Annotated in this window: 55 protein-coding genes and 2 pseudogenes (2 of these 57 running past the window's edge); 32 read left to right on the plus strand and 25 right to left on the minus strand. The window is 70.9% G+C overall.

The genetic code is table 11. The features are described from left to right. The 5 genes from LCN96_RS01990 to LCN96_RS02010 all read right to left on the minus strand — a co-directional run. Positions 1-689: the 5' portion of a Rieske 2Fe-2S domain-containing protein gene (locus LCN96_RS01990; RefSeq protein WP_225270878.1), read on the minus strand. It extends 133 nt beyond the left edge of the window; the window shows 689 of its 822 coding nt (coding positions 1-689); the start codon lies at positions 687-689; its stop codon lies off the left edge, out of view. A gap of 120 nt (positions 690-809) precedes the next feature. Then, positions 810-1421 carry an HD domain-containing protein gene (locus tag LCN96_RS01995; protein WP_225270879.1) on the minus strand — a complete coding sequence of 204 codons (612 nt, stop codon included), beginning with the start codon at positions 1419-1421 and terminating at the stop codon, positions 810-812. A 1-nt stretch (position 1422) separates the two neighbouring features. After that, the gene (locus tag LCN96_RS02000; protein WP_225270880.1) at positions 1423-3606 is read right to left on the minus strand and encodes a molybdopterin-dependent oxidoreductase; all 2184 of its coding nucleotides are present in this window, start codon (positions 3604-3606) and stop codon (positions 1423-1425) included. Positions 3607-3727: 121 nt separating this feature from the next. Beyond that, positions 3728-4366: a hypothetical protein gene (locus tag LCN96_RS02005; RefSeq protein ID WP_225270881.1), complete on the minus strand. Its 639-nt coding sequence runs from the start codon at positions 4364-4366 to the stop codon at positions 3728-3730. 1 nt (position 4367) lies between these two features. Then, entirely contained in the window at positions 4368-4583 is a 216-nt protein-coding gene (locus tag LCN96_RS02010) for a hypothetical protein (protein WP_225270882.1), read from the minus strand. A gap of 648 nt (positions 4584-5231) precedes the next feature. On the opposite strand from LCN96_RS02010, the gene LCN96_RS02015 reads away from it, so the two are divergent. Further along, positions 5232-6095: a helix-turn-helix domain-containing protein gene (locus LCN96_RS02015; protein WP_225270883.1), complete on the plus strand. Its 864-nt coding sequence runs from the start codon at positions 5232-5234 to the stop codon at positions 6093-6095. Between the two features lie 53 nt (positions 6096-6148). Then, positions 6149-6373, plus strand: coding sequence for a DUF397 domain-containing protein (locus LCN96_RS02020; protein WP_225270884.1), 225 nt, complete (start codon positions 6149-6151; stop codon positions 6371-6373). Between the two features lie 237 nt (positions 6374-6610). On the opposite strand, the gene LCN96_RS02025 is transcribed toward LCN96_RS02020, so the two are convergent. Beyond that, the gene (locus LCN96_RS02025; protein ID WP_225270885.1) at positions 6611-7999 is read right to left on the minus strand and encodes an MFS transporter; all 1389 of its coding nucleotides are present in this window, start codon (positions 7997-7999) and stop codon (positions 6611-6613) included. 133 nt (positions 8000-8132) lie between these two features. Here LCN96_RS02025 and LCN96_RS02030 point away from each other — a divergent pair, with 133 nt between their 5' ends. From LCN96_RS02030 to LCN96_RS02045, 4 genes are all read left to right on the plus strand, one after another. Beyond that, a complete protein-coding gene (locus LCN96_RS02030; protein ID WP_225270886.1) occupies positions 8133-8969 on the plus strand; it encodes a helix-turn-helix transcriptional regulator in 837 nt (278 codons plus the stop codon). 60 nt (positions 8970-9029) lie between these two features. Continuing rightward, positions 9030-10109 carry a CapA family protein gene (locus LCN96_RS02035; protein WP_225270887.1) on the plus strand — a complete coding sequence of 360 codons (1080 nt, stop codon included), beginning with the start codon at positions 9030-9032 and terminating at the stop codon, positions 10107-10109. A 42-nt stretch (positions 10110-10151) separates the two neighbouring features. After that, positions 10152-11903, plus strand: coding sequence for an SDR family oxidoreductase (locus tag LCN96_RS02040; RefSeq protein WP_225270888.1), 1752 nt, complete (start codon positions 10152-10154; stop codon positions 11901-11903). Between the two features lie 97 nt (positions 11904-12000). Continuing rightward, positions 12001-12564: a TetR/AcrR family transcriptional regulator gene (locus LCN96_RS02045; RefSeq protein ID WP_318528362.1), complete on the plus strand. Its 564-nt coding sequence runs from the start codon at positions 12001-12003 to the stop codon at positions 12562-12564. On the opposite strand, the gene LCN96_RS02050 is transcribed toward LCN96_RS02045, so the two are convergent. From LCN96_RS02050 to LCN96_RS02060, 3 genes are all read right to left on the minus strand, one after another. Then, positions 12561-13607, minus strand: coding sequence for a hypothetical protein (locus LCN96_RS02050; protein WP_225270889.1), 1047 nt, complete (start codon positions 13605-13607; stop codon positions 12561-12563). The genes LCN96_RS02045 and LCN96_RS02050 overlap by 4 nt on opposite strands. A gap of 4 nt (positions 13608-13611) precedes the next feature. Next, positions 13612-14115 carry a SigE family RNA polymerase sigma factor gene (locus LCN96_RS02055; RefSeq protein ID WP_225270890.1) on the minus strand — a complete coding sequence of 168 codons (504 nt, stop codon included), beginning with the start codon at positions 14113-14115 and terminating at the stop codon, positions 13612-13614. A gap of 68 nt (positions 14116-14183) precedes the next feature. Further along, positions 14184-14516 (minus strand): hypothetical protein, encoded by a 333-nt coding sequence (locus tag LCN96_RS02060; RefSeq protein ID WP_225270891.1) that lies wholly within the window; start codon positions 14514-14516, stop codon positions 14184-14186. Positions 14517-14688: 172 nt separating this feature from the next. Between LCN96_RS02060 and LCN96_RS02065 the strand changes: the two genes are divergently transcribed. Then, positions 14689-15219 (plus strand): tetratricopeptide repeat protein, encoded by a 531-nt coding sequence (locus LCN96_RS02065; RefSeq protein ID WP_225270892.1) that lies wholly within the window; start codon positions 14689-14691, stop codon positions 15217-15219. A 209-nt stretch (positions 15220-15428) separates the two neighbouring features. Here the strand turns inward: LCN96_RS02065 and LCN96_RS02070 are convergent, their stop codons facing one another. The 8 genes and pseudogenes from LCN96_RS02070 to LCN96_RS02105 all read right to left on the minus strand — a co-directional run bounded on the left by LCN96_RS02070 (position 15429) and on the right by LCN96_RS02105 (position 27567). Then, positions 15429-16136: a hypothetical protein gene (locus LCN96_RS02070; RefSeq protein ID WP_225270893.1), complete on the minus strand. Its 708-nt coding sequence runs from the start codon at positions 16134-16136 to the stop codon at positions 15429-15431. A 187-nt stretch (positions 16137-16323) separates the two neighbouring features. Continuing rightward, positions 16324-18897 (minus strand): ATP-dependent chaperone ClpB, encoded by a 2574-nt coding sequence (clpB, locus tag LCN96_RS02075; protein WP_225270894.1) that lies wholly within the window; start codon positions 18895-18897, stop codon positions 16324-16326. A gap of 33 nt (positions 18898-18930) precedes the next feature. Next, positions 18931-19254: pseudogene (locus LCN96_RS02080) on the minus strand (heat shock protein transcriptional repressor HspR); the annotation flags it as partial. Positions 19255-19257: 3 nt separating this feature from the next. Then, on the minus strand, positions 19258-20445 hold the full coding sequence (gene dnaJ, locus LCN96_RS02085; protein WP_225270895.1) for a molecular chaperone DnaJ: 1188 nt from the start codon (positions 20443-20445) through the stop codon (positions 19258-19260). Positions 20446-20467: 22 nt separating this feature from the next. Further along, positions 20468-21067 (minus strand): nucleotide exchange factor GrpE, encoded by a 600-nt coding sequence (grpE, locus tag LCN96_RS02090; RefSeq protein ID WP_225270896.1) that lies wholly within the window; start codon positions 21065-21067, stop codon positions 20468-20470. Next, entirely contained in the window at positions 21067-22944 is a 1878-nt protein-coding gene (gene dnaK / locus LCN96_RS02095) for a molecular chaperone DnaK (protein ID WP_225270897.1), read from the minus strand. Before dnaK ends, grpE begins: the two co-directional genes overlap by 1 nt. Positions 22945-23198: 254 nt before the next feature. Then, entirely contained in the window at positions 23199-26984 is a 3786-nt protein-coding gene (locus LCN96_RS02100; protein WP_225270898.1) for a LamG-like jellyroll fold domain-containing protein, read from the minus strand. Positions 26985-27099: 115 nt separating this feature from the next. Beyond that, complete coding sequence (locus tag LCN96_RS02105; RefSeq protein WP_225270899.1) at positions 27100-27567, minus strand: hypothetical protein; 468 nt, start codon at positions 27565-27567, stop codon at positions 27100-27102. A 62-nt stretch (positions 27568-27629) separates the two neighbouring features. Between LCN96_RS02105 and LCN96_RS02110 the strand changes: the two genes are divergently transcribed. The 4 genes and pseudogenes from LCN96_RS02110 to LCN96_RS57305 form a co-directional block, all read left to right on the plus strand. Continuing rightward, positions 27630-28511 carry a proline dehydrogenase family protein gene (locus LCN96_RS02110; RefSeq protein ID WP_225270900.1) on the plus strand — a complete coding sequence of 294 codons (882 nt, stop codon included), beginning with the start codon at positions 27630-27632 and terminating at the stop codon, positions 28509-28511. A gap of 70 nt (positions 28512-28581) precedes the next feature. Further along, positions 28582-29376, plus strand: coding sequence for a pyrroline-5-carboxylate reductase (proC, locus tag LCN96_RS02115; RefSeq protein WP_225270901.1), 795 nt, complete (start codon positions 28582-28584; stop codon positions 29374-29376). A 141-nt stretch (positions 29377-29517) separates the two neighbouring features. After that, complete coding sequence (locus LCN96_RS02120; protein ID WP_225270902.1) at positions 29518-29973, plus strand: efflux RND transporter periplasmic adaptor subunit; 456 nt, start codon at positions 29518-29520, stop codon at positions 29971-29973. A 111-nt stretch (positions 29974-30084) separates the two neighbouring features. Beyond that, positions 30085-30396 (plus strand): annotated as a pseudogene (locus tag LCN96_RS57305) (ABC transporter permease); the annotation flags it as partial. A gap of 230 nt (positions 30397-30626) precedes the next feature. Here LCN96_RS57305 and LCN96_RS02130 read toward each other — a convergent pair. From LCN96_RS02130 to LCN96_RS02145, 4 genes are all read right to left on the minus strand, one after another. Beyond that, positions 30627-31367 carry an ABC transporter permease gene (locus LCN96_RS02130; protein WP_225270903.1) on the minus strand — a complete coding sequence of 247 codons (741 nt, stop codon included), beginning with the start codon at positions 31365-31367 and terminating at the stop codon, positions 30627-30629. Then, complete coding sequence (locus LCN96_RS02135; protein ID WP_225270904.1) at positions 31364-32254, minus strand: ABC transporter ATP-binding protein; 891 nt, start codon at positions 32252-32254, stop codon at positions 31364-31366. The genes LCN96_RS02130 and LCN96_RS02135 overlap by 4 nt, the downstream gene beginning before the upstream one ends. Before the next feature lie 80 nt (positions 32255-32334). Then, the gene (locus LCN96_RS02140) at positions 32335-32988 is read right to left on the minus strand and encodes a response regulator (protein WP_225270905.1); all 654 of its coding nucleotides are present in this window, start codon (positions 32986-32988) and stop codon (positions 32335-32337) included. Then, complete coding sequence (locus LCN96_RS02145; protein WP_225270906.1) at positions 32985-34091, minus strand: sensor histidine kinase; 1107 nt, start codon at positions 34089-34091, stop codon at positions 32985-32987. The genes LCN96_RS02140 and LCN96_RS02145 overlap by 4 nt, the downstream gene beginning before the upstream one ends. Positions 34092-34228: 137 nt before the next feature. Here LCN96_RS02145 and LCN96_RS02150 point away from each other — a divergent pair, with 137 nt between their 5' ends. The 9 genes from LCN96_RS02150 (at position 34229) to LCN96_RS02190 (ending at position 41468) form a co-directional block, all read left to right on the plus strand. Further along, positions 34229-35392 (plus strand): acetoin utilization protein AcuC, encoded by a 1164-nt coding sequence (locus tag LCN96_RS02150; protein ID WP_225270907.1) that lies wholly within the window; start codon positions 34229-34231, stop codon positions 35390-35392. Positions 35393-35438: 46 nt separating this feature from the next. Next, on the plus strand, positions 35439-36221 hold the full coding sequence (locus LCN96_RS02155) for a phosphatase (protein WP_225270908.1): 783 nt from the start codon (positions 35439-35441) through the stop codon (positions 36219-36221). Between the two features lie 312 nt (positions 36222-36533). Then, the gene (locus LCN96_RS02160) at positions 36534-36737 is read left to right on the plus strand and encodes a helix-turn-helix domain-containing protein (protein ID WP_026214222.1); all 204 of its coding nucleotides are present in this window, start codon (positions 36534-36536) and stop codon (positions 36735-36737) included. 174 nt (positions 36738-36911) lie between these two features. Next, positions 36912-37010 (plus strand): 30S ribosomal protein bS22, encoded by a 99-nt coding sequence (locus LCN96_RS02165; protein ID WP_018654693.1) that lies wholly within the window; start codon positions 36912-36914, stop codon positions 37008-37010. A gap of 22 nt (positions 37011-37032) precedes the next feature. Next, on the plus strand, positions 37033-38028 hold the full coding sequence (locus tag LCN96_RS02170; RefSeq protein WP_225270909.1) for an NAD-dependent epimerase/dehydratase family protein: 996 nt from the start codon (positions 37033-37035) through the stop codon (positions 38026-38028). Beyond that, the gene (locus LCN96_RS02175; RefSeq protein ID WP_397351850.1) at positions 38025-38942 is read left to right on the plus strand and encodes a lysophospholipid acyltransferase family protein; all 918 of its coding nucleotides are present in this window, start codon (positions 38025-38027) and stop codon (positions 38940-38942) included. The genes LCN96_RS02170 and LCN96_RS02175 overlap by 4 nt, the downstream gene beginning before the upstream one ends. Positions 38943-39017: 75 nt before the next feature. Next, positions 39018-39815 (plus strand): SDR family NAD(P)-dependent oxidoreductase, encoded by a 798-nt coding sequence (locus LCN96_RS02180; RefSeq protein WP_225270910.1) that lies wholly within the window; start codon positions 39018-39020, stop codon positions 39813-39815. Positions 39816-39873: 58 nt separating this feature from the next. Next, entirely contained in the window at positions 39874-40452 is a 579-nt protein-coding gene (locus tag LCN96_RS02185; protein ID WP_225270911.1) for an RNA polymerase sigma factor, read from the plus strand. 2 nt (positions 40453-40454) lie between these two features. Beyond that, positions 40455-41468: an LCP family protein gene (locus LCN96_RS02190; protein WP_225270912.1), complete on the plus strand. Its 1014-nt coding sequence runs from the start codon at positions 40455-40457 to the stop codon at positions 41466-41468. Positions 41469-41475: 7 nt separating this feature from the next. Here the strand turns inward: LCN96_RS02190 and LCN96_RS02195 are convergent, their stop codons facing one another. Genes LCN96_RS02195 through LCN96_RS02205 form a run of 3 tightly spaced genes read right to left on the minus strand, consistent with a single transcriptional unit; the run spans position 41476 to position 43763 of the window. After that, positions 41476-42333 (minus strand): HAD family hydrolase, encoded by an 858-nt coding sequence (locus LCN96_RS02195; RefSeq protein WP_225270913.1) that lies wholly within the window; start codon positions 42331-42333, stop codon positions 41476-41478. Between the two features lie 30 nt (positions 42334-42363). After that, positions 42364-42999 carry a DUF5667 domain-containing protein gene (locus LCN96_RS02200; RefSeq protein WP_225270914.1) on the minus strand — a complete coding sequence of 212 codons (636 nt, stop codon included), beginning with the start codon at positions 42997-42999 and terminating at the stop codon, positions 42364-42366. Positions 43000-43058: 59 nt separating this feature from the next. Next, a complete protein-coding gene (locus LCN96_RS02205; RefSeq protein ID WP_225270915.1) occupies positions 43059-43763 on the minus strand; it encodes a sigma-70 family RNA polymerase sigma factor in 705 nt (234 codons plus the stop codon). A 305-nt stretch (positions 43764-44068) separates the two neighbouring features. On the opposite strand from LCN96_RS02205, the gene LCN96_RS02210 reads away from it, so the two are divergent. Next, a complete protein-coding gene (locus LCN96_RS02210) occupies positions 44069-45448 on the plus strand; it encodes a putative quinol monooxygenase (RefSeq protein WP_225270916.1) in 1380 nt (459 codons plus the stop codon). Here LCN96_RS02210 and LCN96_RS02215 read toward each other — a convergent pair. Continuing rightward, positions 45438-45674 carry a glutaredoxin family protein gene (locus tag LCN96_RS02215; protein WP_225270917.1) on the minus strand — a complete coding sequence of 79 codons (237 nt, stop codon included), beginning with the start codon at positions 45672-45674 and terminating at the stop codon, positions 45438-45440. The genes LCN96_RS02210 and LCN96_RS02215 overlap by 11 nt on opposite strands. Before the next feature lie 115 nt (positions 45675-45789). Here LCN96_RS02215 and LCN96_RS02220 point away from each other — a divergent pair, with 115 nt between their 5' ends. From LCN96_RS02220 to LCN96_RS02270, 11 genes are all read left to right on the plus strand, one after another. Then, positions 45790-46467, plus strand: a complete 678-nt coding sequence (locus LCN96_RS02220) for a redox-sensing transcriptional repressor Rex (RefSeq protein ID WP_148441666.1) — start codon at positions 45790-45792, stop codon at positions 46465-46467. Further along, the gene (locus tag LCN96_RS02225; protein ID WP_225270918.1) at positions 46464-47720 is read left to right on the plus strand and encodes a glutamyl-tRNA reductase; all 1257 of its coding nucleotides are present in this window, start codon (positions 46464-46466) and stop codon (positions 47718-47720) included. The genes LCN96_RS02220 and LCN96_RS02225 overlap by 4 nt, the downstream gene beginning before the upstream one ends. Next, a complete protein-coding gene (hemC, locus tag LCN96_RS02230; protein ID WP_225270919.1) occupies positions 47717-48637 on the plus strand; it encodes a hydroxymethylbilane synthase in 921 nt (306 codons plus the stop codon). Before LCN96_RS02225 ends, hemC begins: the two co-directional genes overlap by 4 nt. Then, a complete protein-coding gene (locus LCN96_RS02235) occupies positions 48634-50187 on the plus strand; it encodes a bifunctional uroporphyrinogen-III C-methyltransferase/uroporphyrinogen-III synthase (RefSeq protein ID WP_225270920.1) in 1554 nt (517 codons plus the stop codon). Before hemC ends, LCN96_RS02235 begins: the two co-directional genes overlap by 4 nt. After that, positions 50184-51167 carry a porphobilinogen synthase gene (gene hemB, locus LCN96_RS02240; RefSeq protein ID WP_225270921.1) on the plus strand — a complete coding sequence of 328 codons (984 nt, stop codon included), beginning with the start codon at positions 50184-50186 and terminating at the stop codon, positions 51165-51167. The genes LCN96_RS02235 and hemB overlap by 4 nt, the downstream gene beginning before the upstream one ends. Before the next feature lie 165 nt (positions 51168-51332). Further along, complete coding sequence (locus tag LCN96_RS02245; protein ID WP_225270922.1) at positions 51333-51974, plus strand: bifunctional DNA primase/polymerase; 642 nt, start codon at positions 51333-51335, stop codon at positions 51972-51974. Positions 51975-52003: 29 nt separating this feature from the next. Continuing rightward, on the plus strand, positions 52004-53293 hold the full coding sequence (gene hemL / locus LCN96_RS02250; RefSeq protein WP_225270923.1) for a glutamate-1-semialdehyde 2,1-aminomutase: 1290 nt from the start codon (positions 52004-52006) through the stop codon (positions 53291-53293). Between the two features lie 191 nt (positions 53294-53484). After that, positions 53485-54405 carry a LysR family transcriptional regulator gene (locus tag LCN96_RS02255; RefSeq protein ID WP_225270924.1) on the plus strand — a complete coding sequence of 307 codons (921 nt, stop codon included), beginning with the start codon at positions 53485-53487 and terminating at the stop codon, positions 54403-54405. Positions 54406-54461: 56 nt separating this feature from the next. Further along, a complete protein-coding gene (locus tag LCN96_RS02260) occupies positions 54462-55100 on the plus strand; it encodes a histidine phosphatase family protein (RefSeq protein ID WP_225270925.1) in 639 nt (212 codons plus the stop codon). A 71-nt stretch (positions 55101-55171) separates the two neighbouring features. Further along, positions 55172-55741, plus strand: coding sequence for a TlpA family protein disulfide reductase (locus tag LCN96_RS02265; RefSeq protein ID WP_225270926.1), 570 nt, complete (start codon positions 55172-55174; stop codon positions 55739-55741). Further along, on the plus strand, positions 55734-55985 hold the 5' portion of the coding sequence (locus tag LCN96_RS02270; protein WP_225270927.1) for a cytochrome c biogenesis CcdA family protein. The gene runs 471 nt beyond the window's last position; 252 of the gene's 723 nt are visible here — the first part of the coding sequence; it begins with the start codon at positions 55734-55736; the stop codon falls past the right edge of the window. Before LCN96_RS02265 ends, LCN96_RS02270 begins: the two co-directional genes overlap by 8 nt.

The raw sequence follows: 55985 nt of genomic DNA on the forward strand, positions 1-55985 counted from the left end.
CACACCACACACGCCTCGCCGTCCTCCATGACGAGCCTGCCCTGGTGCAGGGGCCCTGCCAGGTGCGGGCACCGGTCGGCGAGCACGGTCACGCCGTCACCTTGGCGCAGCACGAACAGCTGGATGTAGCCCAGCCGCCTGGCCACCGGGCGCCCGTCGGGCAGGTCCTTGAGCGGGCACAGGTCGTGCCAGCCCAGCGGCACCAGATGCGTGACCTGCGGCGCGTGGTTGGCGCCCGCGGCCTGCCGGTAGGCCAGGTGACCGCCGAGGTAGGCGCCGAGGCCGCCCACGGCCAACCCCGCGTAGGAGAGCATCCGGCCTGGCCGCTCGCGGCCCCGGATGCGCAGGATCAAGGAGGTGGACAGGAGGCCGAGCGCGGTCAGGTTCGCCGCCATGTGCACGAAACCCACCCGCTGCTGCTCGCGGTGCAGCGAGGACCAGTCGGTCAGCCCTGCCGCCGCCGTGGGCAGGGCGTTGACCAGGCCCGTGGCGAGCAGCAGGCGTGCCGCCCGCGGGTCGGCGTCCGCCAGGTCGAGCACGGCGGTGGAGAGCCAGCACCCCAGGCTGACCGTGGCCAGCGGCGGATGCACCGGCTCTCCGATGGGGACACCGTGCAACAGGTCGCGCAGGCGGCCCTGGCGTAGGCGCTGGCGCACGAACTTGGCCAGCCCCCGGATCGGCGTGTCCATGGCCTTCGACTTCTCGAGCCGATCGGCGATGGCAACCGGCCCGGCGAAACCCCGCAACTGCCGACGTCTCGCGCGTACTGTCTCTTTCACGACAAGTCCCCTACCCCAGGCATGTGGGGATCACTCGGACAGGTGTCCCCTGGCCACGGAGAGTTCGACCAGTTCCAGGGCGTACGCGCCGAGCGAGGGCGAGCCCTCCTCGATGATCCGCACCTTCTCCCTGACCTGCGTGGCCGTCACCTTGAACAGCGGCCACGTGCCGCCCTCGGTGTGGTGGTTGGCCAGGATCGGGGCGAAGCGGTCGAGCGCCTTGGCGAACCTCGCCTCCGGCGTCTTCCTGGCCTCGAACTCCTCCCACAACTCCCGCAGCCACACCCCCTGCTCGTCCGGCAGCAGGCCGAAGATGCGCTCGGCGGCGGCCCGCTCGGCCTCGGCCTGCGCCTCGACCGCCACCGAGTCGTAGATGAACGTGTCACCCGCGTCGATCTCCACCAGGTCGTGCACCAACAACATGGCCACCACCCGTTGGAGGTCCGTCCCGGGTGGGGCATGCTCTCCGAGGACCATCGCCAGCGTGCCCACGTACCAGGAGTGCTCGGCGGAGTTCTCCCGCCGCGAACCGTCGATGAGATGGTTGCGGCGGATGATCCGCTTCAACTTGTCGATCTCGATGGCGAAGGCGATCTGGGCGTTCAGGCGATCCTCTTCTGGCGCGATAGTCACGCGCGACACCCTAATGTGCGATGATCACCCCGGTTGGTGAAATCGTGACCGGAACTCCGTTGAACACTGCGTTACCACTCGGAACGTCTATGGTCGTCTCGTCGGTGAGCGTGTTCGCGCTGACGCCCGCGTGCTCGGCAGCCACGCTCTGGGCGCTGCCCGCGTGACCCCAGCCGTGCGGCAGGCTGACGACGCCCGGCATGATCGTGTCGGTCGGCTCGACGGGCACGGTGACCTGGCCTTTAGCCGAGCGCACCACGGCCTCGCCGTCCAGGCCCAGCCGCGCCACGTCGGCGGGGTGGATCTGCAGCGTGCACCTGTTGCTGCCGCCGACCAGCGGGCCCACGTTGTGCATCCAGCTGTTGTTGGAGCGCAGGTGCCGCCGCCCGATCAGGACGATCTCCGGCGGCTCCTCCTCCAGCTTGCCGCGCAGCCGCTCCACGTCCTCCATGAGCTGCGGGGGCGCCAGCTCGACCAGCCCTGACGCGGTCTTCAGCACCTCGCCCAGCCGGGGCTCCAGGGCGCCGAGGTCGAGGCCGTGCGGGTTGTCGAGCAGCTTGCGCAGCGACAGGTCGCCCTTGCCCGCCCACTCGCCGTACGGGCCGAGCCGCAGCATGAGGTCGAGCCGCCGCTCGCCGCCCGTCTCGCCCTCCAGCAGGTCGCGCAGCTCCGCCACGTCCCGCCCCTCGATCCCCGAGCCGGGCGTCTGCGTGGCCTTGCGCAACATCTCGTCGATGACGAACGCGTCGAGGTCCCCCTCCAGCCCCGAGGCGATCATCGCCAGCCTGGCCAGGATCTGCGCCTCCGACGGCCGCTCGTCCAGCGGCAGCAGCGGCGGCGAGTAGCGCGCGTAGTTGCGCACGGCGAACCCGAGCAGCGCGAAGTCGTAGTGCCCCGACTGCAGCACCCGCGGCGGAGGCAGGATGACGTCGGCGTGCTTGGTGGTCTCGTTCAGGTACGGGTCCACGCTCACCATGAAGTCGAGCTGCCGGAAGGCCGCGTCCAGCCGGTCACCGTGGGGCGCCGACAGCACGGGGTTGCCCGCGACCGTGAGCAGGAAGGTGACCTGCCCCTCGCCGGGCGTCTCGATCTCATCGGCCAGCGTGGCCACGGGCAGCTCGCCGTTCGCCTCGGGCAGGCCCCTGACGCGGCTCTTCCACCGGCCCACCGCGTACGGCCTGCGGCGCCCGGCGAACTCGGTCGCGGGCTTGGGGAACATCGCGCCGCCCGGCCTGTCGAGGTTGCCGGTGAGCACGTTGAGCACGTCCACCAGCCACTGGGCCAGCGTGCCGAACTCGGCCGTGCACGTGCCGATCCTGGCGTAGACGGCGGCCGTGGGCGCCGCGGCCAGCTCCCTGGCCAGCCGGGCGATCGTCTCGGCCGGCACCCCGGTGCGCCGCGCCACCACCTCGGGCGGGAACTGCTTGGCCGCCTGGCGCACCTCCTCCAGCCCGTTGAGCTCGTAGCCCTCGGGCCTGGCCAGGCCCTCGGCGAACAGCGTGTGCACGATGCCGAACAGCAGGTACGCGTCCGTGCCAGGACGCACGAAGACGTGCTCGTCGGCCAGCGCGGCGGTGCGGGTGCGGCGCGGATCGACCACGACGAGCCGGCCGCCGCGCCCGCGCAGCGCCTTGAGCCTGCCGGGGAAGTCGGGCGCGGTGCACAGGGAGCCGTTGGACTCCAGCGGGTTGGCGCCCAGCATCAGCAGGTAGTCGGTCCTGTCGAGGTCGGGCACCGGGATGGCCAGCGGATGGCCGAACATCAGCCCGCTGGCCACGTGCTTGGGCATCTGGTCGGCGGTGCTGGCGGAGAAGACGTTGCGGGTGCCCAGCGCCTTGATCAGCGGGGCGGCGTACAGGGCGCCCGCCATGGTGTGGGCGTTGGGGTTGCCGAGGTAGACGGCGATGGAGCGGCGGTCGGCGACGCGGCCGAGGCCGGCCCGCACGGCCGCGAACGCCTCGTCCCAGCCGACCTCGCGCCACAGCTCGCCCTCCCTGATCAGCGGCTTGCGCAGGCGGTCGGGGTCCTCGTCGAGGCGGCCGAGACTGGCTCCCTTCGGGCAGATGAACCCCTTGCTGAACGGATCGTCCCTGTCACCTCGGACACCGGTCACGTGCCCGCCGTCGTCGAGGGTGAGAGTCAGGCCGCAGACGGCCTCGCACAGGGGACAGGTCCGGTGGACGGTCGACGTCATCACGACTCCTGAGTTCGCCAGATGAACTCATCTTCGCGCGGACGGGGCACATGGGGAAGCCCCGGAGCCCCCGCGGTCTCCGGGGCTTGCACCCCTAGGGACGGCCCCGTTCCCTAGGTCTTCAGCCTGCCTGGGGCAGCGCCACCAGATCAGGCGGCTCCTCTAGCTCGGATCTCAGCGGGAGCCAGGCTTGCCTGCCGTACAGCCGGTCCAGCCCGGGTGAGGCCGCGCCGGGCGCCTCGTCGCGCCTGACGATCTCCACGATGAGGAACTGGGCCCGCGTGCGGTGCCGGTAGACGTTCACGCTGCGGGCCCAGCAGGCCGCGGCGATCTCGTCGCCGTACGCCTCGAACGCCTCGGCGCTGATTCCGGCCCGTACCATGACCAGCGCCTTCTCGCCCGTGGTCGTGGGCGTGATCCAGAGCACCAGCGGGATGCGGCCCGACCTCGTGTGCATGGTGGTCTCCAGGCAGGTTCGCTGCAGGCGGCGCCTGGAGACCACGCACCAGAAGTGCGCCACGACCCAGTTGCGGCCGAACCTGGTGGCGGCGGGCACCGACACCGCGCCGGCCACCAGGACGAAGGGCGCCCACCGGCCCTGCTGAGCGGCGCCCAGCAGGGCCGTCACGAGCAGCGCCAGCCCGCCGAGCAGCGCCAGCTCGGTGCGCGCCCGCCAGAGCCTGGCGACCGGGGAGCCGCCGCGGGCGGCGGGGAGGTCCTCACCGGCCGGGTAGATCTGGTTGCGCGGGTTCCTCGGCATGTCAGGACACCTCCTCGGTCACCTTGCGTGGCTGGCGGAGCTGGTCGAAGCGCGGGTCGCGATACCTGCGGGATCCGAAGCCCGTCTGGGTGACGGTCCAGCCCATCCGGAAGGCGAACTCGTCGGGCTCCACGCAGATCTCGTAGTCGGCGGACGCGATGAGATCCTGGATCCAGGACTTGATTCGGCTGACCCCCTTGGTACCTTGTGAGTACATAGAAGACCCCTTTCGCGGCATTTAGAGGTGGCTTCTTGCCGGTCCGACGGCTGGTGACCGAGTTTCGCCGCAGGGTGGCAGCCCAGATGCGGTGCTCGGTGATCAGCCTCGGCCCGGCTTTTTTCGTGCTCGTACGAGCGGTCTCGCGCTGTGCGATTCAGGCGATGACGAAATCCTTCCGGCAAGTGGCCTCCCTGTAGCGGATGTTCGTTTCCGGGACGGCGACGTTGCCGGAGAGGCGGCCCTCGTGCGGGCGCGCGACAGTGGGCGGAAGGCCTGTTGCGGTGGGCCGTGCTGTCATGTCCGGCCTCCTCACAACTCGGGATCCCTCCTGGTTCTGATCGTCCCCTGCGGTTGTCAATGCTGCAAGACTTCCAGCAAGGGAAGATTTACTTTTCTTCGCTTCTTGCGGTGCAACTTGCACGACAAGCGTCACGAGTCCCTCCGGAGCCGGAAGATCTTTCCCGTCTCCTGCCAGTTCGTGGAGCTTGTCCTTGCTCCTACGCTGGACCCATGAAAGCCTTCTGGCAAGGCTGTGCGGCACAACACATGCAACTTGCAGTGTAAGATTGGGCGAACGGCCCAAAAAGCCGGGCTCCAAACGGTCCCTTCCGGCTACACCTTCATTCCTGAGAAGGAGCGTGGACGGTGCCATCGCAGCAGGGCAGTCCAACAGTTCGGCGGCTCCGGTTGGGTCAGGAGCTACGCCTACTCCGCGAGCGGCGGAAGTACACCGGGGCCAAGGCCGCCAGAGAGCTCGGCTGGTCGGCGAGCAAGGTGAGCCGCATCGAGGCCGCCAAGACCATGCCGTCCGCCGAGGACATCAAGTCCATGGCGAAGCTGTACCGCGCCGACGGCGACAAACTTGACGAGCTCGTCGGCCTGTTGCGTGATGCGGAGCAGCGTGGGTGGTGGGAGGATTACGAAGACACCCTCCCCGAGGAATACACAAGATTCCTCGGCCTGGAGGCGGAGGCCATCCACCAGCGCAACTGGGAACCCCAGGCTGTGCCGGGTCTCCTGCAGACCGAGGACTACGCCCGGGAGGTCATCCTCGCCACGCGGGGCATCGCGCGCATCACGCACAGCGGCGTCCGCAGCAGGGTCGAGGCCCGGCTCGACCGGCAGCAACGGGTCCTGCACAGAACCGACCCCTGTCGGATGAGCGTCATTCTGGACGAAGCGGCATTAATGCGCCGTTTTGGCGAGCCTTCGGTCATGCGTGAGCAGATGGAACATCTGTTGGAGGTGTCCCTACTGTCACACGTCAGCGTTCAGGTCCTACCATTGGACTCGCTTCACCCGGTCAACACCGGTGCGTTCATTCATCTCAAGTTCGCGGAATTCGACGATGTGGTGTACCTCGAGCAGCTCTACTCGGCCCACTTCGTGGAGGACCTCGAGCGGGTGGCCGGATACGAGACGGCCTTCGACCACATGCGGTCGGAGGCTCTGGACGAGGACGAATCTCGCGTGCTCATCCAGCGCAAGGCCATGCTCTGGCGGCGTTGACGCTTGACGACGCCGTCACCTCAATACACAGGCAACGGAGCCTAGGGAAGAAAATGCACAACGACATCACGAAGGCGGCCTGGCGCAAGGCCAGCTACTGCAACGGCGCAACGGCTTGCGTCGAGGTGGCGCCGCTGGCGGACGGCAACGTCGCGCTTCGGGACAGCAAGCAGCAGGACGGCCCGGTCCTGGTGTTCACGCCGTCGGAGTGGGCCGCCTTTGTGGCGGGCGTCCAAGACCATCAGTTCGACCTGGCCACTCTGGCTGCCAGCGCCTGACGACTCCGGAGAATTTGTCGGCACAGTTTTCCGGAGTCGTTCTTTTGTGGCTCCAGCCTGCTGGGCCGGTTTTTCTGATATCTGCGTGGCAGACGAACGCGGCGTGCCCGGATCTCACTGGGCACGCCGCGCGCGTCTCAGGGGTCAGGCCAGGTCCTGGGCCACGGTCTGCATGACCGCCAGCCGGGCGGCGGTCACCCGCGGCCCGGCCTGACGGATCACGTCGCCTGCTCCAGGTCAGGCAGCGGCCGGCACGCGGCGCCGCACCAGGAACAGCGAGCTCAGCCCGGCGAGCACGGCCAGGGCCGCCATGGCGACGGACGTGGTCAGCGAGGCGGTGGCGGCCGAGGCGCCCGCGTCGAGGGAGATGAACAGCGTGCCCACGGTGGAGACGCCGATGACCTGGCCGAGCTGCATCACGGTGAGCAGGGCGCCGCTGGCGTCGGCCGCGTACGCGTCGTCCACCTGCTCGGTGGCCATGTTGGTGACCGCGACCTGCACGCCGAGGCCGGCGCCGATGAGGGCGCTCATGACCGCGTACGCCACGCCGCCGCCGGCGGCCAGGCCCAGGCCGACGTAGGCGGGGGCGGCCACCACGTAGCCGAACGGCACCAGCGGCCGCTGCAGCCGCGCGGGCAGGCGCGGCCAGGCGAGCCCGACCAGGCCGAACGCGAGGGCGCAGGGCACCAGCATCATGCCGGAGGCCAGCGGCGACAGGTGCAGGTCGCCCTGGAGGTGCAGCGCGGAGGTGAACAGGAACGCGCCCCACGTGGCCGGGCCGAACAGCAGGATCGCCAGACCGGGACGCATGCCCGGCGCCCGCAGCACCCGCGCGTCCACCAGCGGGCGCCCGCCCCGCGAGGTCACCCAGCGCTCGACGCGGACGAACGCGGCGAACGTCACCACGCTCAGCCCCATCGAGATCCAGCCCCACAGCGGCCAGCCGAGGTCGCGGCCGAGCACCAGCGGCACCACGAGCAGCAGCACCGCCGCCGACAGGCTCACCAGGCCCAGCGGGTCGAGCCCGGTACGGCCGCCGCCCTCGTCGGCCGGCAGCACCTTCAGCCCGGCCACCAGCAGCAACGCCCCGATGGGCACCAGGGTGAGGAACACGACCCGCCAGCCCAGCCCCAGGCCCAGCAGGATGCCGCCGAGCGCCTGGCCCACCACGATGCCGCCGCTGATCACCAGCGACCACAGGCCGATCGCCCGGCCCCTGGCCGCACCGTGATAGTTGCGCTGGATCAACGTCAGCACCTGCGGCATCATCATGGCGGCCCCGGCGCCCTGCAGCAGCCGGGAGGCCACCAGCCAGCCGGTCGAGGGTGCCAGCCCGGCGGCGAGCGTGGTGATCACGAAGACCGCCAGGCCGCCCAGAAACGCCTTGCGATAGCCGAACAGGTCGCCGATCCTCGCTCCGGTGATGAGCAGCACGGCGTAGACGATGGTGTACCCGGCGACGATCATCTGCAGCCCGGCCCCCGAGGAGTGCAGGTCTGCCTCGATGGTGGGGGTGGCCACGTTCACGATGTTGACGTTCAGGATCGCCAGGAACTGCCCCACGAGGATGATCGCCAGGAGCAGGCCGCTGGCCTTGGGAACGGCTTCCTGCGTCTGGGTGTTCACAGGAGGGGTGAAAGCGGCAGTATGCGACATGCTGCTCAGTCTGCCGCCATCCCGGTACCAGTAACGAGAGCCCCTTTATACTGGTACTGGTGCTAACTGGATAAGCCGCCCCGTGTGCCCCCATAGTGGAGAAATGACCGTGGCTGAGGCAAGACGTATCGACCTGTCGGCGTTCCTGCGCTCGCGGCGGGAGCGGATCACGCCCGAGATGGTCGATCTGGCTCCCGGCCCACGCAGGCGCACGCCGGGGCTGCGCCGCGAGGAGGTCGCCCAACTCGCCGGGGTGGGCGTCACCTGGTACACGTGGCTGGAGCAGGGGCGGCCGATCAACGCCAGCCCGCAGGTGCTCGACGCGATCTCGCGCACGCTCAGGCTCGACAGCGCCGAGCGCCACCACCTCTACCGGCTGGCCGGGCAGGCGGCCGACCCGGTCCCCGTCGATTCGGGCCAGGTGACACCCGAGATGCAGGGCATCCTCGACCGGCTCGGCGACATGCCCGCCTGCGTGTCCAACAGCCGGTGCGACGTGCTGGCCTGGAACGACGCCTATGCCGCCCTGTTCCCCGAGCTGGTCGCGGCGCCGGAGGGGGAGCGCAACTCGCTCTGGCAGGCCTGCGTGCGCCCCGAGCCCACCACCCGGCTGCTCGACCGCGACCACGAGCTGGCGCGGGCGGTGGCCGTCTTCAGGGGCGCCTACAGTCGGCACACCGATTCGCGGTGCTGGCAGGACTTCGTCCGCAGGCTCAGCGCGGAGAGCGCGGAGTTCGCCCGGTTGTGGGCCCGCCAGGACGTGGCCGATCCGGGGCCGAGGGTGAAGCGGTACAAGCACCGGGAGCTCGGCGGGCTGCGCTTCAGCACGACCAGCCTGACGGCGATGCCGGAGATCCGGCTCATCGTCTACACCCCGATGGATGACAAAACTTGCCGGGCTATGTCCGAATTGATGAGCATGAGGGAGTCTGCGCGGTAGTCCGCCCTGCATGGCATGCTCGATCCCTGTAAGACAGGTTTCGAGCGGAAGTGGCGGCGAATGAGAATCCCCCGTGCCCTCCCGGTGATCGCTGTCGTCGGATTACTGGCGGCGTGCTCGGCGGCGCCCGAGCGTGAGCCCCTGAGCCAGCAGGTGGCCGCGCCGGAGGAGAGCTCGCAGCAGAAGAGCGCGAAGCCGACCCCCGAGCGCAAGCCGTTCACGATCGCGTTCGGCGGGGACGTGCACTTCGAGGGCATCCTGCGGCCACGGCTGAACAACCCCCGCACGGCGCTCGGCCCGATCGCGAGCGTGCTGCGCAAGGCCGACTTAGCGATGGTGAACCTGGAGACGGCCATCACCACGGGAGGGACACCGGCGCCCGGCAAGCAGTACACGTTCAGGGCGCCGTCCAGCGCGCTGACGGCGCTGCGGGCCGCCGGGGTGGACGTCGCCTCCATGGCCAACAACCACGGCATGGACTACATGGAGACCGGGCTGGCCGACTCGCTGGCGGCGATCGAGCGCGGCAAGCTGCCTGTGGTGGGCATCGGCGAGAACGCGGCTCAGGCGTACCGGCCCTTCCGCAAGACCGTCAACGGCAACCGGGTCGCGATCATCGGCGCCACGCAGGTGCTGGACGCCGAGTTCATCCAGTCGTGGACGGCCACGGCGGAACAGGGCGGGCTGGCCTCGGCCAAGAACGAGCCGGCCCTGCTGCGCGCGGTACGCCAGGCCCGCAAGAACTCCGACACCGTGATCGTCCACCTGCACTGGGGCACCGAGATGCAGAAGTGCCCCAACGAGGCGCAGCTCTCGCTGGCTCCCAAGCTGGTCGAGGCCGGCGCGGACGTGGTGGTCGGCGGGCACGCGCACATCCTGCTCGGCTCCGGCTACCTCGACGACGCCTACGTCAACTACGGCATGGGCAACTTCGTCTTCTACAACTCCAACCCGGCCACGACCGGCAGGACGGGCGTGCTGACGCTGACCATCAACGGGCGCAAGATCTTGAAGGACTCGTGGACTCCGGCCACGATCCAAGGGGGTATCCCGATACCGATGACGGGGTCGGCCAGGACCGGGGCCGTGGCCGAGTGGAAGGCGCTGCGCGCCTGCACGGGGCTGGCCGCACGACCCTGATCGATCTATTCTACTGGACATCTCGTCCAATAGGAGGTCGCGATGCGGATGGTCGAGTCCGGTGACGTGCGGCTGGCGGTGTCGGAGGAGGGCGATCCCGGCAGGCCGGCCGTGCTGCTCCTGCACGGATACCCCGACACGCATCGGGTCTGGGACGAGGTGGCCGTGCTGCTGCGCGACCGCTTCCACGTGGTGCGCTACGACGTACGCGGGGCCGGGGCGTCCACCGGCCCGGCGGACCGGCGCGACTACGGCTTCGACCGGCTGATCGGCGACCTGCAGGCGGTGCTCGACGCCGTGGGGCTGCCCCGCGTGCACCTCGTCGGGCACGACTGGGGCTCGCTGCAGGGCTGGGAGGCGCTCGGCAGGGCCGGCATCAGGGACCGGCTGGCCTCGTTCACCAGCCTGGGCGGGCCGGGGCTGCGGCAGGCGGCGGACTTCACCCGACACGGGCCGCGCCGCGACGTCGCCGCGCAGCGGCTCAGGTCCTGGTACATCGGGGCGTTCCGGCTCCCCGTGCTGCCCGAGCTGGCCTGGCGCTCCGTGCTGCCCGGGCTGGTGACCCGCGCCCTGCGCGGCGACGGCATCGCGCCGCGCCCGGGGCATCCGGCCGACACGCTCGTCGCCGACGGGCTCAACGGGCTCGCGCTCTACCGGGCCAACATGCCGGGGGGCGCGCTCGACCCGCGCGTGCCCGGCGTGCCCGTGCAGATCATCGAGGCCACACGCGACGCGTACGTCACCCCGGCGCTGCTGGCCGCCGTGGGGCGGTGGGCGCCCCGGCTGTGGCACCGGCGGGTCGCGGCCGGGCACTGGGCGCACCGCAGCAGGCCAGAGGCCGTGGCCGGGATGATCGCCGAGTTCGTCGAGCACGTGGAGGGCGGGCCCGCGAGCGGGGAGTTGCGGCGGGCGCGCGGGGAGGGCGGGCCTGTGAGCGGGGAGTTGCGGCGGGCGCGCGGGGAGGGGGCGTTCGGCGGGCGGCTGGTGGTCGTCACCGGTGCGGGGTCCGGGATCGGGCGGGCGACGGCGCGGGCTTTCGCGGCGCACGGGGCGGAAGTGGTCTGTGCGGATATCGATATCGACGCGGCCAAGCGGGTGGCCGACGGAATTGCGAGAGATTTTCGGATCGCGGCGTTCGGTGTGCAGGTCGATGTGGCGAATGCCAGCGAGATGGAGGACTTTTCCCGAAATATCATCTCTGAATATGGTGTCCCGGACATTGTGGTGAACAATGCGGGGATCGTCGTCGCGGGCGCGTTCCTCGACCACACCCTCGACGACTGGCGCAGGATCATCGACGTCAATCTGTGGGGCGTCGTCCACGGCTGCCGGCTCTTCGGCGCCGCCATGGCCGAGCGCGGCGCGGGCGGGCACCTCGTCAACGTCGCCTCCCTGGCCGCGTTCGCGCCCTCCCGGGTGCTGCCCGCGTACTCGGCCTCGAAGGCGGCCGTGAAGATGCTCAGCGACTGTCTCAGGGCCGAGCTGGCGGATCACGGCATCGGGGTCAGCGCGATCTGCCCCGGGTTCGTCTCCACGGGCATCGCGAGCCATGGGACGTACACGAAAGAGGGGTTGCGCGAGGACGCCGTGCGCGGGCTGGCGCGGCGCGGATACCCGCCGGAACGCGTGGCCGCGCACATTCTGCGGGCCGTGCACAGAAACCAGGCCGTGGTCCCCGTGAACGCCGAGGGCAGAATCGGCTATGCGCTGTCGCGGATTTCGCCCCGTGCGATGCGCGGGCTGGCCCGATTGAGTAAATTCACGGGTAACGATCGCCCATACAGGAGAAGATGAATCCGTGTCTTCGCCGCAAATGGACGACGTATGCGTCCACCCCAATGCCCTCAGGCGGCAGCCCGCACAGCGCCGCAGCGCCCGGCGCGTCGAGCGGATGCTCGACGCGTGCGCCCAGCTCCTCGACGAGGCCGGGTACGAGGCCCTGTCCACCACTCGCATAGCCGAGCGGGCGGGCGTGGCCATCGGCTCGGTCTACCAGTTCTTCCCCGACAAGCGAGCGATCACCCAGGAGCTCACCCGGCGCAACGTCGAGGAGTTCGTCCGCAGGGTCGATCGCAGGTTCCTCGAAGAGGACTATCGCGGCTGGTGGGAGGCCGTCGACGCGATCATCGACATCTACGTGGACATGCACCGCACGGTCGCCGGGTTCCAGAGCCTGCACTTCGGTGACGCCGTCGATCTCAACCTGCTCGACTCCGACTCCGACAACAACACGGTGATCGCGGGCCGGCTGCGCGGATTGTTCCTGAAGGAGTTCGGGCTGGCCGACAGCCCCGCGCTCGACCTGGCCGTGCTGGTGGCGGTCGAGGCGGGCGACGCCGTGCTGAAGATGGCCTTCCGCCGCGATCCCGATGGGCAGCCCGAGATGATCGACGCGGCCAAACAGCTGATCAGGGGGTTCCTGACCCGCCAGCTCAGATCCTGGGCGCCGCGTTAGCGCCCGGCCTCGTAGACGGCGACGGTCATGGTGCCCGGGCGGCGGCCGTACTCGGCGTACCGGGACGACAGCTTGACCTTGACGGTCATCTTGCCGTCGGGGCCGGGCCGCGTCCTGCCGAACATGGAGAAGCCCACGCTGCCCCCGGAAGGAGGCTCCGAGCAGTAGCCTTCCGTGTTCTGCAGCTTGCCGTTCACGTGGACCTCGCCGGTCAGCCGTCCCGCGAGGACGCCGCCGCAGTACACGACCAGCGCCCAGTCCCTGCTCAAGGCCGGCACGGTCACGGTCACCTCGCGCGCCGCCGGCCAGACGGCGCTCTTCGAGCCGACCAGCCGGTAGTCGGGCGGCGTCCCGCCGAAGGACTGCGGGGGCGCGACGGGGGAGGGCGCGGGTGGCATCGTGGCGGGCGGTGTCCACTCGTAGACGCCGAACCGCCACCTCTTCGCCTTCTCGCTCGGCACGGCCTTCAACTGCTTCGGCACGGAGATGGTGAGCTTCGCCCGGCGCGTGCCGGACGGGAACGGGACGAGGTCGCTCGGCATGTGCGTCTCGCACATCTTCAGCAGGGAGGCCATGGGGGTCAGCGCCCACGTGTCCGGACCGGGCTGGACGACCCGGACCTGCGGCACCAGCCGGGTCCTCGACGGGCAGTCCGCCATGATCGCCAGCGGCTTGCCACTCACCTTCACCTCGAACGTCACCTCGTCCTTCTCCGGCGCGTCCAGCGTGGCCGTGGCGATCCGGCGGTAGAGCGTGCCGTCCTGCTCCTCGAAACTCGCCGGGAGCAGGTGCGGCGAGGGGGCGCCGGCCGGGGTGGCGTCCTTGCGGGGCTGGAACACCTGGGCGGGCGGCCCCGGCTCGACGAGCATCCCCGCCACCACGACCGACGCGGCGGCGACCCCGGCGACGGCGACCGTGACCAGGCGGCGGCGCCGGGCCGCCCGAGCGCGGGTGCGCAGCCGCTCCCACGGCACCGGCCGCTCCAGGGCGGGCCGGCTGCGCACCTCCAGCAGGTCATGCAGATCCTGACGGCTGACGGGCACGTCCCTACCCCTTCCTCGCGTACGCGGTCGCGACCGACTCGTCGATCCGCAGCTTGGCCAGCGCCTTACTGGTCTGGCTCTTGACCGTGCCGACGCTGCAGCCCAGCGTGTCGGCGGCCTGGGCCTCGGTCATGTCCTCGAAGAAGCGCAGCACGATCACGGCCCGCTGGCGCGCGGGCAGCCGGCCCAGGGCCTGCCAGACCAGCTCGCGCTCGTCGGCCTCGCCCATGCGGTCGGCGGGCTCGGGGTGCTCGGGTGGCGCCCCCGTGGTCAGCTCCACCTGCCGCCAGCGCCGCCGCCACCACGACACGTGCACGTTCACGATGATCTTGCGGACGTACGCCTCGTGCTCGTCCCTGATCCGCCCCCAGGCCACCCACGCCTTCATCAGCGCCGTCTGCACCAGGTCCTCGGCCACCGCCCAGTCCCTGGTGAGCAGGTAGGCCGTGCGGAGCAATCGATGCCACGCCGCCGCGACGAACGCGTCGTACTCCGATCGATCCGCCATGCGCAAGCCTCTCTCCATCGTCGGTCACCCGTACGACGCCGGTGACCGGCGGGAAAGTTGCCCGCGGCTTACTGCTCCGCCGTCTCCTGCATCTCCCTGAGCGGCTCGGCCAGCCAGGCGGGCACGTCACGCAGCCAGTTCTTGTCGTGCTCCCCGAGCGCGGTGGCGGGCACCTGGTGGTACGGGCGCGGCGTGGCCGGCGTGCGCAGACAGGGGGCGGGGAGCGAGACCGGGCGCGTGTCCCTGGCCTCGCGTACGTCGAGCCTGGCCTCCAGAGCCCGCAGGTTGCGCTCGGCGGTCTCGATGGCCTCCAGGCGGGCCGACAGGTAGCCGGCGACACCGGGCACGAGGGCCGACAGCACGACGGCACAGGCCAGCGTGAAGGTCAGCTGCTTGGACAAGCCCATCACAGTCCCTCCGCTCGCGTGGCGGCAAAGTGACTGGTTTATGCCCCATGACCTGGCCGGACACGCGCGCCGTGAGCAGAGTTGGACAGTACGTTACCGAATATGCACGGGACCGGCGATGCGGATTGACCGGGCAAAGGCCCGGGTGGCTCGGTAGTCTCGCGGTGTGGCGCATGTGACCCGTGAGCACCTTGATCGTCTGCTTGAGCAGGCGCTGTTGGCCGACGACCACGACTCCTTGGCCAGTCGGCTGTACGACGTCGCGCTCGACTACTCCTCCGGTGACGTGTCCAGGGCCTCCATCCTGGTGCTCGCCGCCGAGGAGTGGCGAGCGGCGGGGCAGCCCGCTCGCGCGATGGAGTGTTTCCAGCGCGCGGTCGAGGACGGTGGCGAGGCGGGTTTCGACCCGCGTGCCGGCATCGCCGACACGCTCTTCGAGCTCGACAGGCCTGACGAGGCGAGGGAGGTCATCGAGACGATACGCGCGGAGGGAAACGTCTCCACGGCGACCGCTCACACGATCGCCGAGACGCTGGTCGCCTATGGCGATCTCCAAGGGGGCCTGGAATGGGCCACCCAGGCCGTCCTGCGGTGTGACGAGAACGACCCGGAGCAGGTGGCGCTGCTGCGCACCCGCTATCGCATCAGGGTCGATCTCGGGCTCCCCGAGGACGAGCTCGACGAGCTCGTTTCCTGAGGCGGCCGCGCGTCAGCCGGGCCCGCCCGATGGGGCAGGGCCCGGTCAGTCATGCCCGCGTGCCTCTCGCGATGGGCCCGGTCGGTCGTGCCCGGGTGCCTCTCGCGGGAGGGGCCGCGATCCCCGCCTGGTCCGTTCGTGGGGACCGCGACCCCTCCGCCAGGGGAAGCCGGGCGTGGCAGGCACGGTCCACGCCCGGACAGGGTGGCTCACTTGAGGCCGAGACCGCCCACGGCGTCGGCCAGACCGGCGGCCCCTGATCCGCCGCCCGGCAGGATCGCGACGCCTTCGAGGCTGTCCACGGCCTTCGGCAGCACCTGGCCGACGAGCTCGGCGCTCACCTGGCTCACCGGCTCCTGCAGCCCCAGCGGCGAATCGACTCCGGTGCCGACGACGCGGTTGGGGAAGGGGCCCTGGCCGATCGTCATCTGACCCGGCAGCCTGCTGTCCAGCGGGGTGCCGGGCACCTCGGGCAGCGCCGAGAGCGGCGGGAGCGGCGGCAGGTCCGCCATGGTCGCCAGGTCGGCCACGCCGGCCGGTCCCGGCACCATGGGGAACAGCGCGGGGGAGGCCGAGAACAGCGAGGACAGACCCCAGGTGGCCCCCACGCCGCTCAGGTCCGCCATGCTCAGCACCTCCTTGCCGGTCGCCACGCCGGTGAAGCCGAAGTGCCTGGCCATCTCGCCGGCCGCCATGGCCACCTTGGTGCTCTCGCTGGCGATCATGCGGCTGCCGGCCGAGCCGCTGTCCTCGACCCTCAGCGAGGAGGGGTTGTCGCAGGCCGAGACGACCGAGGCGGGCGACAGCACCGCGGTCTCGGCGCAGTTGTTCGCGACGGAGGTGCCGGCGGACAGCCAGCTGACGCCCGCGGCCAGAGCGGCCACCGCGATCGTGCTCCGGATCTTCTGGAATGACACCGCACGTCTCCCTGAGTCGATGTCGGTGATCTGACGAACGCTGAACGTAGTCGCCCGCCGGTCCGGGGGAGTGCGGCTTGTCCGAAGAGTGGGGCGAACCTTACCGAGCGGGTGGCCCGATGACCGTGCCATGACACGCCGGAGCCCGGGGACCGCCTGGATCCCCGGGCTCCGGTGACTGAGCCTGCTAGGCCGCCCGCTCGATGAGCAGCTCGTCGTCGCCCAGCTCCACCAGCACCTTGTCGCCGTCGGACACCTCGCCGGACAGCACCGCCTTGGCCAGCTTGTCGCCGATGGCGGACTGGACCAGGCGGCGCAGCGGGCGGGCGCCGTACAGCGGGTCGTAGCCCGTCAGCGCCAGCCACTCGCGGGCCGCGGCCGTGACCTCCAGCGTCAGCCTGCGGTCGGCCAGGCGCCTGGCCAGGCGGTCGACCTGGAGGTCGACGATCTGCGCCAGCTCCTCGGAGCCGAGCGCGTCGAAGAGGATCACGTCGTCGAGCCGGTTGAGGAACTCCGGCTTGAACGAGCTGCGCACCGCCCCCATGACGGCCTCGCGCTTGGCGCCGTTCTCCAGCGCCGGATCGACGAGGAACTGCGAGCCGATGTTGGAGGTCAGGATCAGGATCGTGTTGCGGAAGTCGACCGTGCGGCCCTGGCCGTCGGTCAGCCGCCCGTCGTCGAGCACCTGCAGCAGGATGTCGAACACCTCGGGGTGGGCCTTCTCGACCTCGTCGAGCAGCACCACGGTGTACGGGCGCCGCCTGACGGCCTCGGTGAGCTGGCCGCCCTCCTCGTAGCCGACGTAACCGGGAGGCGCGCCGACCAGCCTGGCCACGCTGTGCTTCTCGGAGTACTCGCTCATGTCGATGCGGGTCATCGCCCGCTCGTCGTCGAACAGGAACTCCGCCAGCGCCTTGGCCAGCTCGGTCTTGCCCACCCCCGTCGGGCCGAGGAACAGGAACGAGCCCGTCGGCCGGTCGGGGTCGGCGATGCCGGCGCGGCTGCGGCGGACGGCGTCGGAGACGGCCTGTACGGCCTGCTGCTGGCCGATGAGGCGCCTGCCCAGCTCCTCCTCCATGCGCAGCAGCTTGGCCGTCTCGGCCTCCAGCAGGCGCCCGGCGGGGATGCCGGTCCAGGACGAGATCACCTCGGCGATGTCGTCGGGGCCGACCTCCTCCTTGACCATGGCGTTCTCCGGCGGCGCGGCCTCGGAGGCGGCCTTCAGCGCCTGCTCCAGCCGGGGCACCTCGGCGTACATCAGCCGGGAGGCCGCCTCGAAGTCGCCGTCGCGCTGGGCCCGCTCGGCCGCGCCGCGCGCCTCGTCGAGCTGCTTCTTCAGCTCACCGACCTTGTTGAGGCCGGCCTTCTCGTGCTCCCAGCGGCCGACGAGGGCGTTGAGCTCCTCCTGCCGGTCGGCCAGCTCCTGGCGCAGCCGCTCCAGCCGCTGGACGGAGGCCTCGTCGGTCTCCTTCGACAGGGCCAGCTCCTCCATCTTCATCCGGTCCACGTTGCGCTGGAGCTGGTCGATCTCCACCGGACGGGAGTCGATCTCCATGCGCAGCCGCGAGGCGGCCTCGTCGACCAGGTCGATGGCCTTGTCGGGCAGGAATCGGTTGGTGATGTAGCGGTCGGACAGCGCGGCGGCGGCCACCAGCGCGCTGTCGGCGATCTGCACCTGGTGGTGGGCCTCGTAGCGGCCCTTGAGCCCGCGCAGGATCGCGATCGTGTCCTCGACCGTGGGCTCGCCCACGTAGACCTGCTGGAAGCGGCGCTCCAGCGCCGGGTCCTTCTCGATGCGCTCGCGGTACTCGTCGAGCGTGGTCGCGCCGATCATGCGCAGCTCGCCGCGGGCCAGCATGGGCTTGAGCATGTTGCCGGCGTCCATCGCGCCCTCGGCGGCCCCCGCGCCGACGACGGTGTGCAGCTCGTCGATGAACGTGACGATCTGCCCGTTGCTCTCCTTGATCTCGGAGAGCACGGCCTTGAGCCGCTCCTCGAACTCGCCGCGGTACTTCGCGCCGGCCACCATCGCGCCCAGGTCGAGCGAGATGAGCCGCTTGTTGCGCAGCGACTCCGGCACGTCGCCGGCCACGATGCGCTGGGCCAGGCCCTCGACGACGGCCGTCTTGCCGACGCCGGGCTCGCCGATGAGCACCGGGTTGTTCTTGGTGCGGCGGCTGAGCACCTGGACCACGCGGCGGATCTCGCCGTCGCGGCCGATCACCGGGTCGAGCTTGCCCCCGCGCGCCCGCTCGGTCAGGTCGACGCCGTACTTCTCCAGCGCCTGGTAGGTGTCCTCGGGGGTCTCGCTGGTGACGCGGGCGTTGCCGCGTACCTTCTCGAACGCGTCGAGCAGCGCCTGCGGCGTGGCCCCCTGCGACTTGAGCAGCTCGGCCGACTGGCCCCCGTCGGCGGCCAGGCCGACCAGCAGGTGCTCGGTCGAGACGTAGAGGTCTTCGAGGCGGTTGGCGTGCTGGGCGGCGGTGTTCAGCACGGTCAGGAGCTGGCGGGAGCTGGACGGCGCCCCCACCGTCGCGCCCTGCGCCTTCGGCAGCGCCGCGAGCTGCTCCTCCGTGCGGGCCCGCAGCGTGCGCCAGTCGGCGCCGACGGCTTCGAGCAGGGGCACGGCGGTGCCGCCCGTCTGGGAGAGCAGCGTGGTCAGCAGGTGAGCAGGGGCGATCTCCGGGTTGCCCTCAGCGGCGGCACGCCGCATGGCACCCGAGAGCGCTTCCTGGCTCTTCTGGGTGAGCTTGTAGTCCATGACTTTCTAGGCCCCCGGTGGCAGCTCGTAGCGGATCAGGGCTCTGACCATGCGCATCTCGGCGCGCAGCCGGTGCACCTCTTCACGCAGCCGCAGAGCTTCGTTCTCGAGCTCGAGAATCCGCTTGATCCCCGCGAGGTTGATGCCCTCTTCCTGGGAGAGCCGCTGCACCTCGCGGAGCTGGATGATGTCTCTGGTGGAGTAGAGGCGGCCGCGGCCCGCCGTGCGGCCAGGGCTGACCAGGCCGAGCCGGTCGTACTGCCGCAGCGTCTGCGGGTGGAGCCCGGAAAGCTGCGCGGCCACCGAGATCACGTAGACAGGGGTGTCGTCTGACAGGTCGAAATAGTTGGCGTCCATCGGCTACTCGCTTCTGGCTCGCTGAATGAGCTCTGCGCGCGGGTCCTCGCTCGCGTGCGCGGTGTTGAACTCGTTGAGCAGCTCTCGCGACTTGTCGTCGAGCGTCTTCGGCACGACCACCTCGACGCTGGCGAGCAGGTCGCCCTTGGTGCCGTCCTTCCTCGTGACGCCCCTGCCCCGCACGCGGAACGTGCGGCCGTTGGGGGTGCCCGCGGGGATGCGCAGCGTGACCGGCATGCCCTTGAGGATCGGCACCTTGATCTCGGCCCCCAGCGCGGCCTCCGTGAACGTCACGGGAACCGTGATCGTGAGGTTGTCACCCGCCCGGCCGAACACGGCGTGCGGCTTGACGTGGGTCTGGATGTACAGATCGCCCGCCGGGCCGCCGTTCTCGCCCGGCGCCCCCTTGCCCTTGAGCTTGACCCGCTGGCCGTCGGCCACCCCCGCGGGAATGCGCGCCTGGATGGTGCGGGTGCTCTTGGCGCGGCCGCTGCCCTCGCACACGGGGCAGGGGTCGTCCACGATCAGCCCGCGGCCCTTGCAGTCGCGGCAGGGCTCGGAGAAGGCGAAGTTGCCGAGGTTGCGGCTGGCCGCGCCGGTGCCCTCACAGGTGGGGCAGACCCGGGGGGTCGTGCCCGCCTTGGCGCCGGTGCCGCTGCACGCGTTGCAGGCGGCGGAGCTGGTCAGCCTGAGCGACACGGTGGTGCCCTCGACGGCTTCGGTGAACGTCAGCGTCACCTCGGACTCGACGTCCTGGCCACGCCGCGGCCGGGTCGTCGTGCCGGTGGTGCGGCCGCCGGCGGCGCCACCGCGGTTGAACAGCCCGCCGAACAGGTCGCCGAGCCGCTCGCCCGCGCTGCCGCCGTGACCGGTCTGCTGGCTGGTGCCACCGAACAGGTCACCGAAGTCGAACGGGAAACCGCCGCCGCCCGGGCGCTGGCCGCCCACCCCGCTCCCGAACAGCGTGCGCGCGTCGTCGTACTCCTTGCGGCGCTTGCTGTCGGACAGGACGTCGTAGGCCTCGGAGACCTCCTTGAACTTGGTCTCCTTGGACGGGTCGCCCTGGTTGGTGTCGGGGTGGTACTGCCTGGCCAGCTTCCGGTAGGCCTTCTTGATCTCGTCGGCGGTGGCGGTCTTGGGCACACCAAGGACGGCGTAGTAGTCCTTTTCCAGGTAGTCCTTGGTGCTCATCTACGGCCCTTCGTCCTTGTGCTTAGTTTTCGTCGTCATCGGACGCGGCGGGGGCGTCCTCCGGCTCGGCGACGGCCACCCGCGCCGGGCGCAGCACCCTGTCACCCATCCGGTATCCAGGCTGCAACACTTCGACGGCCGTCGGCTCGGTCACGTCCGGCGAATAGCTGTGCATCAGCGCCTCGTGGACGGTCGGGTCGAACGGCTCGCCCTTCTGCCCGAAGGCGCTGAGGCCGAGCTTGGTCAGCGCCGACTCCAGCGACTCCGCCACCTTCGCGAAGCCACCGGTCAGCTCACCGTGGTCGCGGGCCCTGCCGATGTCGTCGAGCACGGGCAGCAGCTCCGTCAGCGCTCCGGCGACCGCCTGCTCGCGCACCGCGGCCCGGTCACGCTCGACGCGCCTGCGGTAGTTGACGTATTCGGCCTGGAGGCGCTGAAGGTCCGCGGTCCGCTCGGCGAGCTGGGCCTCCAGCTCGCCGTTGCCGGCCGCCGGGGCGGGCGCCTGCTCGGCGCCCTCCTGAAGGTCGGCGGGGACGGACTCCCTGACCTGACCCGTCTCCGGGTCGATCTTGCGGTTGTCGCGGATCACCGGCTCCTCGTGCCCGTTGTCGCGCGGCGGCATCACTGGTCCTTCTTCGGCTGGTCGTCGTCGACGATCTCGGCCTCGACCACGTCGTCATCGGCCTTCTGGCCCTGACCGTCGGTGGCGTCGCCCTGCGGGGCGCCCTCGCCGCCGGCCTGCTGCTGGCCCTGGCTCGCGGCGTAGATGGCCGAGCCCATCTTCTGGCTGACCGTGGCGAGCTTCTCCGCGGAGGTGCGGATGACGTCGGTGTCGGTGCCCTCCAGAGCCTTCTTCAGCTCGGTCAGGGCGTCGTTGACCTCGGTCTTGATCTCGCCGGGGACCTTGTCGTCGTTCTCGCGCAGGAACTTCTCCGTCTGGTAGGCCAGACCGTCCGCGTTGTTGCGGACCTCGGCCTCCTCGCGGCGCTTCTTGTCCTCCTCGGCGTACGACTCCGCCTCGCGCATCATGCGCTCGATGTCGTCCTTCGGCAGCGCGGAGCCGCCGGTGATCGTCATCGTCTGCTCCTTGCCCGTGCCCAGGTCCTTGGCGGAGACGTTGACGATGCCGTTGGCGTCGATGTCGAAGGTGACCTCGATCTGCGGGATGCCGCGCGGCGCCGGCGCGATGCCGGTCAGCTCGAAGGTGGCCAGCTTCTTGTTGTAGGAGGCGATCTCGCGCTCGCCCTGGTAGACCTGGATCTGCACCGACGGCTGGTTGTCCTCGGCCGTGGTGAAGACCTCGGAGCGCTTGGTCGGGATCGTCGTGTTGCGCTCGATGATCTTGGTGAAGATGCCGCCCTTGGTCTCGATGCCCAGCGACAGCGGGGTCACGTCGAGCAGCAGGACGTCCTTGACCTCACCCTTGAGCACGCCGGCCTGGAGCGCGGCGCCGATGGCCACGACCTCGTCCGGGTTGACGCCCTTGTTGGGCTCCTTGCCGCCGGTCAGCTCCTTGACGAGCTCGGAGACGGCGGGCATGCGGGTCGAGCCGCCGACGAGCACCACGTGCGCGATGTCGGAGACCTTGATGCCGGCGTCCTTGATGACCTGGTGGAACGGGCCCTTGGTGCGCTCGAGCAGGTCGGCCGTCAGGCGCTGGAACTCCGAGCGCGTCAGCTTCTCGTCGAGGTGCAGCGGGCCCTCGGAGGAAGCCGTGATGTAGGGCAGGTTGATGTTGGTCTCGGACTGGCTGGACAGCTCGATCTTGGCCTTCTCGGCCGCCTCGCGCAGGCGCTGGAGCGCCATCTTGTCCTTGGCCAGGTCGACGCCGTGCGCGTTCTGGAAGCGCTTGACGAGCTCGTCGACGACGCGCTGGTCCCAGTCGTCGCCGCCGAGGTGGTTGTCACCGGAGGTGGCCTTGACCTCGACGAAGCCGTGGCCGTCCTCCTGGCCGACGTCGAGCAGCGACACGTCGAAGGTGCCGCCACCGAGGTCGAAGACCAGGATCGTCTGGTCCTGCTCCTTGTCGAGCCCGTAGGCGAGGGCCGCCGCGGTCGGCTCGTTGATGATGCGCAGCACGTTGAGGCCCGCGACGGTGCCGGCCTCCTTGGTGGCCTGGCGCTGGGCGTCGTTGAAGTAGGCCGGGACGGTGACCACCGCGTCGGTGATCTTCTCGCCCAGGTAGGCCTCGGCGTCCTGCTTGAGCTTCTGCAGCACGAAGGCGCTGATCTGCTGCGGCGAGAACTTCTTCCCGTCGATCTCCTGCGACCAGTTGGTGCCCATCTCCCGCTTGACCGAGCGGATCGTGCGGTCCACGTTGGTGACGGCCTGCCGCTTGGCGACCTCGCCGACGAGGACCTCGCCGTTCTTCGCGAAGGCGACCACGGACGGCGTGGTCCGCGAGCCCTGCGCGTTGGCGATGACGGTGGGCTCACCGCCCTCGAGGATCGAGACGACGGAGTTGGTCGTCCCAAGGTCGATACCTACCGCACGTGCCATGAGTACGTCCTTGTAGTCAAAGTTGAGTCTGGTGGACTCAACCTATGGATGCGTGTCGTCTTTGTCAAACGACTTGAGCCTACCCGACTCAACCTCGATGAGCGCGAAAGCATTCCCACCGAACGGGCAAGAACGGACGTGATATCGCACATCAGGCGTAACGGACCCGGAGGGTGCGTGGTTCCTCGCCCGGACAGGCGCGGACCCCCGGAACGGTGGGCACGTCGCCGGGGGTCCGCCTTTCTGGGGGTGGCTCAGAGCGGGGTGCTCAGGTCGGTCTGGATCTCGGCGGCGGTGAGTGCGCGGTTGTAGATGCGGACTTCGTCGATGAGGCCGTGGAAGTATTCGCCCCAGAGGCTGTTGCCGCCGATGCGCAGGACGCCGTTGTCGGTGCGGATGGGGCCGCCGGCGGTGCGCTGGCTGACCTGGGTTCCGTTGAGGTAGAGGCGGAGTGTGCTGCCGTCGTAGGTGGCGGCCAGGTGGCTCCAGGTGTTGAGGGGGAGTGAGGCGGTGCCGCCGGTGCCGACTTCGCCGGTGGTGTGGATGACGGTGTGGGGGCGGTTGCTGTCGCTGCCGGCGGAGAGCGCGTAGGCCAGGTCGCCGGTGTATTGCTTCATGACGACCGTGCGCCAGCTGTTGACGGTGGCGGGGTTGACCCAGGCTTCCACGGTCATGCCCGTGGTGAGGCGGAGGTTCGGGGCGTCGTTGACGGTGACCCAGCTGGAGGTGCCGTTGAAGGAGAGCGCGGGGCCGTACTTGCCGGTTCCCGTCCAGGTGGTGTTGGTCAGCGTGCCCGTGTTGCTCCCTGAGGAGTCGGCGATCGTCGAGCCCGCGTTCTCGTTCATCCCGTACGCCGCCACCAGGCCCGGGTTCGCCGGAGGCGTGGTGACGGTGGCCGAGACCTCGGCCGAGGACGGGCTCTGGTTGCCTGCCGCGTCGAACGCGCGCACCCGGTAGTGGTACGTCCCCGCCGCCAGGCCCGCGTCGGTGAACGAGGTGGTCTGCGCCGAGCCCACCTGGTTCGCCCCCGAGGGCGTGAACCCGGGCGTCGTGGACCGGTGCACCGTGTACCCCTCGACGCCGACGTCGTCCGTGGCGGCGGTCCAGGTGAGCTGGGCGCTGCCGGGGCCGCCGGTCGCGGCGGGCGAGCCGGGCGCGGTCGGCGCCTGCGTGTCGGGCTCCGGTGCCTCACCGATCGGGGTGTTCATGTCGGTCTGGATCTGGGCGGCGGTGAGTGCGCGGTTGTAGATGCGGACTTCGTCGATGAGGCCGTGGAAGTATTCGCCCCAGAGGCTGTTGCCGCCGATGCGCAGGACGCCGTTGTCGGTGCGGATGGGGCCGCCGGCGGTGCGCTGGCTGACCTGGGTTCCGTTGAGGTAGAGGCGGAGTGTGCTGCCGTCGTAGGTGGCGGCCAGGTGGGACCAGGTGTTGAGGGGGAGTGAGGCGGTGCCGCCGGTGCCGACTTCGCCGGTGGTGTGGATGACGGTGTGGGGGCGGTTGCTGTCGCTGCCGGCGGAGAGCGCGTAGGCCAGGTCGCCGGTGTATTGCTTCATGACGACCGTGCGCCAGCTGTTGACGGTGGCGGGGTTGACCCAGGCTTCCACGGTCATGCCTGTGGTGAGGCGGAGGTTCGGGGCGTCGTTGACGGTGACCCAGCTGGAGGTGCCGTTGAAGGAGAGCGCGGGGCCGTACTTGCCGGTTCCCGTCCAGGTGGTGTTGGTCAGCGTGCCCGTGTTGCCCAGGACGTCGCCGACCGTGGAGCCGGCGTTCTCGTTCATGCCGTACGCCGCCACCAGCCCCGGCGGCGCCTGCACGGCCTCGTAGGCGGCCGTGTACGTCGTCGCCGTGGCGGGCGCGACCAGGTTGTGCGTGGCCGCGCCGCCGTCCGACCAGGACTCGAAGGCGTGCTCGCCCTGGGGCGACGGCGCCGTCACCGAGTTGCTGGAGCCCGCGATCACCGTCCTGGTGAACGGCGCCACCGTCTGCTCCTGGTTGAAGCCGAGCAGGAGGCCGGGCGGATCGGTCTGGAAGGTGAGGTTCACGGTCCTCGGCTGCAGCAGCACGCTCTTGGTGTCGGTCAGGCCGTGCTGGTCCGTCACGGTGAGGCGGAGCTCCAGGTGCGAGGGGTACTCGTGGTCGGGAGCCTGGAAGGAGCCGGAGGCGCCGGTGTACCTGGTGATCTCGTGCTCGTGGCAGGCGCCGGGGCAGTGGTGCATGATCAGCGTCCAGGTCATGCGGGAGCCCGGGATCGCGCCCTCCTCCGGGTCGGTGCCGGTGCCCGAGAAGCCGATCGTGTCGCCGACCGCCCACGTCGTGGCGGCCGATGGGGTGGTGATCGCCGCCGTGGGGGCGGTGTTGCCCACGTTGACGGTGACCGTGGCGTCCGCCTGGCCGCCCTTGTCGTCCTTGACGCGCAGCGTGACCACGTACGAGCCGATCTGCGTGTACGTGCGCGACGGCGTGGCGGAGGCCGAGTCGTCCAGCTCGCCGTCGCCGTCGAGGTCCCAGGCGTAGGTGATGGGGTCGCCGTCGGCGTCCGCCGAGCCGGCGGCGGAGAAGCTCACCGCCAGCGGGGCGGCGCCCGAGGTGGGCGTGGCGCTGATGACGGCCGTGGGCGGCGCGTTGTTGTAGAGGTAACGCACGACCGTGCCGTTGTCGTAGTCGACCGCGAACAGGTCGCCGTTCGGGCCGGTCTCCAGCTCGACCGTGCCGATGCCGGTGTCGAACGTGGTCACCGTGGCCGGGTCGGGCTGGCCGTTCGCGCCCTCGGTCATCGCCCAGACGCACTTGCGGCTGTAGTCGGAGAAGAACAGGGCGCCGTCGTACGACTCCGGGTACGTGCCGCCCTCGTAGAAGGCGACGCCGCTGGAGGACGACTGGCCGCCGGGCGCGCAGGTGTCGCCGGGGTAGAGGCGCTGGCCGTGGTTCCAGGCGTAGTACGGCTGGGCGTGCGCGGCGGCGCCGGCCGTGTAGAGGTTCTCGCAGAGGGTCAGGTTGAGCGCGTCGTAGCCGTCCTCCCTGGACGTGCCCTCGTAGCAGGGCCAGCCGAAGTTGGCCACGCCGCCGGTGGGGTTCGCGATCCGGTTGATCTCCTCGTAGGTGCCCCAGCCGACCTCGCCCGACCAGATCTCGTCGGTGCCGGGGCGGTGGGTGATGCGGAACGGGTTGCGCAGGCCGTGGGCGACGATCCTGGCGAGGTTGGGGTCGGCGCTGCCGGCGTTCGGGTTGCCGGAGGCAGCAGCCCCCGTGTCCGGATTTATCCGGATGATGGAGCCGGCGAGCCCGGCCGGGTCGCCGTTCGTCCGCACGTCCTGGGAGCGCAGCGCCCCGCCCTCGGCGGCGGGCGGGCTCAGCGCGGTGCCGACCGCGTTCGGCGGGTCGCCGCACGGGTTGTCCGGCACCACGTCGGAGCTGGTCAGGTTGTCCTGGCCGTAGTCGGCGAACTGGAAGCTGGCGCCGTCACCGGCCGAGGCGTAGAGCGCGCCGTCGCGGCCGAACTGCAGGTCGCCCACCGAGTGGCTCGGATACTGCTGGCACCAGTCGGTGATCAGCGGGGTCTCGGCGCCCGAGGCGGAGATGACCGACAGGCGGCCGGTGATGCGGCAGCCGTCCGCGGTCGGGCCGGGAGGCGAGGGGCACGCGTCGAAGTCGTCGTTCGCCTGGCCCCAGCGGGGCGCGCCGCCGCCGGGCTCGGCGTCGTAGGAGTAGAGCACGTAGACGCGCGGGTCGGCGGGGAAGTCCGGGTGCAGGGCCAGGCCGAGCAGGCCGCGGTCCCAGAAGTCGTGCACCCGGGTGCGCAGGTCGGCGTAGACGGTGGGGGTGGTGTCCGTGAGCGAGTCGAAGACCTTGATGTAGCCGCCCTTCTCGGCCACGAACACCCGCCCGTCAGCGGCGAACTCCACGTTGGTCGGGCTGGTCAGGCCGCTGAAGACGGTCTGCTTCTGGAAGCGCTGGGGCAGGGCCGCCGCTTGCGGCGCCAGGGCGACGAGGCCGGTGAGGATCAGGGCAGCGGGAATCAGGCAACGTAAGAACCGTCTCACGGGTCCCCCCATTGGAACGTGACATCACCCCCGGCGCCCCCACGCCTCGGTGCTCTGATCGATGTATCGCAAGTAATCGATCATTTGTCACTGGGGTTGTCCGTAAGTGGACATTTTAGGACTTGGCGCCGTCCACAATCTTGCGCTTGCCCAGCGGGCTCTTAAGCTTGACGGTCGTCGTCTTCTCCACCGCGATCATGATGCACGACATGTTCTTCGCCTTGGGCGAGGTGCCCTCGTACAGGGTGATCGTGACCTTCTTGCGGGTCTCCTTGACCTTGACCCGGTCGAGCACCGTGCACGGCTCCACCCCTGACCACCAGGTGAGCTGGACCTTCTTGCCCTTCGAGACCCCCTTGGCCTTGGTCCAGCGGATCCTGTGGACGTTGATGGCGTCGCCCGTCGGCTTGACCGGCTTGGGATCCTGCGCCGCCGGGGTGTCGGTCACCGGGGTGGAGGCCACCGGGTTCGACACGGCTGGGGGCTTCTGCGCGGCCGGGATGGTGGCCCGCTCGGCCGGTGTGGTGGTCGTTCCGCAGCTCGTGGCGAGCGCCAGACCTCCGGCCAGGAGAGTCGCTGTCATTGTCCGCATACCTCTACGACGGATCGCAGCGCCCGGCGGTTCAGGTGACTAGTGTGGTTCGCGTGCTCCGACAGGCCATGCTCGCCCTTTCGAAGAGCCGGCGCGCCGAGCGGCTCGTCACCACCTCGCCGCTGACCGCCGACGTGGTCGGCCGGTACGTCGCCGACGACATCGGGGCCGTGGTCGGCGAGCTGACCCGCGCCGGGCTGCTGGTCAGCGTCGACCACCTCGGCGAGGAGGTGAGCGACCCCGCCCAGGCCGAGGCCGCCGTCGCCACCTACGTCGCGCTGCTCGACCTGCTGCCCGCGGGCGCCGACGTGTCGGTCAAGCTCACCGCGCTGGGGCTGCGGCAGTCGCAGCCGCTCGCGCTCGCCAACGCCGCCACCATCTGCGCGGCCGCCACCCGGAAGGGCGTCACGGTGACGCTCGACGCCGAGGAGCACGACACGATCCCCGGGCTGCACGCCGTGCACGCCGCGCTGCGCAAGGACCACCCGGACGTGGGGGTGGTCGTGCAGGCGTACCTGCCCGACTCGCTCGACCGCTGCGAGAAACTCGGCGGGGCACGCGTGCGGCTGTGCAAGGGCGCCTACACCGCGCCGGGCGCCTACACCAGGCCCGCCGACATCGACCGCTCGTTCGTACGCTGCCTGAAGGTGCTCATGGCCGGCACCGGCTACCCGATGGTCGCCACCCACGACCCGCGGCTGCTGCGGATCGCCTCCGCGCTGGCCGTGCTCGACGGGCGCGACCTGACCGGCTTCGAGTACCAGATGCTGTACGGGGTGCGCCCCGACGAGCAGGCCCGCCTGGCGGGGCTGGGCGCGCGGGTGCGCGTCTACGTGCCCTACGGGTCCGACTGGTACGCCTACCTCATGCGCCGTTTGGCCGAACGCCCCCGCAACCTGGCCTTCTTCCTGCGCTCGCTGATGTCGCGCGGGTGACCGGCCCCGAGCCCCGGCCCCTCAGCCGCTAGGCTGCCAGGTCAGCGTCCACATCCTTCGAGGGGCCGAAATGATCGCGATTCTGGGCACGGGCAAGATGGGCGAGGCCCTGCTGTCCGGGCTGTTGCGTGCCGGTTTCAAGCCGGGCGACATCATGGCGACCACGCGCAGGGCCGAGCGGGCCGAGGCCCTGCGCGAGACCTACGGCGTGCGGACGGTGTCCAACGCCGAGGCCGCCAAGGCCGCCGACACGCTCATCCTCGCGGTCAAGCCGCAGGACATGGGGACGCTGCTGGCCGAGATCGCCCCCCACGTGCCCGCCGAGCGGCTGGTGATCTCCGCCGCGGCCGGCATCACCACCTCGTTCGTCGAGCAGCGGCTGGGCGTGGAGGTGCCGGTGGTCCGGGTGATGTCCAACACGCCGATCCGCTTCGACGAGGCGATGAGCGTGATCTCCGCCGGCGCGTACGCGGGCGAGGAGCACCTCAAGCTGGCCGAGGGCCTGCTCAAGCCGGTCGGCAAGGTGCTGCGGATCCCCGAGTCGCAGCAGGACGCCGCCACGGCGCTGTCCGGCAGCGGGCCCGCCTACTTCTTCTACCTGGTGGAGGCCATGGTGGACGCCGGGATCCTGCTCGGCATGCCGCGGGCCGCCGCGCTCGACATGGTCACCCAGTCGATCGTGGGGGCGGCGGTGATGTTGCGTGACTCGGGGGAGCACCCGGTGATTTTGCGCGAGGCCGTCACCTCGCCGGGTGGCACCACGATCGCGGCGATCGCGGAGCTGGAGCGCCACAGCGTGCGCGCCGCCTTCCTGGCCGCCATCGAGGCCGCCCGCGACCGGGGCCGCCAGCTCGCCTCCGGGTGATCTCTCTGACGTAGCCGGGGGCCGCCGGCTCGCCTCGGGGTGACTGCCTGACGTAGCCGGGGGCCTCCGGATGACCACCCAGACGCAGACGCCCGAGCGGGCGCTGGTGCGGGTGCGTGGCCGGGCTCCACGATGGGTCGGGTGACGATTCGTTACGGGCTCGCCCCGTTGCTCGTCCTCTTGGCCCTGACCGGCTGCACCTCCGAGGCGCCGGCGGCCGTCCAGGTCGCCGACGTCCGGCGCGGGCCGGTCACCGAGGTCGTCGAGGCGCCCGCCACCATCGGCGCGCGAGCCTCGGCGACACTGCGCTCGCCCGCCCGGGGCACGATCGCCAAGCTGTACGTCCGCGACGGCGACCGGGTCCGCAAGGGGCAGATCGTGGCCAGGATCCGCTCGCCCCAGGCCGAGGGCCAGCTCCGCCAGGCCCGCCAGGCGTCCCGGATGGCCACCCCCGCCCGCGTCGGCGCCCAGTTGCTGAACGCCATCGACCTGGCCAGAAGCCAGTACCGGGCCCAGACCAGGGCGCTGGCCTCGATCACCGCCCAGCTCAACCGCTCGATCAGCGGCCTGGTGACCGGCGTCACCAGCGGTCTATAGGCGGGCCGATGAGGAGCCGCGAGGCGCTGGAGGCGCTGCGCGTGAACCGGCTGCCCAGCGTGCTCACCATACTGGGCGTCGTCGTCGGGGGTGCTGGCCGTGGTGATCCTGGTGGCCATCGGCACCGGTGCGAAGGACGAGATCGAGCGGCAGATCTCCGGCCTCGGCACGAACATCATCCTCGTCGTGCCCGGCCGCATCAGCCTCGGCGCGGCGCCCACCCAGAGCAAGCTGGGCCTGGCCGACGTGGCCTACGTGCGGCGGGTGGTGGGCGACCCGTCGAAGGTGACGGTGTCGCTGCAGTCGGGCGAGACCGTGCGCGTGGGCAGGGCGGAGGCGTTCGTCACCGTGATCGGCACCGACCAGAACCTGGTCAACATCTTCGAGCGCCCCGTCGGCAAGGGCCGCCCGCTGAGCGAGACGGACGTGGACACCCGGCGCAGGGTGGCGGTGCTCGGCTCGGAGGTGGCCGGCCGGGTGACGGCGGCGCTGCGGGAGCGGTATCCGGGCGAGCAGTTCTCTGCGGTCACGCAGACGGCGCTGCGTGCTGGCGTTCGGGGTGTCGGTGGCGGTCGGGGTGTTCTTCGGCGTGGCGCCGGCGCGCAGGGCGGGCCGGTTGGACCCGGTGACCGCCCTGCGCGCCGAGTGAGCACTCAGGCGTCGCGCCGCTGCAGGAGCACGGCTCCGGCGACGGTGGCGACGGCGATCCAGGCCAGGTACACGCCGAACCCGCCCCACGGCGACAGCGAGTCGCTGCTCTGCCCGGCGACCAGCAACTGGCCGGCGTTGGTGGTGAAGTATTCGGCGACGGTCCGGCCCCACTGCCCGGGAAGCTGGTTGGCCACCTGCGGCAGCACCAGCATGAGCGCGATGGCCGCCACGATCGCGCCGGGCGTGTGCCGGACCAGCGTGCCGAGCCCCAGGCCGAAGACGCCGCAGGCGGTCAGGTAGAGCGAGGCCCCGACCAGCGCGCGGACGACCTCGCCCATCGGCAGGTCCGTCGGCTGGGTGAAGGCCAGCCCCACCGCGAGCGAGGCGGCGGAGGCGAGCGCGGAGACGACCAGCGAGAGCGCGCCGAAGACCACGAGCTTGCCGGTCAGCAGGCTCATCCGCCTGGGCACGCTCATCAGCGAGGTGCGGATGCCGCCGGTGCGGTACTCGCTGGAGATCACCAGCACGCCCAGCGTGGCGATGGCCAGCTGCGCGAACATGATTCCCAGCAGGCTGGCGGCGATCGCCTGACCGGCGGGGACCGGCCCGCCGGCGGCGTTCTCGACGGAGGCGCTGAGCAACGCCGACAGGCCCACCATCAGCCCGACGGTGGCCGCCAGCGTCCACACCGTCGAGCGCACCGAGCGGATCTTGGTCCATTCGGACCTGAGGATGTCGATCATGCCGAGAACTCCAGACTGTCCTTGGTCAGCTCCATGTAGGCCGCCTCCAGCGAGGGCTGCACGAACGTCAGCTCCTCCAGCGGGATGCCGGCCCTGGCCGTCAGGGTGCCGATCTCGAGCGTGCTCATCGCGGTCACCCGCAGGTGGTCGGGGTGCAGCTCGCCGACCTTGACCAGCTCGGCCACCTCGGCCAGCCGGGGCGAGCGGACCCGCACGTACCCCTGCGAGCTGCGGCCGATGAACTCCCGCACGCTCGTGTCGGCGATCAGCCGGCCCTTGCCGATGACGATCAGGTGGTCGGCGGTCTGCGCCATCTCGCTCATCAGGTGGCTGGAGACGAACACCGTGCGCCCCTCGGCCGCCAGCTTGCGCATGAGCGTGCGGATCCACAGGATGCCGTCGGGGTCGAGCCCGTTGACGGGCTCGTCGAACAGGAGGATCTGCGGGTCGCCGAGCAGCGCCGCGGCGATGCCCAGCCGCTGCGACATGCCCAGCGAGAAGCCGCCGACCCGCCGCTTGGCCACCTCGCGCAGCCCGACGATCTCCAGCACCTCCTCCACGCGGGCGGACGGGATGCCGTTGCTCTGCGCGATGGCGAGCAGGTGATTGCGGGCGCTGCGCCCGCCGTGCACGGCCTTGGCGTCCAGCAGCGCGCCGACCTTGCGCAGCGGGTGCCGCAGCTCGGCGTACGGGTGCCCGTCCACCAGCACAGACCCGCTGGAGGGCCGGTCGAGGCCGAGGATCATGCGCATGGTGGTCGACTTGCCCGCGCCGTTCGGGCCGAGGAAGCCGGTCACCTGACCGGGCTCGACGTCGAACGACAGGTCCGCGACGGCCATGGTGCCGCCGTAGCGCTTGCTCAGGTTCGTTGCTCGAATCGCGGTCATGATCCCAGCGTGCCGTCGCGCCCGCCGGTTTTCTTCCTGCCAGGGAACCGTTCGGCGGGCGGCGATCTAGGACCGTGGTCCTACTCTCCTGGGTGGACCAGCGCGGCCTCGTACGCGATGATCACCGCCTGCGCGCGGTCCCTGACCCCGAGCTTGGCGAACAGGCTGGTCACGTGGTTCTTCACGGTCGAGGGGGAGACGGCCAGGCCGGCGGCGATCTCCGCGTTCGACCGGCCGCGGGCGATCAGCACGAGGATCTCCCGTTCGCGGTCGGTCAGCCCCGCCAGCTCGGCGGGCGCCGCGCGCCGGGGCGTGGTGCGTACGAACGTGCCGATGAGCCTGGTCAGCAGGCGCGGGGCGACGGCCGACTCGCCCCGGTGCACGACGCGGACGCCCTCGATCAGCTCCTCGGGGGAGACGTCCTTGGGCAGGAACCCGTCGGCGCCCGCCCGCAGCGCCGCCACCACGTTCTCGTCCAGGTCGAACGTGCTCAGCGCGAGCACCCGCACGCCGGGCAGCTCCGTGGTGATCAGCTCGGTCGCGCGCACCCCGTCCATGCCGGGCATGTGCAGGTCCATCAGCACCACGTCAGGGCGCAGCCGCCTGCTCAGCTCCACCGCCTGCTCGCCGTCCGCGGCCTCGCCGACCACGCCGATGTCCAGCTGGGCGTCCAGCATCAGCTTGAAGCCGGTACGCACCAGCGCGTGGTCGTCGGCCAGCAGCACCCCGATCATGTCTGCTCCAGTGGTATCCGGGCGTGCACGCGGAATCCGCCCTCGGGGCGGGGGCCGGTGGAGAGCCGGCCGCCGCACAGCGCCACCCGCTCGGCCATGCCGCCGAGCCCGAACCCCGGCGTGCCGCCGTCCTTCGGTATCCCGTCGTCGAGCACCTCGACCTCCACCGCCGAGGCCACGTACGCCAGGCGCACGCTGGCCCTGGCGCCGGCCGCGTGCTTGCGGGTGTTGGTGAGCGCCTCCTGCACGATCCGGTAGACGGCGTGGTCCACGGCGGCGGGCAGCTCGACGGGCTCACCCGTCACGGTCAGGTCGGCCGGCAGCCCCGCGGACCTGGCCTCCTTGATCAGCGCGGGCAGGCGGTCGGCGCCCACCCCGGTGGCGGCGTCCGGCCCCTCGGTGCCGTCGGCCCGCAGCACGTCCAGCAGGCGGCGCATCTCCGACATGGCCTGGCGGGCGGTCTGCTCGGCGCTCTCCAGGGCGTCCCTGGTGACCTGCTGCTCCGGCGGCAGCGTGGCGCGCGCGCCGCCGACCAGCGCGTTGATGACCGTGATGTGGTGCGCGACCACGTCGTGCAGCTCCCTGGCGATGCGCCGCCGCTCGGCCCGCACCGCGGCCTCGGTGGCCTCGCGCCTGCCGCGCTCCGCCAGCTCCGCCCTGAGCCGGACGAGCTGGCCGATGCCCACGGGCACGGCGACCAGGAACAGGGCCATCAGCCAGCCGCCCTGGAACGAGGCGCCCAGCTGCAGCACGGCGGTGTAGCCGGCCCAGGTCACCCCCGAGACGACGGCGGTGGTGCGGCCGATGGTGTAGCGGCCCAGGCTGTAGAGGGCGACGGCGGTGGCGAGGTTGGCGTTGTCCACGAGGCCCGTCAGCACGAACACCGCGTCCACGGCGCCCACCAGGGCCACCGTGGTGATCGGCCGGGAACGGCGGATGAGCAGGGGCAGCAGGGTCAGCAGGTAGTGCAGGTTGCCCTGGGCGAGCCGGCTGTCGCCCAGGAGGAACACGCCGACGAAGCCGATGACCGACGGGACGGCGAGCACGATCACCAGCGACCGGTCGAAGACCGTGGGCCGCCGGAAGAATCGCACGATCTTCATGAGGGTCCGCGCCACGCGCACGGTCAAACCCTAATTCACGAAATGTCGGCATTTCATGGCGTCGAGCCCGGGCTACAAGGAGGCAGCTGCCCTGCGGTAACGTCGGCGCAAGGCGAGGGACACGCGGAGGGGTTGGCATGAGCCGGTCGGCACGGGTGATCTGGGACGACGCTCTCACCTCCTACAACTTCGGCCCGAGCCATCCACTCCATCCCGTGCGGGTGGAGCTGACCATGGCGCTGGCCCGCGACCTCGGCGTGCTCGACAAGGTCGAGATGAGCGGCTGCGACCCCGCGAGCGACGACGAGCTGGCCATGGTCCACCACCGCTCCTACATCGAGGCCGTCAAGGGCGTCTCCGCCACCGGCAGGCCCGACCTGTCGGCCGGGCTCGGCACGACCGACAACCCCGCGTTCGCGGGCGTGCACGAGGCGTCCGCGCTGATCTCCGGGGCCTCGCTGGCCGCCGCCCGCGCGGTGTGGGAGGGCGCGGCCGAGCACGCGATCAACGTCGCGGGCGGGCTGCACCACGCGATGCCCGCCACGGCCAGCGGGTTCTGCGTCTACAACGACCCGGCGCTGGCCATCGCGTGGCTGCTGCGGCAGGGCGTGAGCCGCGTGGCGTACGTGGATGTGGACGTGCACCACGGCGACGGCGTGCAGGCGGTCTTCTACGACGACCCCCGGGTGCTGACCATCAGCCTGCACGAGAGCCCGCGCACGCTGTTCCCCGGCACGGGCTTCCCCGAGGAGACCGGGGCCGACGGCACGGCCGTCAACGTGGCGCTCCCGGCCGGCTGCGGCGACTCGGGCTGGCTGCGGGCCTTCCACTCCGTGGTGCCGCCGCTGCTGCGCGAGTTCCGGCCCGAGATCCTGGTCACCCAGCACGGCTGCGACAGCCACGCGCTCGACCCGCTGGCCAACCTCATGCTCAGCGTGGACGGCCAGCGGGCCGCGTACGCCGCGCTGCACCGCCTGGCGCACGAGACGGCGGGCGGCAGGTGGATCGCCACCGGAGGCGGCGGCTACGAGCTGGTGCAGGTGGTGCCGCGGGCGTGGACCCACCTCATCGCCGAGGTGGCGGGCCATCCGATCGATCCGGCCACGCCGACGGGGCAGGGCTGGCGCCAGTTCGTACGGCAGCGCACGGGCGAGACGCCCCCGCTGACCATGACAGACGGCCGAAACCCGGAATTTCGTGACTTGTCCGGTGGTTATGATCCAGCGGACCCCATTGACCGTGCGGTCATGGCGACCCGAAACGCGGTGTTCCCCCTGCACGGCCTCGATCCGTTGCCCTGACGGGGCCGCACGGCCTCGCTCCTGAAGCCCTGACGAGGAAGAACCAGTGCTGAGCCGCGACGAACTCCGAGATCACCTTGTATACAGCCGCATAGCCGGCGATGTCGCGACCCCCCGCGAGAACAACCTGGACCACTACAGCTCGCTGGCGAACGGCGACCCGTACTACGCGCTGGGCCTGACCTTCGACCAGCCGTGGTCGTACCGCGACATCCTGGCGCTGATGGCCAAGTCCGCGGGCGTGGTCTCCGACCCCGGCCACCGCTGGGGCCAGGACACCATCGACCCGGACCTGACGATCGACGCGATCGACGCCATGGCCGAGCGCATCGCCGCGGTGCTGGCGCGGCCGGAGCCGCGCATCCTGTTCGCCACCGGGCACCCCACCGGGATCCTGGCCATCCACCTGCCGCTGGCCGCCTTCTGCGCGGCGCGGGGCGCGCGGCTGCTGTCGCCCGCCGAGGGCTGGACGTACGCGGGGTCGGGTTTCGGCCGGCCCAGAAGGATCCGTTATCTCCAGGACATCGCCATGCTCGACGACCGGGGCGCGCTGGTGCACACCCACGACGCGGCTCCGATGCGGCACATGCTGGACGAGCTGAACGGCGAGCTGCCGGACCTCGTGATCGCCGACCACGGCTGGGCGGGAGCGGCTGGTGAGGCCGGTGTGCCCACGGTGGCGTTCGCCGACTGCAACGACCCCGGGCTCTTCGTCGGGGAGGCCGAGGGCAAGCTTGACGTGGTCGTGCCACTCGACGACAACGTGCTACCCCGCTACTACGCTCCGCTGACCGATCGTTTGGTCACAGGAGTCTCATCAGCCCTTTGAGTCTAATTCGGTCATCCGCATACCGTCTTTTCGCGCCTGCATTCCAAGAGGCTCGCTGTCCCTTTGCCAACTTTTGATGGGGCTCCGGCGACTCTTATGTGTGGCAACTTGGACAGTTCCAACGTCCAAGTGCGGTGCTCGGCCAGGCTGCTGGCCAGCGATTTCGCTGGTTCGGCTGACAGGTGGCTCCGTCGATTGAGAAACTAGGGGGTTTGCGCACTCGGAGTCCCGACTTACGCTGACGGCAGTACACGTGCGTGAGCAATGGCACCAGTGGGGATAACCCGGAAACACGTGCGGAAGAGGCGTCCGATGGGTGCAGGCGAAAGACCTCTCAGCGAGGTGAAGTTCCTGACCGTCGCAGAAGTGGCGACGGTCATGAGGGTGTCCAAGATGACGGTGTACCGGCTCGTCCACTCGGGTGAGCTGCCGGCCATCAGAGTCGGCCGATCGTTCAGGGTGCCTGAGCAGGCGGTACACGACTATCTGCGGGAGGCCTACATCGAGGCAGGTTGACGTAGCGACACGCCGAGGCGGGTCGTGAATGCTCTCGCGGGAGAGGCCCGGTCGCCGCTGGTGCGACCGGGCACTCACCCCCCAAGGGGCGATCTACCGTGGATCGCCGGTAGTCTGTGAGCCGGTGTGCGCTCGCACTCCGGTTCAGCCGTGCTATCAGTACCTGGGGGTCCCGTGGGCTCTGTGATCAAGAAGCGCCGCAAGCGGATGGCTAAGAAGAAGCACCGCAAGCTGCTCAAGAAGACGCGCATCCAGCGGCGCAACAAGAAGTAATCGACGCAGCTGCGAGGCGCTGATGACCCACACCGTGCTTGTCACCGGGGTCTCGCGCCACATAGGCGCCCGGGTGGCGAGTGCTCTGGCGGCAGACCCGGACATCAGCCGTGTCATCGGAGTGGACACCGTGCCGCCCCCCTCGCTCACGCGAGACGGTGGCATCTCTCTGGGCCGGACGGAGTTCGTCCGGGTCGATCTGCGCAGCCCCGACATCGCTCAGGTGATCGCGGCCGCGGACATCGACACCGTTGTGCACATGAGCCTGGTCAGCGCTCCGTCGAGGAGCGGTGGCAGGGCGGCCATGAAGGAGCACAACGTCATCGGCACCATGCAACTGCTCGGTGCCTGCCAGCGGTCGGCGACCGTGCGGCGCGTGGTGGTGCGCTCCACCACCGCCGTCTACGGCTCGTCACCCCGGGATCCGGCGGTGTTCACCGAGGACCTGGAGCCGCACGACGGTCCCATGCACGGTTACGCCAAGGACGCGGCCGAGGTCGAGGGCTACCTGAGAGGCTTCGCCCGGCGCCGCCCCGACGTGGTCGTCTCGCTGCTGCGCTTCGCCAACTTCATGGGTCCCGGCGTCGACTCGCCGCTGACTCGTTACTTCACCCAGCCGGTGCTGCCGACCGTGTTCGGCTTCGACCCGCGGCTGCAGTTCGTCCACGAGGACGACGCGGTCGAGGTGCTGCGCCGGATGGCGACCGAGAACCACCCCGGCACGTTCAACGTGGCCGGGGCAGGGGTGCTGCTCCTGTCGCAGTGCGCCAGGAGGGCGGGGCGGCCGGCGTTGCCGCTCTTCTCGCCCGCGTTCAAGGTGCTGGGCGGCGCCGCGCGCCGGATCGGGCTCGTGGAGTACTCCGCCGAGCAGGTCCGCCTGATGTGTCACGGGCGCGTGGTCGACATCGCCAGGCTGGAGGCCGAGCTGGGCTGGAAGCCCAAGTTCAGCACCGGCGCGGCCTTCGACGACTTCCTGCGCTCCCGCGACCTGCGACCGGTGGGAGGTGTCCGGGGGTGAGCGTCCCGCACGAGGACGAGGCCCGCGTGATCCCCATCACCGCGGCCCCCTCCTTCGAACAGCCGCCCGCCGACGAGCTGAGCGATCACCTCGCCAGGCTGCTGGCCTTCCTGCGCCGGCGGATCACGGGCGACTACGAGGTCGACGAGTTCGGCTACGACGCCGAGCTGACCGACAAGGTGGTGCTCGAGCTCATCAGGCCCCTCTACACCCACTGGTTCAGGGTGGAGACGGTCGAGCTGAAGAACATCCCCGCCGACAGCGGCGCGCTGATCGTCGCCAACCACTCCGGCACCCTGCCGCTCGACGCGCTGATGCTGCAGGTGGCGCTGCACGACGAGGTCGGCAGGCCGCTGCGGCTGCTCGGCGCCGACCTGGTCTACCAGCTTCCGCTGCTCAGCCACCTGGCCCGCAAGACCGGCCACACGCTGGCCTGCCGCGAGGACGCCGACCGGCTGCTGCGCAAGGGCGAGCTGGTCGGGGTGTTCCCCGAGGGCTTCAAGGGCGTCGGCAAGCCGTTCTCCGAGCGTTACAAGCTGCAGCGCTTCGGCCGCGGCGGCTTCGTGGCCTCGGCCATCCGCGCCGGGGTGCCCATCGTGCCCACCGCGATCGTGGGCGCCGAGGAGATCTATCCCAAGATCGGCGATCTGCGGTTCCTGGCCAGGATGCTGGGGCTGCCCTATCTGCCGATCACCCCGTTCTTCCCGCTGCTGGGGCCCCTCGGCCTGGTGCCGCTGCCGTCGAAGTGGATGATCGAGTTCGGCGAGCCGATCCGCACCGACGAGTACGAGCCGTCCGCCGCCGACGATCCCATGCTCGTCTTCAACATCACCGACCACGTCCGCGAGGTCATCCAGCAGTTGCTCAACGAGCTGCGGCTGCGCAGGGGGCACGCCTTCCCGCCCCTGCTCTGACAGACAGGTGCAACCAGGTCGATCCCGCCGGTGTTCTGCGCACGTAACGAACCCGGACACCGAAGGGATCTCCCCATGGATCTGCAGCTTTCCGGCCGCGTCGCCGTCGTCACCGGCGCGTCCAAGGGCATCGGCCTGGCCGTCGCCCGCACCCTGGCCGAGGAGGGCGCCCACGTGGTCGCCGCCTCCCGCACCCCCGCGGACGCCCTGGCCGACGCCAAGGTCACGCACGTCGCGGTGGACCTCATGGACCCGGCCGCGCCGGCGCGCGTCGTCGAGCGGGCCGTGGCGGAGTTCGGCGGGGTGGACATCGTGGTCAACAACGCCGGCGGGCCGCCGCCCGGCGCGACCCTGCCGCGGGCCGGCTTCATGACGCCGGACGACGCGGACTGGGCGGCCATGTTCGAGTTCAACCTGTTCTCGGCCGTCCGGATGATCCGGGCCGCCGTGCCGTACCTGCTGGAGCGCGGCGGCGGCTCGATCGTCAACGTCTCCTCCACCATGGGCAGGCAGGCCGGCGCCGTGAACGTCGACTACAGCGCCGCCAAGGCCGCTGTGCTGGCGCTGAGCAAGTCCCTGTCCGCCGAGTACGCCCCCCAGGGCATCAGGGTCAACACCGTCACGCCAGGCGCGGTGCTGACGGACTGGTGGACCAAGGAGGGCGGCGCGGCCGAGGTCTTCGGCGGCATGGTCGGCGCCGACAGGGACAGCGTGATCACCGAGGTCGCTCCTGCGATGATGGGGCTGGCCACCGGCCGGCTCGTGCACCCGCAGGAGATCGCCGACGCGGTGGCGCTGCTCGCCTCGCCCCGGTCGGGCAGCACGACGGGCGCCGAGTTCGTGATCGACGGCGGTCAGCTCAAGGAGATCTGAACCCGATCGGCGGGTTGTGGCGAGACATCCGTGACCGATCCCCCACAGAAGGGCGGAGATGATCACGCAACCCGCCGTCAGGGGTGCGGACGCCGACCTCGTACGAGCCTCGTGGACAGAACCCGAGGCCTTCGCCGAGCTCTTCGACCGCTACTCCGCCATGCTCTACCGGTACGTCTCCCGGCGCCTCGGCCCAGAACCGGCCGAGGACCTCGTCGGTGAGACGTTCCTGGTCGCCTTCTCCCGCAGGAAGAGCTACGACCTGGCCTACCCGGACGCCAGGCCGTGGCTCTTCGGCATTCTCACCAAGCTCGTCTCCCGCCACCACCGCACCGAGGCGGCCCGCTACCGGGCCCTGCTCCGCGCCCCTGTGGAGGCCGAGGTGGAGTCGCCCGCCGACCGGGTGGCGGCCGGGGTGACCGCCCAGGCCGTGCGCGGCGAGCTGGCCGGCGCCCTGGCGGCGCTGCCCGCCAGGGACCGCGACGTGCTGCTGCTGATCGCCTGGGGCGACCTGACGTACGAGGAGGCCGCCAGGGCGCTCGGCATCCCCGTGGGCACCGTGCGCTCCCGCCTCAACAGGGGCAGGCGGAAGGTCCGTGCCGCGCTCGGCGACACCAACCCGATGGAGGAGGAGTGACGATGGACGACCTGAAGCTGCTCCGCGACTTCGGGGCACACCTGGAGCACCAGCCGCAGCCGACCCTCGTCCGGCAGCGGGAGCGCCTGCTGAGCGGCGCCCGCCCCCGGCGCAGGTGGCCCACGTGGTGGACGGCCGGGCTGGTGGCCGTCGCCACGGCCGCCGCCGTCGGCACGCCCGTGGCGCTCGTCGCCACCCGGCACACGGCCGCCCCGCCCGCCGGGACGGACACGGTCGACGTGAGCGGCGCCAGGAACGTGCTGGTGATCGGCTCCGACACGCGCGAGGGCGCGGGCAACGAGCGGTACGGCCCCCTGTCGGCCAGGATGGACGTGGGCCAGCGCTCCGACACCATCATGATCGTGCACCTCCCCGCCGACCGGGGCAGGGCCATCGCGCTCAGCGTCTCGCGCGACACCATCGTCCGGATCCCCCGCTGCGGCTCGGAGCCCGCCAGGACCGACCTGATCAATTCGGCCTACGCCAAGGGCGGCGTGTCCTGCCTCAGGGCGACGCTGGAGAAGCTGACCGGGCTGCGGCTGGACCACACGGTGGACGTGGACTTCGCCGGGTTCAAGCAGATGGTGGACGCCGTCGGCGGCGTGACCGTCAAGCTTCCACAGCCTGTGGACGACCGGGCCGCGAAGCTGAAGCTGCCCGCCGGCGAGAGCGTGCTCAACGGGGAGCAGGCGCTGGGCTACGTGCGCCTGCGCCACTACGGCGACGGCTCCGACTTCGCGCGGATCAAGCGGCAGCAGGTGGTGGCGCTGGCGTTGCTGCGGAAGGTGCAGCGGCAGGTGATCGCCGACCCGGCGAAGCTCAGGGCCTTCCTCGGCGAGATTCGCCAGGCCGTGCGGACGGACCTGAGCCTGGAGGAGATGTACGAGCTGGGCAGGCAACTCCAGGAGGTCAGGATGAGCGTCGTGGCGGTGCCGTGGCAGCCCCACCCGGACGACCGCAACCGCGTCCAGTGGAAGCAGCCGGAGGCGGGAAGGCTGTTCGCCTCGCTGAAGTAGGGGGCGGTCAGCGGCGGTAGTGGCGGCGCAGGGCGATGCCCGCCGCCACGCCGCCCGCCACGGCGCCCACGCCGGCCGCGATGGGCAGGGCCGTCATCGTGGCCTTGCGGCCGGTGCGGAAGTCCTTGATCTGCCAGTCGTGCTTCCTGGCGTGCTCGCGCAGCTCGCTGTCGGGGTTGATCGCCACGGCGGTGCCGACCAGCGACAACATCGGCAGGTCGTTGGCCGAGTCGCTGTAGGCCGTGCAGAGGGTCAGGTCGAGGCCCTCCCTGCGGGCCAGCGCGCGCACCGCCTCGGCCTTGGCGGGCCCGTGGAGCAGGTCGCCGACCAGCCGCCCGGTGTAGACGCCGTTGCTGGTCTCGGCGACGGTGCCGAGCGCGCCCGTCAGGCCGAGCCGCTGCGCGATCACCCTGGCCAGCTCGATCGGCGTGGCGGTGACCAGCCAGACCCGCTGGCCCGCGTCGAGGTGCTGCTGGGCGAGTGCGCGGGTGCCGCCCCAGATGCGGTCGGCCATGACCTCGTCGTAGATGTCCTCGCCGAGGCGCACCACGTCGTCGACCTTGGCCCCGGACACGAACGCCAGCGCCGTCTCCCTGGCCACCGCGATGTGCTCGGGGTTCTCGTTGCCGCGCAGCCGGAAGACCGCCTGCCCCACCGCGAACTTGAACAGGTCGGACGTCGTGAACAGCCCGCGCGTGGCCAGGCCCCTGGCGAAGTGGTAGATCGACGCGCCGCGCATCATCGTGTTGTCGACGTCGAAGAAGGCCGCCGCCCGCAGATCCGGCTCGACAGGGGCGACGGTGACCGCCGCCTGCGCGGCGACCTCGCCGGCGACCTCCGGCTGTGTCTGCTGTCGTCGTCGCATAAGCCGCCACATGGGCTTCAGCTTACTTTCCTACTCAGGGGCGACCAGCCCCTCGATGTAGTCGAGATACCCCTCGGCCTGGGCGAGCTGGTCGTCGTCCAGCTCCTGGAGCATGGGCTTGACGGTCTCCTCCTGCTCCCGTGCGAATTTCTTGATCTTCGGTGAGCGGGGCTCGGCCCGTTCGAGCCGGCTGATGCCCGAGCGCGTGGACGCCTCCATGTCCTTGAGCGTCTTCCTGACCAGCGGGCCGTCGGCGGAGGAGCCCAGCAGGCTGGCGACCTCCTTGGCGCGGGCCTTGGCCGAGTCCAGCTCGCGCTGGCCGCGTTCGGCCTCGTCCGAGCTGAGGTGCACGAGCGTGGTCTCGGCGGCGCGCTTGAGCGGGTACAGCGAGTCGCCGGGCACGGCCTGGTAGGTCGCGAAGGAGGAGACCATCAGCGCCGCGGCCAGCCCCACGGCGGCGAGCTGCGACAGCAGCGGCCGGCGCCGCGGGCGGTGCCGGCGACCGCGCGGCCCGGCCGGCTCCGGCTCGGCCTCCAGCGCCCCGGCCAGCAGCTCGGCGCGCAGCCGCTCCTTGAACGCGGTGCCGGGAGTGCCGCCGAGAGGCAGCTCCCGCAGCTCGGTGAGCTGCTCCAGCACGCGTTCGCGCCGCCTGCGCGCCCTACTCATGACGGCTCCCTGACCGACACGGCCATGACACCTGCTTAACGAGGGGCGGATGGTGGAGGTTACGCCAGGTCGTGCTTGAGGGCCCTGGCCAGCGCCCGTACGGCACGGAACTGCAGCGCTTTGATCGCTCCACTCTTCTTCCCCATGATCAGCGCGGTTTCCGCGAGCGAGAGGCCGTGCAGGAAGCGCAGGACGACGCATTCCTGTTGTTCGGGATTGAGATCTCGGACGGCACGCAGGACCCGGTCGTTGATGATGGCCGTGACCACGGCGTTCTCCGGGATGTGCGAGCCGTCGAGCGGGACGTCGATGACCTCTCCCGTCGGGATCTCCAGCCGGTAGCGCCCCGACTTGAAGTGGTCGGTCACCAGGTTTCTCGCGATGGTCACGAGCCAGGCCCCGAAGTCGCGGCCCTGCCAGGTGAAGTCGCCGATCCTGCGCAGTGCCCGCAAGAACGTCTCGCTCGTCAGGTCCTCCGCCAGCGGGTGGGAGCCGACCCGGAAATAGATGTAGCGGTAGACCAGATCCACGTAGCGGTCGTAGAGCGTGCCAAAGGACTGCGTGCATCCGTTCTTGGCGTGCGTCACCAGCGTCCGGAGGTCCTCCAGGACGTCCTCGCGACCGTCCCCCTCCTCGCGGCCCTCCCCGCGCCCGTCCTCGCGCCCCTCGTCACGCACGTCTTCGCGCACGGCGAACTCGCCCGTCCGGGCAGGTCCAGCGATCGCTGGCGCGAGCAGCCCGGCGAACGGCGACGAGTCAGGCATCCGGTATCCCTAGGGGTAAGGGGTGCGGCGTGCTCGAACACTCTAGAAATCAACCGGAAAATCCACAATCCACGGAAGTCATGCATGACTAGGCGTAATCGGCGGATACCGTGGTGGACCGACCCGTTCCCTCTTCGGCTACCGGCTGGGAGGCATCGTCCGGCAGCATTGGAGTCACCATGGAGATCCTCGTTGCTGTCATAGCATTTGCCGGTGCGCTCCTGGCCGCCGTCGCGGCCGTAGCCCTGATCCAACGACTGCGCGACGAGCCCGAGGGCTGGTTGGTCGCCTGGACCGTTGCAGTCGTGGGTTTGTGCCTGTCACTCGGCGTGATCGGCATCGGCTACCTCTTCGGCTTCGGCGGCGTCACGTTCCGGATCTACCAGGTGACGGGATCGCTGGTGGCGCCGCTCTGGCTGGCCATCGGCCTGGTGCAGCTGCTGTCGGAGAAGGTGCCGCCCAGGTTCCTGGCGTGGCTGCTCGGCATCGCGCTGACCTTCGTGTCCGTCGTGATCATGGTCTGGGACCCGCTGAAGACCGAGGACATGGGCAAGTCCCTGCCCGCCGCCTCGACGCACTGGAACGTCTTCCCCGGCTACCTGCTGACCGGCGCGCACGTGGTCGCGCTGCTCGTCATGCTGGCGATGCTGGTGACGGCCGGGATCAAGTGGCGCAACGGCGACGAGTACGACACCGACAACCTGCACGCGACCGTGGTCGTCGTCCCGTCGGGGCTGGCGCTCGTGGGGGCGATGCGGTTCGCGGTGCCGGCGTTGTTCACCACGGCGCTGCTGGCGGTGGCCGCGGCGGCCGTCTGGTACACCGTGCTGCGGCCGCTGGCGCCGTACGAGGACGACGACGAGGACGACTTCGACTTCGACCGCGACGAGCGCTCCCCGCGCCGGGAGGAGCGCTCTCAGCGCCGCGCGGAGCCTCCCGCCGCGCTGGACGAGCGGCAGATGACGCCGGGCGAGCGCCCGATGTTCCGCGACGAGGTGCCGCAGCGGGGCGGCCGCAGGGGCATGCCGGAGCCCGTGCCGGTGGCCGACGTGCCGCCCGCGCCTCCCGGGCCCGGCGTGCCGCCCGTGCCGCCCCCGCCGCCGCGCCGCGCGTCGGGGCTCGGCGACCTGGTGGCGGAGTACAGGGCGGGCGACGAGGGCTACCGGCAGCGGGAGGTCGACTACGCGGCCCGCATGTCGGGGCCGCTCGACGACGGTCCCTCCACGGGCTACATCATGAACGGCGCCCCGCCCGCGAACCAGCCGATGACGCCCCCCGCCCCCGCGACGGGCGCGGTCTTCCCCGGCGCCGACCTGTTCTCACCCGCCCAGCAGCAGCCGGCCGGCGGCAGGCCCTCGCCGCACATCTACGGCCTGCTCACCGTCTTCACGATCGTGGACGGCGCGGGAGAGGCGTTCGACCGGCTGGCCGAGGCGACCGTCGAGGCCGTGCGCCGGGGCGAGCCCGACACGCTCGTCTACGCCTGCCACGCGGTGAAGTCGGCGCCGCTGCAGCGCATCGTCTACGAGCTCTACCGCGACGAGGTCGCCTACCGCGACCACCAGCGCCAGCCGCACGTGGAGCGGTTCGTCAACGAGCGTCAGGCGATGGTGCTGGCCACCAACGTGATCGAGCTCGACGTGAACGCCGCGAAAGTGGTGCCGCTGCCCACCGTCACGTACTGAGGGCGGCCCTCAGCCTGGCCTCGTCCACCCGCCAGAAGTCGTGCTGCACCCCGTCGATCAGCGTGACCGGGATCATCTCCCAGTACTTCTCCCGCAACTCGGCCGAGGATTCGATGCTGATCTCCTCCCATGGCACGCCGAGCTCGCCCGCGACCCGGGAGATGACCTCGCGCGCGTCGTCACACAAGTGACAGCCGGGCTTGCCGAGCAAGGTGATGCGATGCATGACGCAACCGTACCGCCGCCGACTTTGTGCATCGGTTCACAAAGGGATTAACCTGAAAGACGGTTCGATTCCGTCACGCGGTCCCCAAGCCGCCCCTACCCTGGAGCACCGGCACGTGAAGAGCCCGTCCCAGCCCCGTGACCGCGGTATTCCCGAGGCGACGGTCGCCAGGCTTCCGTTGTACCTGCGGGCGCTGCACGGGATGGCCGAGCGGGGCATCGCGACCGTCAGCTCCGAGGACCTGGCCGTCGCCGCCGGCGTCAATTCCGCGAAGTTGCGCAAGGATCTGTCACATCTCGGCTCCTACGGCACGCGCGGCGTAGGGTATGACGTTGAGTACCTCGTCTATCAGATCTCCCGTGAGCTCGGCCTGACGCAAGACTGGGCGGTCGCGATCGTCGGTGTCGGTAACCTCGGCCGCGCGCTGGCCAATTACGGTGGCTTCGTCTCCAGGGGCTTCCGGGTCGCCGCGCTCGTGGACGCCGACCCCGAAGTGGTGGGCGACACCATCGCGGGATTGAATGTGGAGCACATCGACGACCTGGAAGCCGTGATCAAGCGGCGTGGAGTATCGATCGTGGTTCTGGCGACACCGGCGGCAGCGGCGCAGGAAGTGTGCGATCGCGTGATCGCCGTGGGCGTCACCAGCATCCTGAACTTCGCTCCGGTGGTGCTCACCGTGCCCGACAGCGTCGATGTCCGTAAGGTCGATCTATCCATAGAACTGCAGATTCTCGCGTTCCACGAGCAACGCAAGGCTGGGGGGCCACTCATGGCGGTGGACAGTCAATGAGTGTTCTGGCTATCGGACTGAGCCACCGCACCGCGCCGGTGGCGCTGCTGGAGCGCGTCTCGGTGACGGGCGACGCACTGGTCAAGCTGCTGCACGACGTGCAGCGCGATCCGTGCGTCGCGGAGGCCATGGTGGTCTCGACCTGCAACCGGGTCGAGGTCTACGTCACGGTCGACCGCTTCCACGCCGCCGTCACCGCCATCAGCGACCTCCTGGGCGTGCACACCGGCGTCCCCGTCGAGGAGCTGACGCCGCACCTCTACGTGCACTACGAGGAGCGGGCCGTCGAGCACCTGTTCTCCGTGGTGTGCGGGCTCGACTCGATGGTGGTCGGCGAGGGCCAGATCCTCGGCCAGGTCCGCCAGGCGCTCAAGCTGGCGCAGCGCCAGGGCACCGTCGGCGCCACCCTCAACGAGCTGGTCCAGCAGGCGCTGCGGGTCGGCAAGCGGGCCCAGACCGACACCGGCATCGACAAGCACGGCGCCTCCCTCGTCACCGCCGGCCTCGCGCTGGCGGGCGAGCTGGCCGGGCGGCGCGCCCTGGTGATCGGCGCGGGCTCGATGAGCTCGCTGGCCGCCGCCACGCTGGCGCGCGCCGGGGTGCGCGACATCGTCGTGGCCAACCGCACGTACGAGCGGGGCGCCCGGCTGGCCGAGTCCGTCGGCGGGCGGGCCGTCGAGTTCGCCGCCGTGGCCGACGAGCTGGCCGGCGCCGATCTCGTCATCACCTGCACCGGCGCGGGGCGCCACGTCATCACGCCCGGCATGCTCAGCCGGCCCGCGTTCCTGCTCGACCTGGCGCTGCCGCACGACATCGACCCCGCCGTACGCGCCGTGCCCGGCGTCACGCTGGTGGACCTGGAGACGATCCAGGAGTCCGGCATCGGCTCGCGCGAGGGCGACGCCGTGCAGTCCGTGCGCGCCCTCGTCGCCGAGGAGCTGCGCGCCTACCTCGACGCCGAGCGCGCCGCCAAGGTCACCCCGACCGTGGTGGCGCTGCGCAGCAAGGCGGCCGGCGTGGTCGAGTCGGAGCTGGGCCGCCTGCTCATGCGCGTGCCCGACCTCGACGAGCGCGCCAGGGACGAGGTCGCCATGACCGTCCAGCGGGTCGTCGACAAGCTGCTCCACGAGCCGACTGTGCGTGTCAAGCAGCTCGCCACCTGCCCAGGGGGCGATCATTATGCGGAAGCCCTGCGTGAGCTGTTCAATCTGGATCCGAAGGTGCCCGAGGCCGTGAGGGAGGTGGAGCTGTGACGTCGCGGTCCGGCGCGCTGCGGCTCGGGACCCGCCGCAGTCTCCTGGCGACCACCCAGTCCCAGCTGGTGGCCGACGCCTACGTCGCGCGCACCGGGCGGGCGGTCGAGCTCGTCGGCGTCACGACGTTCGGCGACGTCACCAAGGCCCACCTGGCGCAGCTCGGCGGCACGGGCGTGTTCGTCAGCGCGCTGCGCGACAAGCTCATCGACGGCGAGGTCGACTTCGCCGTCCACTCGCTGAAGGACCTGCCGACCAAGCAGGACCCGCGCTTCACGCTCGCCGCGATCCCGGCCCGGCACGACCACCGCGACGCGCTGGTCGGCACGCACAAGTTCGCCGACCTGGCGCCGGGCGCGAAGGTCGGCACCGGCTCGCCGCGCCGGGTCGCCATGCTGAGTGCGCTGCGCCCCGACCTCGAGTACGTCGCCATCCGCGGCAACGCCGACACGCGCATCGGCAAAGTCAATTCCGGCGAGCTCGACGCGGTCGTGCTCGCCTCCGCCGGGCTGCACCGGCTCGGGCGCGACGCGGAGATCTCGCAGATCTTCGAGGTCGACGAGCTGCTGCCCGCCCCAGGCCAGGGCGCGCTGGCCGTGGAGTGCCGCGCCGACCGCGCCGATGTGATCGAGTTCCTGCGCGTGCTCGACGACCCGCCGACCCGTGCCGCGGTGACCGCCGAACGGGCCCTGCTGTCCAGCTTGGAGGCCGGGTGCGCCGCTCCGGTGGGTGCGTTCGCGGTCGATGACGGGCACACTCTGAACCTGACCGCTGTGGTCGTCTCCATCGACGGCCGCGAAACGGTCCGCAAGTCCGCCGCCGGCTCTCCTTCGGAGGCTGCGAACCTGGGCCGCCTCCTAGCGGCCGAGATGATCGCCGAAGGGGCCGACAGATTGATGGGGGAGCATTCCCATTGAGCTCCGATAGTCCGACCTCCGGTTTCGTCGCGTTCGTGGGCGCGGGTCCAGGCGACCCCAACCTGCTGACGCTCCGCGCCGCCGAGCTGCTCGCCAAGGCCGACGCGGTGGTGCTCGACGCCGAAACGCAAACCCCGCTGCTGCGTCACTGCCGTGAAGGCGTCGAGGTCGTCGAGGCCTCCGGCGCCGACTTCGTGCGGCGCGCCGCACAGGGGCAGCTCGTGGTCCGCCTGTGCGAGGGCGACCCGATGCTGTTCTCCTCGATCACCGAGGAGGCCGCGGCCTGCACCGCGGCGGAGGTGGACTTCGAGATCGTGCCCGGCGTGCCGCCCGCGACCGCCGTGCTCACCTACGCGGGCATCCCGCCGGCGACGGCGGTGCCCGAGTTCCGCGTCGTCGACGCCGCCCAGGAGCAGGACTGGGCCGCCCACGCCGCCTGCCGCGGCACGCTGGTCGTCTACAACGGCATCGGTGACGCCGTGGCCATCGGCAAGGCGCTGATCGCGGGCGGCAAGCCCGACACCACGCCCGTCGCGGTCAGCAGCGGCGGCACCACCACCGAGCAGTACACCGTGGTGTCCTCGCTGGGCCGGCTCCAGGCCGACCTCAAGCACGCCGGCTTCACCGAGCCCGCGCTGATCGTGGTCGGCGAGGCCGTGGGCCAGCGCGACAAGCTGTCGTGGTTCGAGACCAAGCCGCTGTTCGGCTGGCGGGTGCTGGTGCCCAGGACGAAGGAGCAGTCGCGCTCCCTGTCCGAGCAGCTCGTCGCCTACGGCGCGGTGCCCGAGGAGGTGCCGACCATCTCGGTCGAGCCGCCCCGCACGCCGCAGCAGATGGACCGCGCGATCAAGGGCCTGGTCACCGGCCGCTACGAGTGGGTGGCCTTCACCAGCGCCAACGCGGTCAAGGCGGTGCGCGAGAAGTTCGAGGAGTACGGCCTCGACGCCCGCGCCTTCGCCGGGCTCAAGGTGGCGGCCGTGGGCGACGCCACCTCGCGGGCCCTGGTCGAGTTCGGGGTCAAGCCGGACCTGCTGCCCTCGGGCGAGCAGTCGTCGGAGGGGCTGGTGGCCGAGTGGCCGCCGTACGACTCGATGCTCGACCCGATCAACCGGGTGCTGCTGCCGCGGGCCGACATCTCCACCGACACGCTGGTGGCCGGGCTCACCGAGCTGGGCTGGGAGTGCGACGACGTGACCGCGTACCGCACCGTGCGGGCCGCTCCGCCGCCCGCGCCGATCCGTGAGGCCATCAAGGGCGGCGGCTTCGACGCCGTGCTCTTCACCTCCTCCTCCACGGTGCGCAACCTCGTGGGCATCGCCGGCAAGCCGCACAACGTCACCGTGATCGCGGTCATCGGGCCGCAGACGGCCAAGACGGCCGAGGAGTTCGGGCTCCGGGTGGACGTCATGGCCGACAAGCCGTCAGCCTCCGCCCTGGCCGCCGCGGTGGCCGAGTTCGGAGCCAAGCAGCGCCAGGCGGCGCTGGCCGCGGGCGACACGCCCCGCAGGCCCTCGCAGAACCGCCGTGGCGCCAGGAGGAGAGCCAAATGAGCGCGCACTACCCCGTCGCCCGCCCCCGGCGGCTGCGCCGCGACCCCGCGCTGCGCCGCATGGTGGCGGGCACCAGGCTGCACGCCGCCGACCTGATCCTGCCGATGTTCGCCAAGGAGGGCATCACCGAGCCGCAGCCGGTGGCCTCGATGCCGGGCGTCGTCCAGCACACCCGCGACTCGCTGCGCAAGGCCGCCCACGACGCCGCCGCGGCGGGCGTGGGCGGCATCATCCTGTTCGGCATCCCGGCGGTGAAGGACGCCCGCGGCTCGGCCGCCGACGACCCCGACGGCGTGCTGCAGGTGGCGCTGCGCGACGTGGTGGCCGAGGTGGGCGACTCGATCGTGGTGATGGCCGACACGTGCCTCGACGAGTTCACCGACAACGGGCACTGCGGCATCCTGACCCCCTCCGGCGACGTCGACAACGACCTGACGCTGGAGCGGTACGCCTCCATCGCGGTGGCCCAGGCCGAGGCCGGGTCCCAGATGGTGGCGCCGAGCGGCATGATGGACGGCCAGGTGGGCGTGATCAGGGCGGCGCTCGACGCCGCCGGCCACGGCAACGTGCCGATCCTGGCCTACACCGCCAAGTACGCCTCCGCCTTCTACGGCCCGTTCCGCGACGCCGCCGAGTGCGCGCCGCAGTTCGGCGACCGCAGCACCCACCAGCAGGACCCTGCGGGCCCGCTGGAGGACGCGCTGCGCGAGCTGCGCCTCGACCTCGCGGAGGGCGCCGACGCGGTCATGGTCAAGCCCGCGCTGGCCTACCTGGACGTCATCGCGCGCTTCCGCGCCGAGGCGGACGTGCCGGTGGCCGCCTACCAGGTCAGCGGCGAGTACGCGATGATCGAGGCCGCCGCCGCCAACGGCTGGGTGGACCGCGAGCGGATGATCATGGAGTCGCTGGTCGCGATCAAGCGGGCGGGGGCCGATCTGATCTTGACATACTGGGCAACAGAAGTGGCTCGACGGCTCTAACAAGGGGTTTCCCGTCAACTCGTGGGGCCCGTGGGCTAGAGTTGCATGACAAGTGCTGGTGTGTCCCGCGTGTACGTAGGTGCTTGCGGCAGGCCGCTGAACGCGGCTGCCGTTCCGTCCGGTGTCGGGGCCTCCTCAGGCGCTGTGAGTCGAACGGGAGACACCATGGTGGGGGTACCACTGGCTCGGCGTACCAAAAAGCGGGCCCAGAAACAGGCACGGCCGACACGGATCTCGGTGGTGCTCGAGTACGCCGCCCTGGGGTGGCCCGTCGTGCCGGGCGCGCATCCGCTGCGTCACGGGCCGCGCGCGTGTTCGTGTGACCGCGTGGGCTGTCCCGACCCCGGTGCCCATCCGCTCTCCCCGGCCTGGCACATGCAGGCCACCACCGACACCGCCCTGCTCACGCGCTGGTGGCAGGCCGAGCCCGAGGCCAACGTGATCCTGCCCACGGGGCGGGTGTTCGACGTCTTCGACGTACCCCTCGCCGCCGGTCTGTCGGCCCTGACCCGGATCGACGCCGCCGACGCCCACTCAGGCCCGGTCGCCGCCAACGGCGACCGGGTCTTGTTCTACGTGGCCACCAGGGGCAACCCGGAGGACGAGGACGAATGGTGGTCGTGCCAGCTCGACTGCGACCCCGCCACCATTGACGACACGCCCGGGCTGCGCTGGCACTGCCGCGACAGCTACGTCCTCGCGCCGCCCTCGACCCTGCCCAGCGGGCAGCCCGTCTCCTGGCTGCGGCCACCGGACGGTCGGCCGCTGCCCGACCCGCTGCGCATCCTGGAGTGGCTGGCCGACTGAGCGCGAACCCGGCCGGATAACCTGTTCCGGTGAGCCGTACGCAGACTTCTGAGGCCCTGTTCGCCCGCGCCCGCCAGATCGTGCCCGGGGGCGTCAACTCCCCGGTCCGCGCGTTCAACTCGGTGGGCGGCACGCCGCGTTTCATGGCCTCGGGGCAGGGGCCGTACATCACCGACGTCGACGGCAACCGCTATGTCGACCTGGTGTGCTCCTGGGGCCCGATGATCCTCGGGCACCGCCATCCCGCCGTCGTGGAGGCCGTCGAGCGCGCCGTGGCGACCGGGTTCTCCTACGGCACCGCTACGCGGGGCGAGGTGGAGCTGGCAGAGGAGCTGGTGGCGCGGGTGGCGCCGGTGGAGAAGGTGCGGCTGGTCAGCTCGGGCACCGAGGCGACGATGAGCGCGGTGCGGCTGGCCAGGGGGTTCACCGGGCGGTCCAAGGTGATCAAGTTCGCCGGCTGCTACCACGGGCACGTGGACGCGCTGCTCGCCTCGGCCGGGTCCGGGGTGGTGACGTTCGGGCTGCCCGACACGCCCGGGGTGACCGGGGCGTCGGCGGCCGACACGATCGTGCTGCCGTACAACGACCTGGCGGCCGTCGAGGAGGCGTTCGCCACGGCCGAGATCGCGTGCGTGATCACGGAGGCGTGCCCCGCGAACATGGGGGTCGTGCCGCCGCGCGCGGGCTTCAACGCCCGCCTGCGCGAGCTGTGCACCGCCAACGGCGCGCTGCTCATCGTGGACGAGGTGCTGACGGGCTTCCGGGTCTCCCCGGCGGGCTGGTACGGACTCGACCCCGTCGAGGCCGACCTGATGACCTTCGGCAAGGTCATGGGCGGCGGCCTGCCGGCGGCGGCGTTCGGCGGCCGGGCCGAGGTGATGGCCAGCCTCGCTCCGGAGGGGCCCGTCTACCAGGCGGGCACGCTGTCGGGCAACCCGCTGGCCTGCGCGGCCGGGCTGGCCACGCTGCGTGCCCTGGACACCGAGGCCTACGCCCGGGTGGACGAGGCCGCGCTCAAGGTGGGTGACCTGGCCTCCGAGGCGCTGGCGAAGGCCGGGGTGCCGCACAGGCTGCAGCGGGCGGGCAGCCTGTTCTCGATCTTCTTCACGGACGCCGAGGTGACGAGCTTCGCCGAGGCCAAGACCCAGGACACCGCGGCCTTCACCGCGTTCTTCCACGCGATGCTCGACCAGGGGGTGTACCTGCCGCCCTCGGCGTACGAGGCGTGGTTCCTGTCGGCTTCGCACGACGACGAGGCGCTGGCCCGGGTGGCCGAGGCGCTGCCGGCCGCCGCTGAGGCGGCCGCGGCCGTGCGCTGAAGCGGGCTCAGCGAGCGGGCTTCTGGTAGCGGATGCGCTGCTCGCGGGCCTGCTCGGCGAGGGTCTTGAGGTACGACACGGAGCTGGTCTGCTGCTTCTTCGTCTTCAGGATTCTCATGCAACTATTTTCATCTGCTTCACAGTCAACGACAAGCGAGACTTTCTACGCTAAACCGTTTAGGCTGACTTACATGTTGGACCTGAACCGGCTCAAGGCGCTTCACGCCGTCCACGTGTACGGGTCGGTGGGCGCGGCGGCCGACGCGCTCATGGTCACGCCGTCGGCCGTCTCGCAGCAGATCGCCAAGCTGGAGCGCGAGACCGGCGCCCGGCTGATGGAGCGCAACGGCCGCGGCGTGCGCCTGACGGACGCGGCCGGGCTGCTGGCCGAGCACGCCGAGCGCATCCTGGCGCTGGTCGAGACGGCGGAGGCCGACTTCGAGGCGCTGCGCGGCGCGGTCGTCGGCCGCCTCAACGTGGGCGCCTTCGCCACCGCCACGCGCGGCCTCATGCCGGCCGCGCTGGTCTCGCTCAAGCAGCGCCACCCCGACCTGTGGGTGCAGCTCAGCGAGCGCGACCCCGACCGGGTCGTGCGCGAGGTCGCCAGGGGCGAGCTGGACCTGGGAGTGATCCAGGACTGGCTGAACCGCCCCATGGCCATCCCCGAGGGCCTGTCCAAGGCCACGCTGCTCGACGACGTGGCCGACGTGGCCGTGCCCGCCGATCACCCGCTGGCGGGCGAGCGGGAGATCGAGCTGGCCGCCCTGCGCGGCGAGCAGTGGATCAGCGGCTCGCCCGGCACCGTCTGCCACGACTGGCTGGTGTTCACGCTGCGCAGCGCCTCGCTGGAGCCGGTGATCGCGTGCATGGCCGACGAGTACCCGACCCAGCTCGCGCTGGTCGCGGCCGGTCTGGGCTGCGCGATCGTGCCGCGCCTGGGCCGCGACTGCGTGCCCGACGGCGCGCGGCTGGTGCCCCTGCGCCCGCGCCAGTCGCGGCGCATCTACGCGGTCTGGCGCACCGACGCCGCCCGCCGCCCGGCCATCAGGGCCATGGTGGAGGCGCTGGCGGAGTCGAGCAGGAAGCAGGAGAACGCCTGGGCGGTGAACTGACACCGCCCGGGGCCTCAGGCCGGATGTCCCGGGCGAGCGGATAGGCTGTGCCCACCATGGCTGATACCACCGTCGTCCACCTGCTGCGCCACGGTGAGGTGCACAACCCCGCAGGCGTCCTGTACGGCAGGCTGCCCGACTTCCACCTGTCCGAGACAGGTCAGCTCATGGCCGAGACGGTCGCCAAGGCCGTCGGCGGCCGTGACATCGTCAAGCTGTTCAGCTCCCCGCTCGAACGCGCCCTGGAGACGGCGGCCCCGCTCGCCGACAAGCTCGGCCTGGAGATCGTCCAGGACCCCCGCCTGATCGAGGCGGGCAACCTGCTGCAGGGCCGCATCGTGGGCCAGGGCCTGGGGGTGCTGCGCGACTGGCGCAACTACCGCTACTTCTGGAACCCGCTGCGCCCGTCGTGGGGCGAGCCGTACCCGGTCATCGTCAGCCGGATGAAGTCGATCATCGACGAGGCCAGGGCGGCGGCGCGCGGGCACGAGACGGTGCTCGTCAGCCACCAGCTCCCCATCTGGGCCATCAGGTGCGCCGCCGAGGGCCGCAGGCTCTGGCACGACCCGCGCCGCCGGCAGTGCGCGCTGGCCAGCCTGACCACGCTGACCTTCGACGGCGACCGCCTGATCAGCATCGGCTACAGCGAGCCCGCGGGATCACTGGAGACGGGGCCCTCGCTCCCCGGGGCCTGATGTCCGGAGCGTGCGGTGCCCCCGGTAGAGTTGCAAGCTCTACCGGTTGTAGTACAAGGAGATCTTCCTCCGTGCGCGCCAAGTCCCTCTCCCTCCTTCTCCCCGTGGCGCTGCTGGTCGCGGGCTGCGCCGGCAACCAGGGCGGTCAGCCCCAGGCAGGCGACACCCGCTTCGTCGCGGGTGACGGGAAGATGCAGGTCTTCGAGGCCGCCGAGCGCAAGCCCGCGCCCGCGGTCGAGGGGCCGACCCTCGACGGCGCCACCGCCTCGCTGGCCGCGCACAAGGGCAAGGTCGTGGTGCTCAACTTCTGGGCCTCCTGGTGCGGCCCCTGCCGGGCGGAGGCGCCCGTGCTCAAGGAGGTCGCGGCCAAGACCAAGGACAGCGGGGTGCAGTTCCTCGGCGTCGACTTCAAGGACCGCCAGGCCGACGCGCAGGCGTTCGAGCGCACCGAGCAGACCGGCTATCCGCACATCTTCGACCAGCCCGGCAAGGTCGCGCTGGCCTTCCAGGGCACGGTGCCGCCCGCGGCCATCCCGTCCACGCTGATCATCGACAAGCAGGGCAGGATCGCCGCCAGGGCGCTGGGCGCCGTCAAGTACACCGACCTGATGAACACCGTGACCAAGGTGCGCGATGAGTGATGTCGTGGCCTCGGGCTCGCTGCTGCTGGCCGTGCCGATCGCGGTGCTGGCCGGGGTGGTGTCGTTCCTGTCGCCGTGCGTGCTGCCGCTGGTGCCCGGTTACCTGTCGTACGTCACGGGCATGAGCGCCGACCCCAAGCGGGGGCGGCTGGTGCTCGGGGCGTCGTTGTTCGTGGCCGGGTTCGGGCTGGTGTTCGTGCTCAGCGGGGCGCTGTTCGGCGGCCTCGGCTCCGTCCTGCTGGGC

It is taken from the genome of Nonomuraea gerenzanensis, from assembly GCF_020215645.1.
GTDB classification, from domain to species: domain Bacteria; phylum Actinomycetota; class Actinomycetes; order Streptosporangiales; family Streptosporangiaceae; genus Nonomuraea; species Nonomuraea gerenzanensis.

Excerpts from the sequence above, each read along its gene's own strand:
- LCN96_RS02215 (WP_225270917.1), bottom strand. The coding sequence starts at position 45,674 with ATGCATCGCATCACCTTGCTCGGCAAGCCCGGCTGTCACTTGTGTGAC.
- LCN96_RS02150 (WP_225270907.1), top strand. The coding sequence starts at position 34,229 with ATGAGCCGGTCGGCACGGGTGATCTGGGACGACGCTCTCACCTCCTAC.
- LCN96_RS02055 (WP_225270890.1), bottom strand. The coding sequence starts at position 14,115 with ATGGCGGATCGATCGGAGTACGACGCGTTCGTCGCGGCGGCGTGGCAT.
- LCN96_RS02000 (WP_225270880.1), bottom strand. The coding sequence starts at position 3,606 with ATGACGTCGACCGTCCACCGGACCTGTCCCCTGTGCGAGGCCGTCTGC.
- LCN96_RS02205 (WP_225270915.1), bottom strand. The coding sequence starts at position 43,763 with ATGCCTGACTCGTCGCCGTTCGCCGGGCTGCTCGCGCCAGCGATCGCT.
- LCN96_RS02225 (WP_225270918.1), top strand. The coding sequence starts at position 46,464 with ATGAGTGTTCTGGCTATCGGACTGAGCCACCGCACCGCGCCGGTGGCG.
- dnaJ (WP_225270895.1), bottom strand. The coding sequence starts at position 20,445 with ATGAGCACCAAGGACTACCTGGAAAAGGACTACTACGCCGTCCTTGGT.
- LCN96_RS02035 (WP_225270887.1), top strand. The coding sequence starts at position 9,030 with ATGAGAATCCCCCGTGCCCTCCCGGTGATCGCTGTCGTCGGATTACTG.
- clpB (WP_225270894.1), bottom strand. The coding sequence starts at position 18,897 with ATGGACTACAAGCTCACCCAGAAGAGCCAGGAAGCGCTCTCGGGTGCC.
- LCN96_RS02130 (WP_225270903.1), bottom strand. The coding sequence starts at position 31,367 with ATGATCGACATCCTCAGGTCCGAATGGACCAAGATCCGCTCGGTGCGC.
- LCN96_RS02045 (WP_318528362.1), top strand. The coding sequence starts at position 12,001 with ATGCTCGACGCGTGCGCCCAGCTCCTCGACGAGGCCGGGTACGAGGCC.
- LCN96_RS02145 (WP_225270906.1), bottom strand. The coding sequence starts at position 34,091 with ATGAAGATCGTGCGATTCTTCCGGCGGCCCACGGTCTTCGACCGGTCG.
- dnaK (WP_225270897.1), bottom strand. The coding sequence starts at position 22,944 with ATGGCACGTGCGGTAGGTATCGACCTTGGGACGACCAACTCCGTCGTC.
- grpE (WP_225270896.1), bottom strand. The coding sequence starts at position 21,067 with ATGCCGCCGCGCGACAACGGGCACGAGGAGCCGGTGATCCGCGACAAC.
- LCN96_RS02190 (WP_225270912.1), top strand. The coding sequence starts at position 40,455 with ATGGACGACCTGAAGCTGCTCCGCGACTTCGGGGCACACCTGGAGCAC.
- LCN96_RS02260 (WP_225270925.1), top strand. The coding sequence starts at position 54,462 with ATGGCTGATACCACCGTCGTCCACCTGCTGCGCCACGGTGAGGTGCAC.
- LCN96_RS02160 (WP_026214222.1), top strand. The coding sequence starts at position 36,534 with ATGGGTGCAGGCGAAAGACCTCTCAGCGAGGTGAAGTTCCTGACCGTC.
- LCN96_RS02140 (WP_225270905.1), bottom strand. The coding sequence starts at position 32,988 with ATGATCGGGGTGCTGCTGGCCGACGACCACGCGCTGGTGCGTACCGGC.
- hemB (WP_225270921.1), top strand. The coding sequence starts at position 50,184 with ATGAGCGCGCACTACCCCGTCGCCCGCCCCCGGCGGCTGCGCCGCGAC.
- LCN96_RS02255 (WP_225270924.1), top strand. The coding sequence starts at position 53,485 with ATGTTGGACCTGAACCGGCTCAAGGCGCTTCACGCCGTCCACGTGTAC.
- LCN96_RS02040 (WP_225270888.1), top strand. The coding sequence starts at position 10,152 with ATGCGGATGGTCGAGTCCGGTGACGTGCGGCTGGCGGTGTCGGAGGAG.
- LCN96_RS02185 (WP_225270911.1), top strand. The coding sequence starts at position 39,874 with ATGATCACGCAACCCGCCGTCAGGGGTGCGGACGCCGACCTCGTACGA.
- LCN96_RS02020 (WP_225270884.1), top strand. The coding sequence starts at position 6,149 with ATGCACAACGACATCACGAAGGCGGCCTGGCGCAAGGCCAGCTACTGC.
- LCN96_RS02170 (WP_225270909.1), top strand. The coding sequence starts at position 37,033 with ATGACCCACACCGTGCTTGTCACCGGGGTCTCGCGCCACATAGGCGCC.
- LCN96_RS02180 (WP_225270910.1), top strand. The coding sequence starts at position 39,018 with ATGGATCTGCAGCTTTCCGGCCGCGTCGCCGTCGTCACCGGCGCGTCC.
- LCN96_RS02195 (WP_225270913.1), bottom strand. The coding sequence starts at position 42,333 with ATGCGACGACGACAGCAGACACAGCCGGAGGTCGCCGGCGAGGTCGCC.
- LCN96_RS02030 (WP_225270886.1), top strand. The coding sequence starts at position 8,133 with ATGACCGTGGCTGAGGCAAGACGTATCGACCTGTCGGCGTTCCTGCGC.
- LCN96_RS02010 (WP_225270882.1), bottom strand. The coding sequence starts at position 4,583 with ATGTACTCACAAGGTACCAAGGGGGTCAGCCGAATCAAGTCCTGGATC.
- LCN96_RS02245 (WP_225270922.1), top strand. The coding sequence starts at position 51,333 with ATGGTGGGGGTACCACTGGCTCGGCGTACCAAAAAGCGGGCCCAGAAA.
- proC (WP_225270901.1), top strand. The coding sequence starts at position 28,582 with ATGATCGCGATTCTGGGCACGGGCAAGATGGGCGAGGCCCTGCTGTCC.
- LCN96_RS02200 (WP_225270914.1), bottom strand. The coding sequence starts at position 42,999 with ATGAGTAGGGCGCGCAGGCGGCGCGAACGCGTGCTGGAGCAGCTCACC.
- LCN96_RS02105 (WP_225270899.1), bottom strand. The coding sequence starts at position 27,567 with ATGACAGCGACTCTCCTGGCCGGAGGTCTGGCGCTCGCCACGAGCTGC.
- LCN96_RS02005 (WP_225270881.1), bottom strand. The coding sequence starts at position 4,366 with ATGCCGAGGAACCCGCGCAACCAGATCTACCCGGCCGGTGAGGACCTC.
- LCN96_RS02135 (WP_225270904.1), bottom strand. The coding sequence starts at position 32,254 with ATGACCGCGATTCGAGCAACGAACCTGAGCAAGCGCTACGGCGGCACC.